The organism is Paracoccus sp. J56 (assembly GCF_019633685.1).
Taxonomy (GTDB): Bacteria; Pseudomonadota; Alphaproteobacteria; order Rhodobacterales; family Rhodobacteraceae; genus Paracoccus; species Paracoccus kondratievae.
This window is the reverse complement of record NZ_JAFL01000019.1, coordinates 1-57,671: the sequence shown is the minus strand read 5'-3', so window position 1 is coordinate 57,671 and position 57,671 is coordinate 1. Positions and strand designations below refer to the sequence as shown.

Sequence of the window (57,671 nt, the reverse complement as noted above, 5' to 3'; positions counted from 1 at the left end):
CCACCGTTCTTGCGCTGGTCATTCTGGGCTTCGGTTCCGGGCTGCGGCTGGTGGCCCATTCGACCTTTGACCTTCTTGGCTCGGCAGTGCTGCTTGGCCTTGGCGCGGCGGGCGCGCAGGCTGCCTTTCCCGCCATCATCAAACGCGAATTCCAACAGGGGCTGAACCTCGCCATGGGGCTTTACGCCTCGATGATGATGGGCGGCGGCGCATTTGGCGCACAGGCCGCGCCGCTGATCGCGGCATGGTCTGGCAGCTGGAGGCTGGCGCTTGGCTGGCTTGCCGTGCCCGCCCTGATGACAGCCCTGCTGGCCGCGCTTGTCCTGCCGTCCGAAAAGCGCCAACCGCGAGAGGGTCGCCAACGGCTGGCCCATTGGCTGCGCCTGCCCCGGGTCTGGCTGCTTATGGCCTGTTTCGGGCTTATCAACGGGGGATACTCATCCTCGGTCGCGTGGATTTCGCCTACCTTTCAGGAACTAGGCTGGTCAGCCGGAGCAAGTGGCGGACTGCTCGCCCTGCTTGCCGTCGGACAGGCAGTTTCGGCGCTGCTGATCCCGGCACTCGCCAACCGCTCACGCGACCACAGGCCGTGGCTGGCGCTTTGCCTTGCAATGCAGATCATCGGCTTTGCCATGCTGATCCTGCGCCCCGAGGCCGCGCCGCATATGGTCACCTTTATGCTGGGCGCGGGGCTTGGCGGGTGTTTCTCGCTGATGATGATTGTCGCGCTGGACCATCTGCCTGGTCCGGCCGAGGCCGGAACGTTGGCAGCCCTGATGCAGGGCGGAGGCTTTCTGCTCGCCGCGCTGCCACCATGGGTGCTGGCCCTGCTGCATGATTTGACGGGCAGCTTCACCGCTGGCTGGGCGCTGCATCTTGCCGCTGTGCTGGTGGTGTCGGTGCTGATCCTTGCCCTGTCGCCCGCAGACTATGGCAAGGCCATGCAACGCCTTGACGTTCCGGCCGGCCCCGCCGGGGATGCCGCGCCCGCCGAATAAAAGTTTCAACAGGAGGAGAAACCCATGCAAACCATCACCAGGCTGGATCAAGCCGACGCGCGCCTGCTTGTCGAAGGGGCCGAAGCCCATGCCCGCACCATCGGCGTCCCCATGTGCATCGCCGTCACCGATGAAAGCGGCCAGCTTTTGGCTTTTTCGCGCATGGACGGGGGCAAGGTGACATCAGCCACCATTGCCGTAGACAAGGCCTTTACTGCCGCAGCGGCTCGTAAAGCCACCCATGAATATGGCGCAGCCAGCCAGCCCGGCGCGCCAGCCTGGGGCATTTTCTCGGCTATCGGCGGGCGGCTGACGGTCGTGGGCGGTGGGCTGCCAGTTGAACACGAAGGCCAGACGGTCGGCGGGATCGGCGTATCATCAGGGACGCCCGATCAGGATCAGTCTGTCGCCCAGGCCGGTATCGACCACTGGCGGGCCCATCGCGCCTAAGGTTGTGGAAGCGCATCCGCCGCGACCCTGCAGGATCGGGGCGGATGCAGGTTCGGTCCTAGCGCGGGCCGGGCTTACCCGAACGGGTCCCGGGCTTCGGACGGGCACGGAAGGGCTTATCTTCCCCCTTGCCCTGCCAGCCACCCTCGGCGCGGTGCGAGCGGAAACCGGCGGCGCGTCTGGGCCGTCCCTCGGCGCCGTCATCGCGGGCCGATCCGCCATGAGACTTGAAGCCCGCCGATTTGGAGCCAGCCTTGGGACCGGGTTTCGCGGAGGTCTTATGAGCCAGCTTCTTTTCACTGCTCCAGCGTGCCTTGCGCGGTGCCTCGGCTGCCTCGGCCTGCGGCGCAGGCGCATTGCGCGTAACTGGCTCTGACGCGACAGGTTCAGGACGAAGCGGCGGTTTTGCCCCGGCTTTAGCCTTGGCACGCGGGCGCAGTTCCTGCGGCTCGGCGTAGGGGGCGCGGGGGGAATGTGCCCGTTCTGGTCCTCGTTCCTGGCTGCGATCCTGTCCACGGTGCGGCTTTTTCACCCGGGCAGCAGGAACATCGAAAACCGGCTCGCCCTCAATGCGGCGCATGGTCAGGCCGGGCTCAAGTTCGGTCCGTTCGCCAAAATTATCGGCGACAGCTGCCGCGATTTGTACAAAGGTCTGTTCGGTCTTGACCCGGATCGCGCCAATCGCGTCACGGGTGATATCCCCGGCCTCGCAGATCTTGGGCAACAACCAGCGCGCCTCGGCCCGACCGGAATGGCCGACCGAAAGCAGGAACCATACCGCCGGGCCAAACTCTCCACGCTCCCGCGGGGCCGAAGGCGCCGGCACGACGTTTTCCGACAGTTCCTCGGGCGCCGGACGCCCTTCGCGCCACAGTCTCACAAAGGCCGAGGCAACCTGTTCCGCACCAAACCGGTCAAGCAGCGCAGAGGCCAGCGCGGCTTCGTCGCCCGGCGCTTCGCCCAGCGCGGGATGATCCGTCATCCGCTCATCATCGCGCGCCTGCACTTCCTCGGCCGAAGGGGCCTTGCCCCATTCCGCGACCAGCCGCGCACGCTGCAACAGCCGCTGAGCGCGCTTGTACTCCGAAGACGGCACAATCAGCACCGAGGTCCCCTTGGCCCCTGCCCGTCCGGTCCGGCCCGAACGATGCAAAAGCGTGTCCGGGTTGGTTGGCAGATCGGCATGAATCACCAGTTCAAGCCCCGGCAGGTCGATGCCGCGCGCGGCAACATCGGTAGCGATACAGACCCGCGCCCGCCCGTCACGCAGCGCCTGCAAGGCGTGGCTGCGTTCCTGCTGGGACAGCTCGCCCGACAGTGCCACGACCTTGAAGCCGCGATTGCCCATCCGCGCCAGCAGATGGTTCACATTAGCCCGGGTCTTGCAAAAGATGATCGCGCGGCTCGCCTCATAATAGCGCAGCGTGTTAAAGATCGCGTGCTCACGGTCGCGAGCCGCCACGGACAGGGCGCGATATTCGATATCGCCGTGCTGGCGCGCCTCGCCCATGGCCTGAATGCGCAGCGCATCGCGCTGGAAATCGCGCGCAAGCTGTTCAATAGCCGGAGGCACGGTTGCCGAAAACAGCAGCGTGCGGCGGCTGGCCGGCGCGCTGCCCAGGATAAATTCCAGGTCCTCGCGAAAGCCGAGGTCCAGCATCTCATCGGCCTCGTCCAGAACGCAGGCGGCAAGTCCGCTCAGATCCAGCGACCCGCGTTCGATATGATCGCGCAGGCGGCCGGGCGTGCCGACGACGATATGCGCGCCACGCTCAAGCGCCCGGCGCTCGGTGCGGTAATCCATCCCGCCAACGCAAGTGGCGATCCGCGCCCCGGCCTGGGCATAAAGCCAGCCAAGTTCGCGCGCCACCTGCAAGGCCAGTTCACGCGTGGGGGCAATCGCCAAAGCCAACGGCTGGCTGACATCGGGAAGGCTGTCGCCGTCAAGAATATCGCCCGCCATGGCAAGGCCAAAGGCCACGGTCTTGCCCGACCCGGTCTGGGCCGAGACCAGCACATCGCGTCCCCGCGCCTCGGGCTCAAGCGCCGCTTGTTGTACAGAGGTAAGGCTGGCATAGCCCTTGGCCGCCAGCGCCGCGGCCAGAGGCGCGGCAATATCATGTTCGTTCATCTTCTTCGCCAGAAAGGGGATGCGCAGCATCCGGGTGAAAGGCACCATCCCCTTTGCGGTCAGACCCCAGCCTTGGGTCGCCGGCCCGGAATGCAGAGCCAAGCTGCCCCCATAGCCGCCCCTGCCCCGCAAGTCAAAGCGAAACTCGGAAGCCGGTCTTTGACGTCAGGGCAGCGGCGGCTCTTTTTGGGTCGGCACGCCCGGGTCGTGACCAAGACAGCGACGCACCTCGGTCAGAAACAGTTGCAGTGCCGGGACCGGGTCGCGATGGTGATAGACGATATAGACCTCGGACACCGGGGGGTTGGGCCGGATCGGCAGAAATGTCAGCGGCCCGGCCGTCAGCCGTGCAATTCCCGCCGGCACGATGCTGACACCAAAGCCCGCAACGATCAGGCTGGGGATTGATTGCGCGTCAACGACCTGTTGCGAAACCTGCGGCCGATAGCCCGAAGCGATGATGCAGGACATGACATAGGCCGCGAAATCCGAGCTTTCGGGTCGCAGCACCACATGCTGATCCTCGCGCAGATCGTCGATCGACACACAGGTGCGTCCGGCCAGCCTATGGTCGCTGCGCACCAGCGCCATCATCTCTTCCCGCCAGCCGTATTCATAGGCCAGCTCATCATCACGCGGCACCGAGCGGTTAAAGCTGACATCCGTGCGCCGGCTCAAAACCTCGGTCAATTGAGTCGCCGGCGTCTGCTCATGAACACGCAACGTGATTCGTGGATGCAGGCGCGCAAACTGGGCCAGAAGCTCGGACAGGCCGCCGCGTAAAATCGAACCAGTTGCCCCGATTTCCAGCAATCCGTCCTGGCCGCGTTGAATTTCCCGGATCTCATGCAGGCTGCGTTCATATTGATCCAGCATGTTGCGCGCACGCGGCAGAAACAGCTCTCCGGCACGTGTAAGCGCCACTTTGCGGCTGGTGCGGCTGATGAGCTCGGCGCCAACTTCACGCTCAAGTGTCTGAAGTTGCGTGCTTAATGGCGGCTGCGACATATTCAGCCTACGGGCTGCCCGGGTAAAGTTCAGCTCTTCGGCCAGAACGACAAAGCAGCGGAGTTGGCGCATTCTCATAGCGTCACCGTATAGATCACTAATAAATCAATATTAGACACGGATGTGACATTCGCCAACTATTGATCAAATAGGGGGCCTGTCTCGGCCTGCATGTTGCCCGATGCGAGTGAGGACGCATCCGGCATGTGCTGGCCGCGGCGCACCTCTTCCGTCACAGGGGGGAACGGAAACACATGCCAAAATGGTCCAGGTCCTTGTTTGGACAGGTTTGCGTGGCGCTGGTGCTGGGGGTCATCGCCGGCTTTTTCGCGCCTGAATTCGCAGCCAAGATGAAGCCGCTCGGGGACGGGTTCATCAAACTTATCAAGATGCTGATCCCCGTCATCGTCTTTTGCGTCGTCGTGCATGGCATCGCCAGCGCGGGTGACCTGAAAAAAGTCGGCAAGGTCGGCATTCGCGCCATCATCTATTTCGAGGTCATCACCACGATCGCTCTCGCCCTTGGCATCGCGATTGCCTACCTCTTTGGTCCCGGTCACGGGATGAACATAGATGTGACCCAGCTCGACGCCTCGGCCCTGTCGTCCTATGTCGACCGCGCCAATGAAGTCAGCAGCGGCGGCACGGTCGAATTCCTGATGAAGCTGATCCCGACCACGATGGTCAGCGGCTTTGCTCAGGGCGACGTACTGCAGGTGCTGCTGGTCGCAGTGCTGTTTGGCTGCGCGCTGTCGCTGGTTGGCGAACGTGGCAAGCCGCTTTTGCACATGATCGAACTGACGGGCGACGTGACCTTCAAGATCATGGGCTTTATCGTCCGTCTGGCCCCGATCGGTGTCTTTGGCGCCATCGCCTTTACGGTCGGCAAATACGGCATCAGTTCACTGGCACAGCTGGGTTATCTGGTCGGGCTGTTCTACGTCACCATCGCCATCTTTGTCTTTGTCGTCCTGGGTTTCGTGATGCGCATGGCCGGGTTCAGCATCATCAAGCTGATCCGCTACCTGCGCACCGAGGTCAGCATCGTTGCCGGCACCGCATCAAGCGACTCGGTCCTGCCCCAGACCATGCGCAAGCTGGAAAAGCTGGGCATCAAGGACTCGACCGTGGGTCTGGTGGTGCCGACGGGTTACTCGTTCAACCTTGACGCCTTCTCGATCTACCTGACGCTGGCAGCGGTCTTTATCGCCCAGGCGACCAACACGCCGCTGTCCACCACGGACCTGCTGGCTATTCTGGGCGTGGCACTGATCACCTCCAAGGGGGCGCATGGGGTGCCGGGTTCGGCTATCGTGATCCTGGCTGCAACGCTGGCCGCGATCCCCGCGATCCCCGCCATCGGTCTGGTGCTGGTGCTGTCGGTGGACTGGTTCATGGGCATCGCCCGTGCGCTGGGGAACTATCTGGGCAACTGCGTCGCCACCGTGGTCGTCGCATCCTGGGTGGGCGATATCGACCGCGACCGCGCCCGCCGCATCCTGGATGGCGAAGATATCTCAGAGCCGGATCTGCTGGACGAAGATGCACCCATGACCCAGCTGCAGCACGGCTGACGAGGTCCCTCGCAGGGCTGACCGGGGCCCGCGTGACAAGACCCGGTCAGCCCTGCCGAGACGACGGCCTGCGCCCTCCCTCCCGATGGCGCAGGCCCTTTTATGTCGGAAAGGCCAGCCTCAGGGCAGCCCGGTCACGAAACCCTCATCCGTCAGAATATCAATCAACGCCTGCACTGCACGGGTGCGATAGCGCCGCGGATTGGTTAACAACGCAAATGGCCTCTCGGCCCCCGTCAGCGGCTGGGTAATGATCCAGCCCGATGCCTCCGGTCGTGCCACCGCCCGCTGAGACAGTGCCGCAAGGCATCGGCTGGAGGCAACCGCGCTCAGCACTGCCTCGTTCGAGGGTAACTCCAGCGCCACCGGCAGCGCCGCAACAGACAGGCCCTGCTCAGTCAGCCAGACCTCGAACTCGGATCGTGTACCTGATCCCGGTTCGCGCAAAATCCAGCTTTGCGTGGTAAGCTCGGCCACCGGCACCGTCTCGCGCCCGGCCCAGGGATGGGTGGCGGCCATAATCAGGACCAGCCGATCTCGTGCCACCACCTGCCGATGCAGATCGCCGTGACTGACCGCGCCTTCGACCAGACCCAGATCAGCGCCCCCCTCTTGCACCGCATCAGCGACCTGAGTGGTATTGCTGACCGTCAGGCGCAGCTCGATCCCCGGATGCATCTCGCGCAGCGCGACCAGCCGCGGCGGCAGCCAATAGCTCGCCACGGTCTGGCTGGAGTGCACCCGCAACCGGCCGCGCGGCTCACGCGCCAGATCCTCCAGCACCATCTCGGCGGTCTCGGCGCGGTCCAGCACCGCGCGGGCCTCGGTCATAAAGGCGGCGCCGGTGTCAGTCAGCACGATCCGCCGCCCGATCCGGTCAAAAAAGCGTACACCATGCCGCGCCTCAAGCGCCGAAATCGCGGCGCTGACCGCTGACTGCGTCAAGTTCAGCGCCTCGGCAGCACGGGTGACATGCTGACGTTCGGCCACGGCCAGAAAGATACGAAGCTGCTCAAGGGTCATGCTTGATTAATAAGAATTATCGAACAATATGGCAAATATAATGCGATAGATTGAACAGCAGTCAGGGACCATGTTCCGCCTTGAAGATAGAAAGGTACGAACATGTCCTCGACAGATCAGCGTTCGCAAAACCAGATCACCGCTGCTGGCTGGCTATTCCCTGTCTTGCCGGGGCTGGGACTGACCTTTGCGATCGCGGTCGCCGCAACAGCGGTGCAGCAGCTGTCGGGCATCGCGGCGCTTAGCCCTCTGGTGGTGGCGATGGTGCTGGGAATGGCGATTGGGAACCTGACCGGCACCCCCGAGGCTGCCCGCGCCGGGATCGGTTTTTCGCTGCGCCGTATCCTGCGTCTGGCTATCGTCCTGCTGGGCTTTCAACTGACGCTTGAGCAGCTGCGCGCTGTCGGCCTGCCAGGTCTTACCGTGATTGCCGTGACGCTGGCCGCGACTTTCGTGTTTACCCGCTGGGTGGGCCGCATGTTGGGGGTCGACGCACGGCTGGCCGAACTGATCGCCGCCGGCACCTCGGTCTGCGGTGCATCTGCGGTAATCGCCACCAATACGGTGACGCGTGGGACGGACGAGGACGTCGCCTATGCCATCGCCTGCGTGACGGTTTTTGGCTCGCTGTCGATGCTGGCGATGCCGATCCTTGGCGGGATGATGGCGATGGGGCCGACCTCGTACGGCATCTGGGTCGGGGCGACCATCCATGAGGTAGCACAAGTCGTCGGCGCAGGTTTCCAGCACGGGGCCGAGGCCGGGCAGGCCGCCACAGTCGCCAAGCTTAGCCGCGTCATCATGCTCGCCCCCCTGATCCTGACGCTGGGTGCGCTTGCCCGTCGGCGGGGAGCCAAGGGCACGGGCAAAGCCCCGACGCCGTGGTTCGTATTAGGATTTATAGCTGTGGTGGTGCTGAACAGCGCCCTGCCCCTTCCCGAGGCGCTGCATGCCGAAGTCGCAGGCCTGACCGCCTTTCTGCTGACCATGGCACTTGCCGCGATGGGGCTGGAGACTGATCTGCGCAAGCTGCGCGCCAAAGGCATACGACCCCTGTTGCTGGGCGCAGTGGCCTGGCTGTTCATCTCGGCGCTCGGGCTGGGGTTGGTTGCGCTGACATGAGGATTGAGCGCAGCAGCGCCCGCCCCTAGATATGGGCCATGTTGCAGCCCGCCGACACCCGCCCGATGACCCGGCGCGAAACAGAGGTTCGCCGTTTTGTCCGCGACCGCTACGGCTTGCGCGGCACCTTGGCGCTGCATCGCCATGCGCTTGGACTGGACCTGTTGCGCGCGCCGGTGAACGTCATGCTATCGCCACTGTTCCTGCTGGTGCGGCTGGGTGCACCAATCCTGCGGCGGTTAAGGCTGTTGCGGGCAGCAGACTGGCTGGCCGGGCGGCAGATATTCCTGAAATCCGATGTTGCCCGGCAGATCCGGGCCGATCTTGCGTATTTCATCGACGACCTTGCAGATAAGGATCTGGCCCCCAAGGCCCCGCCCGAAAGCATCGCCCGCGCAGTGGCCGATTATGCCGAGACCCGCAACGCCGTCGCTGAGATATCAACATCACTCATCGTTCTGGTTGCGGGGCTGGTGCTTTTTCATCGCCCGACACCGGGGGTCATCTCGCTTGCCGGGCCGATCGCGCATCTCCAGGCGCAGGCACAGGCAGTGCGGGATTTCGCACTGGGAACCTGGGCCGGCCGCATGTGGTACTGGGCCTTTCCGGCCGAGCTGTCGACGGCAAAGCTGGTACTGACCGGAATCGGTCTGGCCATGCTGGCCTCGGTCATAACCACCTTTGCCGGGTTGATCGCCGATCCTGTTCAGTTGTGGACCGGCATCCACAGGCGCCGGGTGATGCGCTTGCTAAGACGGCTCGACCGCGCCGAGAACGCCCCGGCGCTTGAGCGTGAGCATGTGCTTGCCCGGCTAGGCGATCTGTCCGATCTGGCGCTGAGCCTGTGGCGCAGCCTCAAGGGCTAGACCTTACAGATTGAATTGCCACCATCGGCCAGCATTGCAGAGCCGGTGATAAAGCTTGCATGGTCAGACAGCAGAAACAGCGCCGCCCGTGCGATCTCTGCGGGCTCAGCCATACGCTTCAGGGCATGCAGGCCCGAGATGAAACCTCCGGTTTCGGGGTTGGTCGCGGCATCTCCTGCCATCTCGGTCAGCGTGCCACCGGGCAGCAGGGCATTGGCGCGGATGCGTTGCGGGCCATAATCCACCGCCAGCGCCTGCACCAATCCGATCAACCCGGCCTTGGCCGCAGCATAGCTGCCCATGCCCGGCAGTACCGCAGTATGGCCGATGAAACTGCCGGTAAACACCAGCGCACCCCCGCCCCGCGCCAGCAGCGCCGGGACCTGCGCCCGCGCGGCCATAAATGCAGCAGTCAGGTTGGTGGCAATCAGTTGCTGCCATTCCGCATCAGCAATCTCATGCACCCGGGCGCCCGAGCCGGTCTGACCGGCATTGTTGAAAGCCCCATCAAGCCCGCCAAACCGGTCCTGCGCCAGCGTGACCAGCGCCTCGGCATGGCCCGGCGCCGTAACATCGCCCGCCAGTACCGCGATGCGACCCGCACCTTGATCGATTCGGGCAGCAAGATCGGTAAGCCGGTCTTCGCGCCGGGCCGAGATCACCAGCCGCGCGCCCTCGGCCGCGAATATCTGCGCTGCGGCGGCGCCGATTCCACTAGAGGCTCCGGTGATAATAATAGTCTTGTCCTTGAGCAGCATTCTGCCTCTCCCATGCTTGTTGCAGGGTCGGTATGGGCCAGGACAGGCACCGGAAAACCCGGTTTCTTGCTTTTGAACAGAATGGTTTCGTTAACATCCTGAATGCGGGCAATTACCCACAGGGACACTACATCTCTGTGGATAGCTTAGGAACCTGCACTATATCTAGTTGACGGCCCGAAACTCTCATGGCTTACTGATGGGGTCATGGTGAATCCGGCCCCGGCCGGACGAAGAAGAGGGAAGCCGGTGAAAATCCGGCACTGCCCCCGCAGCTGTAAGCGGCGAGCGACGCTGGAACACCACTGAGGCCCTGGCTTCGGGAAGGTCAGCCAAGCCGGGACCCGCAAGTCAGAAGACCTGCCATGACACGAGATGACGTAACCGTGCGGCGGGCACGGGGCTGGATCAGGACCGGATGGCATCGCCATCGGCCCGGCCCCTTGTTGCCGACAACACTGAAGGAGCCGAGGCATGACCATCACCGTTTATTCCAAACCCGCCTGCGTTCAATGCACCGCCACCACCCGGGCGCTTGACGCGCGTGGCCTGGCCTATCAGCTGGTCGACCTGACCGAGGACGAGGCGGCAATGGAGCTTGTGACCTCTCTTGGCTATCGTCAGGCCCCGGTGGTCATTGCTGGTGATGCGCATTGGGCCGGATTCCGCCCGGACATGATCGGCCGCCTGTCCTGACCAGCACGATGGGCGGGCTGATCTATTTCTCATCAGGCTCGGGGAACACGGCGCGTTTCGTGGACCAGCTTGGGCTGATTGCCGGGCGCATTCCGATTTCGCCCAAGGACGAGATACCGGCCCCTGCCCGCCCCTATGTGCTGATCTGCCCGACCTATGCCGATGGCGAGGGGCGCGGCGCGGTACCCAAACAGGTCATCCGCTTTCTCAACGATCCCGGCCGCCGGGCGCTGTTGCGCGGTGTCATCGCTGCGGGCAACCGCAACTTCGGCGCGACATATGCGCTGGTTGGCCGGGTGATCTCTGACAAATGCAAGGTGCCGGTTCTTTACCGTTTCGAACTGGCCGGCACCGAAATCGACATTTCCCGCGTCCGGGCGGGGTTAAAGAAATTCTGGGGGACGGAATGCTTGACAATGGCGTAAAGGCCGAACTGGACTATCACGCGCTGAACGCGATGCTGAACCTCTATGACGACGAGGGAAAGATCCGCTTTGACGCAGACCGCAAGGCCGCGCGGCAGTATTTCCTGCAGCACGTCAATCAGAACACCGTCTTCTTTCACTCTCTGGACGAAAAGCTGGGCTATCTGGTCGATGAGGGCTATTACGAGGCCGAGGTCCTTGACCAGTATCCGCGCGAGTTCCTGCACCGGATCTGGGAAGCCGCGTTCCGCCGCAAATTCCGCTTTCCGACCTTTCTTGGCGCCTTCAAATACTACACCAGCTACACGCTGAAGACCCGCGACGGCCAGCGCTATCTGGAACGTTACGAGGACCGGGTGGTCATGGTCGCGCTGGCACTGGCGCGCGGCGATGAGGTGCTGGCGATGCGCTTTATGGAGGAAATCCTTTCAGGCCGGTTCCAGCCTGCAACGCCGACATTCCTTAACGCCGGAAAAAAATCGCGGGGCGAGCTGATCTCGTGCTTCCTCCTGCGGGTCGAGGACAACATGGAATCGATCGGCCGCTCGATCAATTCGGCGCTGCAGCTCAGCAAGCGCGGCGGCGGGGTCGCACTGATGCTGACGAACCTGCGCGAGTCGGGTGCTCCGATCAAGGGGATCGAAAACCAGTCCTCTGGCGTCGTGCCGGTGATGAAGCTGCTTGAGGACAGCTTCAGCTATGCCAATCAGCTGGGCGCGCGTCAGGGTGCAGGTGCGGTCTATCTGCACGCCCATCACCCCGATATCATGCGCTTTCTGGACACCAAGCGCGAGAACGCAGACGAAAAGATCCGCATCAAGACGCTGAGCCTTGGCGTCGTTATCCCAGATGTGACCTTTGAGCTCGCCAAGCGTAATCAGGACATGTACCTGTTTTCGCCCCATGACGTTGAGCGGGTCTATGGCGTGCCCTTCTCGGAAATCCCGGTGTCCGAGAAATATGCCGAGATGGTGGACGACAAACGCATCCGCAAGAAAAAGATCAACGCCCGGGCCTTTTTTCAGACCCTGGCCGAGATTCAGTTCGAAAGCGGCTATCCCTACATCATGTTCGAAGACACGGTGAACCGCGCCAACCCCGTCGCGGGCCGCATCAGCATGTCGAACCTGTGCAGCGAGATTTTGCAGGTTAATGAGGCCTCGGAATATAATGAGGACCTTAGCTACAGTCATCTGGGCACGGATATTTCCTGCAACCTCGGCTCGCTCAATATCGCGGCGACCATGGACGGGCCGGATTTCGGCGCAACCGTCGAGGCAGCGATCAGGGCCCTGACCGCAGTGTCAGAGATGTCGGCGATCAATGCCGTGCCCTCGATCCGGCGCGGCAATGACGAAGCCCATGCCGTCGGCCTTGGCCAGATGAACCTGCACGGCTATCTCGCACGCGAACACATCCATTATGGCAGCCCGGAAGGGGTCGAGTTCACCAGTGTCTATTTTGCCGCCATCGCCTATCACGCGATCCGTGCGTCGAACCTGCTGGCGCAGGAAAAGGGTCGCAGCTTTGCCGGATTCGAGAAATCAAAATATGCCGACGGCTCGTTCTTTGACAAATACCTGAGCCGCGACTGGCTGCCGACGACGCCCGAGGTCGAACGCCTGTTCCAGAACATCCCCCTGCCGCGGCGCGAGGACTGGGCCAGGCTGAAAGACGATGTGATGGCCCACGGCCTTTACAATCGCAACCTGCAGGCGGTACCGCCGACGGGCTCGATCAGCTATATCAACAACTCGACGAGTTCGATCCACCCCATCGTCGCCAAGATCGAGATCCGCAAGGAAGGCAAGATCGGCCGGGTCTATTACCCCGCGCCCTACATGACGAACGAAAATCTGGACTATTACCGCGATGCCTATGAAATCGGGCCCGAAGCGATCATAGACACCTATGCGGCGGCGACTGAACATGTCGACCAGGGCCTGTCCCTGACTTTGTTCTTTCCTGCCGAGGCGACGACGCGCGATATCAACCGCGCCCAGATCTACGCGTGGAAAAAAGGGATCAAGACGATCTACTATATCCGCCTGCGTCAGACCGCATTGGAAGGTACCGAAGTGCAGGGCTGTGTTTCTTGCACGCTCTGAGCGGGGGCTGTCTGCCCCCGCACCCCCGAGGATATTTGTACACGAAAGAAAGGCTCTTCGGATGAAGGACCAAGCGCCGCGCCTGCCTTTGCGGGCGATCAACTGGAACCGGCTGGAGGACGAGAAGGATCTGGAGGTCTGGAACCGTCTTACGGTGAATTTCTGGCTGCCTGAAAAAGTGCCGCTGTCAAACGACGTGCAAAGCTGGGCAACGCTGCGGCCCGAAGAGCGCGAACTGACCATTCGCGTCTTTACCGGGCTGACGCTTCTGGACACGATCCAGAACTCGGTCGGCGCGCCGGCGATGATGCCCGACGCCCTGACCCCCCATGAAGAGGCGGTGCTGTCGAATATCTCTTTCATGGAGGCGGTACACGCGCGCAGCTATTCTTCGATCTTTTCGACGCTCTGCCTGACGCCAGAGGTGGATGCAGCCTTTCGCTGGGCTGAGGAAAACCCGCATCTGCAGCAAAAGGCGCGGCTGGTGGTCGATGAGTACCAGGCCGGTTCCTCGCCACTGAAGCGCAAGATCGCCAGTGTCTTTCTGGAGAGCTTTCTGTTCTATTCCGGCTTTTACCTGCCGATGTATTGGTCAAGCCGCGCCAAGCTGACCAATACCGCCGACCTGATCCGGCTGATCATCCGCGACGAGGCCGTGCATGGCTATTACATCGGTTACAAATATCAGCGCGGTCTTGAACGGCTGGACGAGGGTGAGCGCGCCGCGCTTAAGGATTTCGCCTTTTCGCTGATGTTCGACCTGTATGACATCGAGGCGAAATATACCGCCGAGCTTTATGACGGCATCGGTCTGACCGAGGATGTCAAAGCCTTCCTGCATTACAATGCCAACAAGGCGTTACAAAACCTTGGCTATGAGGCTCTGTTCCCGCCCCAGGCCTGTGAGGTGAACCCGGCGATCCTTGCCGCCCTGTCGCCCGATAGCGAAAACCATGATTTCTTTAGCGGATCGGGGTCAAGCTATGTGATCGGCAAGGCTGTCGCCACTGAGGATGAGGACTGGGATTTCTGATCCCGGCCCTATCCGCGCGCCCGTCTTTGCGCGATGGCCGAGCAGACGAGCAGTTGCGTCATGTGATAGATCATCACCGGCAGCACGGTAGCCCCCACCGCTGCTGCCGGAAAGATTGCCGTGGCGATGGGCAACCCGCTTGCCAGGCTTTTGGTCGAACCACAAAAGAACAGCACGGCCTGATCTTGGGGTGGTAGGCGGAAGAACCGTCCCGCACCCGCCATGATCCCCATGGCCAGCGCCAAAAGCAGCGCCGTGACCAGAAAACACAGGATCAGCCCCGGAGCAGGGATCGCCGACCAGATCCCCGCGACCGTTCCTGCGCCAAAGGCTGAATAGACGATCAGCAGGATCGAGCCCCGGTCGACCACCATGGTCAGTAACCGGTGACGCCGAACAAAACCTCCGATCCAGCGGCGGGTAAGTTGCCCGACGGCAAAAGGCAGCAGGATCTGGACCGCGACTTTCTGGATCGCGTCGAGGCTTGCGCCTCCGCCTTCCTGATGCAGAAGATGGGTGACGAGCAGCGGGGTCAGCACCACGCCTACAAGGTTCGACAGAGAAGCCGCGCAGATCGCCGCCGGCACATTGCCATAGGCAATCGAGGTGAAGGCGATCGAGCTTTGTACCGTCGAGGGCAGCACGGCAAGAAACATCAGGCCCATGGTCAGTTCAGGCCCCAGCACCTGGCCAAACAGTGCCGCCAGCCCGAGCCCGAGCAACGGAAACAGCACATAGGTCGCGGCAAAGGTCAGTCCCTGCAGGCGCAGGTTCAGCAGCCCTGCCTTGACCGATGCCGGATCCAACCGCGCTCCGTACAGAAAGAAGAGCAGCGTTACAGCCCAGAAGGTCGCCCCTGACAGCAGATCCGCCGCCATGCCGCGCGCAGGCAGGAACAAGCCCAGCAACACCATGCCAAGCAAGAGCAGCATGTAGGTGTCGATGCCGATCCGTTTCAATGCGTTCATCCCTGACCTCCTGACGCGGATGCCCCCTGTCTCATACAGATCGGCGGCGGGCACAAGGCGGGGATCACGGATCATGCCGTTGCGCCCTGAACGCAGGGGCAGCATACCGCCAGGGGCTGTTGCCGCGATGACGCTTGACAGCTGATGCTGCTGTGCGGCAATGCAAAGCCGCTACGGTTCCGGCGCTTCAGCCGGATGAAAAGGGAACGCCGGTACGCCTTATGGTCCGCGAAGGACCGGGGCAAGTCCGGGGCTGCCCCCGCAACTGTATGCGGAGAGCGATGGTCGATGATGCCACTGGGATAAAACCCGGGAAGGCCGGCCCGAGCAATGATCCGCAAGCCAGGAGACCTGCCGCAGCGATCACCCATTTCCGGCGCGGGGTGCGCCAGGAAAGCGGCCATCCCGCAGAGGTGACATTCACCATCCCGCAGGCTCAGCCCAGAGCCTTTACGGGATATTCTGCAATTCGCGGGTCAGTGACCCGCACTGGAAAGGCCAGGTCGGAATGTTCAGAACCACCGTTTCCCTTATCGCCATTACCGCCGCGCTGCTGCCTGTGATCGTGAGCGCCGAGGAGGTCCCCGAAACCGTGATCCTTGATCAGGTCATATTGTCGGGCGGCCTCTCTCCGGTCGTCGAAAGCGCCTATGGCCGCGCCTATACCGTCCTGACCGCCGAAGATCTGCAACAGCGCCGCGTCACCACGGTTCAGGACGCGCTGCGCACCGTCCCCGGCCTGTCTGTCACCTCGACCGGAGAGTCGCTGACCAGTATCCGTATTCGCGGCGGTGAGACCAACCATGTCTTGGTGCTGATCGACGGGGTCGAGGCCAACTCTCCCGGTAGCGGGGACTATACCTTCAGCGGAATGCTTGCCGAGGATATCGAGCGCATCGAGGTGCTGCGCGGGCCACAATCGACCATCCACGGCGCCAATGCCGCATCGGGCGTGATCTCGATCACCACCCGCCAGGCCCGCACCCCCGGCCTTCATTATGGCGGAACGGTCGAGGTCGGCGGGCTCGGAACCCGCACGGCCAGTGCCTATGTGCAGGCGCGGGGTGAGCGCGGCGGCATCAGCCTGTCGGCCGTGTCACGGCGCAGCGATGGCGAGGATACATCCCGCACCCCGGGCGGGGATACCGACTTCAACGACCACGACACACTGGGCCTGACCGGCTCGTACGAATTGACCGATGGGATAAGCGCGGGCTTTACCCTGCGCCGCCGCTGGCAGGAATATGGCTATGACGGGACGAGCTGGACCGCCGTAGACTCTCCCGATGATTATGTGATTGATACGCCCTTTACCGCCAAACGCAACGAAACCTATGGTTCGCTCTGGTTAGAGGCAGCGGCGCTGGAGGGGCGGTTTTTGCACCGCTTCGTTCTGTCCGGCTCGAACCAGACGGCAGATCATTTCAACGCAGGTGTCCCGGATTACGACGATGCCTCGCGGCTGCGGGATATCAAATATACCGGCAGTTGGGCACTGGACGGCGGCCATGTCCGCGATGCTCAGCAAAAACTAAGCGTGGCGCTGCAAGCAAAGCGCGAGACTTACGAAACTTCGAACGCTTACGGGGCGAACCGTTACGAGCGCGACAGCAAATCGGTGGCGCTGGAATATCAGGGCCAGTTCGACAACGGCCTTGGCATTCAAGCCGGGCTACGCCGCAGCTTCAACGACGTTTTCCGCGATGCCACCACCTGGAGCATCGCCAGCGCCTGGGCCCTGCCCGACCGCGACTTGAGGCTGCGCGCAGCAGCGGGCAAGGCAACCGTCAACCCGACCATGTTTGAACTTTATGGCTATACCTCAGGCACCTATCGGGGCAATCCGGACCTACGCCCCGAGACCAGCCACAGCTATGAACTGGGCGTGGACTGGACCTTTGCCGAGGGGCGGGCAAATCTGGGCGCGACACTTTTTACCAGCAAGGTCGAGGATATGATCACCGGCGCTGGCACCACCTCACAAAACATCTCTGGCACCAGCACCCGCAAGGGATTCGAGCTTGAGCTCGACTATGATGCGACCGACTGGCTGCGTCTGGGCGCAACCTATACCTATATGGACGCCCGGACCGAGGACGGAAAGCCGGTTCCCCGTCAGCCGCGCCATCAGCTGGGTCTGCGCGCCACGGCCGATTTTGCACAGGGTCGAGGCTCGGTTACCGCCGATCTGCGCTATGTTGCGGACAATTATGGGCAGGAATGGTTCAACACCGTATGGCCCGCAATTCCCGCCACGACCAAGCTGCCCGACTTTGTGACCGTGAACCTTGCTGCGCAATATGATCTGACCGACAATCTGCGCCTGACCGGACGGGTGGTGAATCTCTTTGACGAAGATTACTCCGAGGCTTGGGGATATTACGGTCAGGGCCGCACGGCCTATGTGGGGCTGACGGCGCAATGGTAGTACGGCTGGGGCTGATCCTTGGCCTGATCGTCGGCCTGGCCCAGCACGCGGCGGCACAGCCACCGCGTCGGGTCCTGTCGATGAATCTTTGCACCGACCAGCTGGCGCTGATGCTGGCTGCGCCAGGGCAGCTCGTCTCGGTCTCGGCCCTAGCAGCGGACCCCAGCTCGTCGGCCATGGCGAAAGAGGCAGCCCCTCTGCCCGCCAATCACGGTCTGACCGAGGAAATCTATCTCATGCAGCCCGATCTGGTGGTGGCCGGGGCCTGGTCCTCGCCCGAGACGATCCGGCTGTTGCAGCGCCTTAACATCCCGGTCGAGGTCTTTCCGGTTGAAAACGACCTTGCCGGCATCCGCGCCAATATCCTGCGCATGGGCAAGGTGCTGGGCCGCGATGCCGAGGCACAGCGCCTGATCGCGCGTTTCGACGCGGATCTGGCGTTACTGTCCGATCCCGCCCCCGGCCCGCGCCCACGCGCGGCGCTATATGCGGTGAACGGCTACAGTTCGGGCCACAACAGCCTTGCCGGGCAGATCATCGCGCTGGCCGGTTTTGACAATATTGCTGATGAACTCGGTCTGCCTGCGGGCGGGATACTGGCGCTTGAGCGGCTACTGATCGCGGACCCCGACCTGCTGGTCGAGGGGCGGCGTTATCCCGGGGCCGCCCGTGGGCAAGAGCTGCTTGAGCATCCCGCGCTGAAGGCGCTTGGTCAGGACAAGTCGACGGTGGTCATGTCAGACCCCGACTGGGTCTGCGGGACGCCCTATATCCTGCGCGCCGTCGCCCAGATGCGCGAGGCACGCCTCGCCTTGCAGGAGGGGCCATGACTCAAAGCCGCTATTCGCTGACCATCGCGGGTCTGGTTGCGCTGGTCGCAGTGCTGTTTCTGGCCTCGCTGCTGACCGGACCGGCCGCAATGGGCACTGGCCAAAGCCTTGCCGCGCTATTTGGCCGGGGCGATGAAATGCTGGTGCTGATCATGCGCGAATTGCGCCTGCCCCGGGCCATTCTGGGACTGTTTGTCGGCGCCGCGCTTGGCATGTCGGGGGCGGTGATGCAGGGTTTCCTGCGCAACCCTCTGGCCGAGCCGGGGCTGATCGGCACCAGCGCCTCTGCCTCTCTTGGCGCGGTGCTGGCGATCCACACCGGGCTGTCGGCGGCATGGGCGCTGGCCCTGCCCGTTGCGGCATTGGCCGGGGCTGCCTTGTCGGTGGTGCTGGTCCTGATGCTGGCCGGGCCGCGTGGCGGGGCGCTGGCACTGATCCTTGCCGGTATCGCCATTTCGGCTTTGGCCGGGGCCTGCACCTCGCTGGTGCTGAACCTGTCGCCCAATCCCTTTGCCGCCAATGAGATCGTGTTCTGGATGCTCGGCTCGCTCGCTGATCGCTCAATGCTGCATGTCTGGATCGCGGCACCGCTGATGGCGCTGGGGTTTGCGGCCCTGTGGCCCACACGGCGCGCGCTTGAGGCGTTGACGCTGGGCGAGGACGCGGCCGCCTCGGTAGGGGTACATATGGGCCGGTTGCGGCTGATGCTGATCGCCGGCATCGCCGCGCTGATCGGGGGCGCAACCGCCGTCGCCGGCTCTGTCGGCTTTGTCGGGCTGGTGGTGCCGCATGTGCTGCGCCGCGCAGTTGATGCAAGCCCGGCGCGGCTGGTCCCCGCATCGGCCCTTGGCGGCGCGGCGGTCGTGCTTGCCGCCGATATCGCGGTGCGGGTGATCGCACCCGGTCGTGACCTTAAGCTTGGGGTGCTGACAGCGCTGGTCGGAGCGCCATTCTTTCTGCACCTGATCCTGAAAACCCGGCGCGAGGGGTTGTGACATGCTGGAACTGCGCGCCCTTTCCTTTCGCCGCGCCGGACGGGTGGTACTGGACGGGATAGACCTGCGCATTGGCGCTGGCGAGTTCGTCGGCCTGCTTGGTCCGAATGGCGTGGGCAAGACCACGCTTTTGCGTGCAGCGCTGGGGCTGATACCTGTGCAAGGGCATTCCTCACTCGCAGCGCTGCCGGTTCATGAACGCGCCCGCGCTGCCGCCTATATGCCTCAGGGACGACAGATCGCGTGGCCGATGCCGGTCGAGGCGCTGGTCGCGCTTGGCCGCATCGCCCATCCCCGTGCTGCGGGATTAGACGACCGGGCCGCCATCGAACGCGCCATCGCGGCGCTGCATCTGGAACCCTTGCGCCACCGCCGGGCGACTGAACTGTCGGGGGGTGAGCAGGCCCGGACCCTGATCGCCCGTGCGCTGGCACAGGAGACGCCATTGCTGATCGCGGACGAACCCATTGCCGGGTTGGACCCCGCCGCACAAATCGAGGTGATGAGGCTATTTCGTCACCTTGCCGATCAGGGACGGGGCGTGCTGGCCTCGCTTCACGATCTGGGGCTTGCGGCGCGGCATTGCACCCGGCTCATCCTGCTGGGTCAGGGCCGTATCGCCGCAGACGGACCACCCGAGACGGTGCTGACTGCCGAAAACCTTGCCCGTATTTTTGGCATCACCGCGCATCTGACCCATGGGCCCGAGGGACTGCTGTTCCAGCCCCTCGACACCATTCCGCGCGACTGAGCAGGCGTCAGCCGGCAAGGCTCATCGTGGCCTCGACGGCCTTTTTCCAGCGCCGGTAACGCCCTTCACGCTCATCCTCAGCCATGTCGGGATCAAAGCGGCGATCAAGCGCCCAATCGCGGGCGAACTCGTCAGGTTCGGGGCACAGCCCCGCCTGAAGCCCGGCAAGATAGCCCGCACCAAGGGCCGTCGTCTCGGTCACCACCGGACGATCAACCGGCGCGCCCAGAAGATCGGCCAGAAACTGCATGGTCCAGTCACTGACCGCCATGCCGCCATCGACGCGCAGCACGCCCTGGGCCGCGCCAGGCCAGTCGGCCCGCATCGCCTCCCACAAATCGCGGGTCTGGAAGCCGACGCTTTCCAGTGCCGCCCGTACCAGTTCAGCTGGACCCGAGTTGCGCGTCAGCCCATAGATGGCGCCACGGCAGTCAGGCCGCCAATAGGGTGCGCCAAGCCCGGTAAAGGCCGGGACCAAAACCAGTTCCTGTCCCCGGTCTGCCTTTTCAGCCAGCCCTTGGGTTTCCGAGGCATGGCGAATGATCCCCAGCCCGTCGCGCAGCCATTGCACCACTGCACCGGCGATAAAGATCGAGCCCTCCAGCGCATAGCTTGTCTGCCCCTTCAGCCGATAGGCGATGGTGGTCAGCAGCCGGTTTTGCGAGACAACACATTCGGCCCCGGTGTTCAGCAGCGCAAAGCAACCCGTGCCATAGGTCGATTTCATCATTCCCGGTGCGAAACACGCCTGACCAACAGTCGCGGCCTGCTGGTCACCCGCAACGCCAAGGATCGGGATTTCGCGACCGAACAGATCCGCACGGGTCACGCCGTAATCGTCGGCACAGTCACGCACCTCGGGCAAAACCTGCATCGGGATGTCGAGAAGCGCGCAGATCTCATCATCCCAGCGGTTCTCGGCGATGTTGTAAAGCAGGGTCCGGGCCGCGTTGGTCGCGTCGGTTGCATGAACCCTACCCCCGGTCAGGTTCCAGATCAGCCAGCTGTCGACAGTGCCAAAACACAGCTCGCCCCGCCGCGCACGCTCACGCGCGCCGTCGATCGTGTCGAGCAGCCATTTCAGCTTGGTGCCCGAGAAATAGGGGTCAAGCAGCAGACCGGTGCGGGCAGAGATCATCTTTTCATGGCCCTGCGCCTTTAGCGCCTCGCACATCCCGGCCGTGCGGCGATCCTGCCAGACGATGGCGCGATGCAGGGGCTGGCCGGTCCTGCGGTCCCACAAAACCGTCGTCTCACGCTGATTGGTGATGCCGATGGCGGCAATGTCGCTGGCATGCAGCCCGGCCTTTTCGACTGCCTCGCGCGCCACCCCAGCAACGGTCACCCACAGATCCGACGCGTCATGTTCGACCCACCCGGACGAGGGGTAGTGCTGGGTAAATTCGCGCTGCGCGCTGGCAATCGCCCGCAAGCCGGGCCCAAAAACGATAGCGCGCGACGAAGTCGTGCCCTGGTCAATCGAAAGAATATGCGACATGGCCTAATCCGGTGCCTCGGTTATCAGATTTCCCGACCATGGCGGGATCGAAGACCGGGGGGCAAGGCCCTGCCCCGCCCCCCGGCAATTGGCATTACTGCCAGGACTTGATCAGTTCGTCATACGAGATCGTCTCGCCCTGCGGCTTTTCGTTCTCGATCGGGCCAACGGGGGCGCCTTCGGCGTCCAGCCATTCCTGCGGGTCTTTTTCCTCATTCAGTTTCGGACCCAGATCGCCCTGCACGCCCGAACGCTCAAGCCGGGCCAGCACTTTTTCTTGCTCGGCGCACAGCGCATCAAGCGCCTCTTGCGGGGTCTTGGCACCCGACAGCGCATCGCCGATGTTCTGCCACCACAGCTGGGCAAGCTTGGGATAATCGGGAATGTTCGTGCCGGTCGGTGACCACTGCACCCGGGCAGGTGAGCGATAGAATTCGACCAGACCGCCAAGTTTCGGCGCCCGCTCGGTAAAGGACTTGTCCTGCACCGTCGATTCACGAATGAAGGTCAGCCCGACATGGGATTTTTTCACATCGACAGTCTTGGAGGTCACGAATTGCGCGTAAAGCCATGCGGCCTGCGCACGATCCACCGGGGTCGATTTCATCAGCGTCCATGAACCCACATCCTGATAGCCGATCTTGGTCCCTTCGGACCAATAGGCGCCATGCGGGCTGGGGGCCATGCGCCATTTCGGCGTCCCGTCCTCGTTCACGACCGGGGTGCCGGGCTTGACCATATCGGCGGTAAAGGCCGTGTACCAGAACATCTGCTGGGCGATATCGCCGCGCGCCGGGACCGGGCCTGCCTCGCCAAAAGTCATGCCCATCGCCTCGGGCGGGGTATATTTGTTCAGCCAGTCGATGGCCTTGGTCACTGCATAGACCGCCGCCGCGTCGTTGGTTGCACCGCCGCGCGCCACGCAAGAACCGACGGGACGCGAGTTCTCGTCAACGCGGATACCCCATTCGTCTACCGGCAGCCCGTTCGGGTCGCCCTTGTCGCCCATACCGGCCATCGACATCCAGGCATCGGTATAGCGCCAGCCAAGCGAGGGGTCTTTCTTGCCGTAGTCCATGTTGCCCCAGGCTTTGGTGGGGCCGCCCTCGATATAGGACATGTCACGACCGGTGAAGAATTCGGCAATGTCTTCATAGGCCGACCAGTTCACCGGGACACCCAGATCATAGCCGTATCTGGCCTTGAAATCGTCCTTGGTTTTTTGATCGTTGAACCAGTCGTAGCGGAACCAGTAAAGGTTGGCGAACTGCTGATCGGGCAGCTGATACAGCTCTCCGTCCGGGGCGGTGGTAAACTTGATGCCAAGGAAGTCATCAAGGTCAAGCGTAGGACTGGTAAAGTCCTTCCCCTCTTCAGCCATCCATTTGGTCAGGCTGCGGGCCTGCTGATAGCGCCAATGGGTGCCGATCAGGTCACTGTCGTTGACATAGGCGTCATAGATATTCTCGCCGGTCTGCATCTGCGTTTGCAGCTTTTCAACGACGTCGCCTTCGCCGATCAGATCATGGGTGACCTTGATACCGGTGATGGCCGTAAAGGCCGGGGCCAGAACCTTGGCCTCATATTCATGGGTGGCGATGGTTTCCGAGACGACCTTGATCTCCATCCCCGCCAGAGGTTTGGCGGCGTCGATGAACCATTGCATCTCTTTTTCCTGATCTTCGCGAGAAAGCGAAGAGAGATCGCTGATCTCGGAATCCAGGAATTTCTTCGCGGCCTCCATATCCGCCCATGCGGGCATCCCCAGAACCATGAGCGCAAGCGCCATGGCCGTGGTTCTTTGCATCGGTCTCATGTTTTCCTCCCTATGGAATGAGACGTTGAACCTATCGCGCCTCGGGCCAGCCGCAGCCGCCCCGGAGCCCTGTTCCAGCCCGGTCAAACCCAGCGAAACACCGCTGCGGCATAGGCCAGGCAAATGACGAGCCCCCACCATAACGGCGAGCCGGCAAAGAACAGCCAGCCCAGACAGATGAAGGCCGAACCAAGAAGCGAGATGAACAACCGGTCCCCACGCGTCGTCTCGATACGCAGAATGCCGCGGCGCGGTGTCTCGGGGAAACGGATGGCAAGGATGGTGAACAGAACCAAAAGGCTGGCAATCACCCAGAAAAACAGCGCAACCGGAAAGGTCCAGGCCATCCATCCGCCGGGGACCATGGGGGCAAACCAATCCTTGGCACCATCCCTGACCGGCGTTGCCCAGACCAGAAAGGCAAGGGCAGCGGCCAGAATAACAGCAGCAAGGGTATAGATCGCGCCCCAGCCCCGGGGCTTGTGCGTCGCAATCGCAGCGTTCGACATCATACCCTCCCCAGGGCAAAGCCCTTGGCGATGTAGTTGCGGACAAACCAGATCACCAGCGCGCCGGGAATGATGGTCAGAACCCCGGCAGCCGCCAGCACCCCCCAATCCATCCCCGAGGCCGAGACGGTGCGCGTCATCGTCGCGGCAATGGGTTTGGCATTCACTGAGGTCAGGGTGCGCGACAAAAGCAGCTCGACCCAGCTGAACATGAAGCAGAAGAAAGCCGCGACCCCGATGCCACTGGCGATCAGCGGCATAAAGATGCGCACGAAAAAGCGCGGAAAGCTGTAGCCGTCGATATAGGCGGTCTCGTCGATCTCTTTGGGCACGCCACGCATGAAACCTTCCAGGATCCAGACTGCCAGCGGCACGTTGAAAAGGCAGTGCGCCAGGGCGACCGCGATATGGGTGTCAAACAGCCCTACCGAGGAATAAAGCTGGAAAAAGGGCAACGCAAAGACCGCCGGCGGCGACATGCGGTTGGTCAGCAGCCAAAAGAACAGATGCTTGTCACCCATAAAGCTGTAGCGGCTGAAAGCATAGGCCGCGGGCAGCGCCACAGCGACGGAAATCACCGTATTCATCACCACATAGATGATCGAGTTGACATAACCCATGTACCAGCTGGGATCCGTCAGGATTACCCGGTAATTGCGCAAGGTCAGCTCATGCGGATAAAGGCTGAAGGTGCCGGTGATCTCGGCATTGGTCTTCAGGCTCATGTTTACCAGCCAGTAGATCGGCAGCATCAGGAACAGCAGATACAGAACCATCACCACGGTCGGGGTCTTGATGCGCATCACATGGCCTCCGGAATGTCGGTCTGGCTGCGGTCCAGATTGGTCATCACGGTGTAGAACACCCAGCTGACAAGCAAGATCACAAGGAAATACATGATCGAGAAGGCAGCAGCGGGGCCAAGGTCGAACTGTCCGACCGCCATTTTGACCAGATCAATCGACAGGAAGGTCGTCGAGTTGCCCGGCCCGCCGCCGGTTACGACAAAGGGCTCGGTATAGATCATGAAACTGTCCATGAAGCGCAAAAGCACGGCGATCAGCAGCACCCCCTTCATCTTGGGCAGTTCGATATAGCGAAACACCGCCCAGCGGCTGGCCTGATCAATCCGCGCCGCCTGATAATAGGCCTGCGGGATGGATTGCAGGCCGGCATAACACAGCAGCGCAACCAGGCTGGTCCAATGCCAGACGTCCATGACAATCACAGTGATCCATGCGTCCAACGGATCGCTGGTGTAGTTATAGTCAAGCCCCAGCGCCTTGAGCCCGCGACCGAGCAGGCCGATATCGGTGCGCCCGAAAATCTGCCAGATCGTCCCCACGACGTTAAACGGAATAAGCAGCGGCAACGCCATCAGCACGAGGACAAGGCTGGCCCAGAAGCCCTTTTTGGGCATGTTCAGCGCCACGAAGATCCCCAGCGGCACCTCGATCGCCAGAATGATGGCCGAGAACAGCGTCTGCCGCCCCAGCGCCTCATGCAGGCGCGAACTGTGGACCATCTCGTCAAACCATTCGAGCCCGGCCCAGAAGAACTCATTATTGCCGAAAGTGTCGTTAACCGAATAATTCACCACCGTCATCAGCGGGATCACCGCCGAAAAGGCGACGATGACCAGCACCGGCAGGACCAGAAACCACGCCTTGTTGTTTTGGGTCTTTTCCATCAGGCCGCCCCTTCTTCCTGCGGCACCACGCGCCAGTCATCAGCATAGACGTTGATTTTTTGCGGGGCGAAGGCGACCTGTGGCAGCCCTTCGACCGGCATCCCTTCGGGCATGACAACGTTAAGCGGGCGGCCCATCACCTCGCCCCGGACAAGGCGGTGGCGCCCGACATCTTCGATCCGCCGGATGGTCAGCGGCAGCCCGCCGCTTGCAACCAGCGTCGCATGTTCGGGACGAATGCCTATCTGAACCCGACCTGCCACGGGCCCATAATGCGCCCCCAGCGTCACCGTCTCGCCCCCAGGCAACAGGGCACGGTCGCCCTGAACATCGGCCTCAAGGAAATTCATACCCGGAGAGCCGATAAAATAGCCGACAAAGGTATGTGCCGGACGTTCGAACAGTTCTTCGGGGGTGCCCATCTGCACAACGCGGCCTTCGTACATGACCACGACCTTCTGGGCAAAGGTCAGTGCTTCGGTCTGATCGTGGGTGACATAGATCATCGTATGACCGAACTGGCGGTGCAGTTCCTTGAGCTGGGTACGCAGCTCCCATTTCATATGCGGGTCGATGACGGTCAGCGGTTCGTCAAAAAGGATCGCGTTCACGTCCTCACGAACCATGCCCCGGCCAAGGCTGATCTTTTGCTTGGCATCGGCGGTCAGGCCCTGTGCCTTGCGGTCCAGCCAGGCCTCCATGCCGATCATGCGGGCGATCTGGTCCACCCGTGCCTTGATATAGGCCGCATCCTTGCCCCGGTTCTTTAGCGGAAAGGCAAGGTTATCGCGCACGCTCATCGTGTCATAGACGACCGGGAACTGGAACACCTGGGCGATATTGCGCTCGGCCGTCGTCGCGTCGGTCACGTCGCGGTCGCCAAACAGCACCCGCCCGTGGCTGGGCGTCAGCAGGCCCGAGATGATGTTCAAAAGCGTGGTCTTGCCACAGCCCGAGGACCCGAGCAGCGCATAGGCGCCGCCGTCCTGCCAGACGTGATCCATCTCTTTCAGCGCATAATCCGCCTCGGACTGAGGATTAGGCAGATAGCTGTGGGCAAGGTTCTTTAGCGTGATCTGTGCCATGATCCCCTCATCCCGCCAGCGCATAGGCGGCAGGCACCACCAGCCGCTCGGACGCGTCAAACAGATAGACATGCGCCGGATCCAGCCAGACCGAAAGCGGCTGGCCGGGCGTCAAAAGATGCACCCCCTCGACCAGACCCACCCAGCGATCAGCGCCATGCTCGACATGAACAAAGGTCTCAGAGCCGGTAATCTCGGTCGCGGCCAGAGTACAGGTGAACTCGACCGCGGCGGGGCCGGGACGGGTCAGCGACAGGTGGTTGGCGCGGAAACCCGCAAGACAGGCGCCATCGGGCAGGTCAGAGAAACTGCCCGCCGGCAGTTGACTATCACCCAAGGTCACAGCCCCATCTTGCTTACGCGCAGCGACGAAATTCATTGGCGGATCGCTGAAGACCCGCGCCGTCGTCGCATCGACCGGCTGGCGATAGACAGTCGGCGTCGGCCCGAATTGCGTTATCCGCCCCTGCCATAGCGTCGCGGTATTGCCGCCCAGCAACAGCGCCTCTTCAGGTTCGGTGGTCGCATAGACAAAGATCGCGCCCGACGCCTCAAAGATACGCGGAATCTCGACCCGCAACTCTTCGCGCAGTTTGTAATCAAGGTTCGCCAGCGGCTCATCCAGCAGGACAAGCCCCGCGCCCTTGACCAGCGCCCGCGCCAATGCGCAACGCTGCTGCTGGCCGCCCGACAGCTCAAGCGGCTTACGCCCGAGCATCGGCGTCAGATGCAGCATATCGGCAGTTTCGCGGACCTTGCGGTCAATCTCGTCCCGGGGCCGGCCAAGAATGCGCAGCGGCGAGGCGATGTTTTCATAGACCGTCAGGCCGGGATAGTTGATGAATTGCTGATAGACCATGGCGACGCCACGATCCTGAACCCGCTGGCCGGTGACGTCGCTGCCATCCCAAAGGATGCGGCCGGTCGTCGGCTGGTCCAGCCCGGCCATCAGCCGCATCAGGCTGGTCTTGCCAGCCAGTGTCGGGCCGAGCAGCACATTCATGCTGCCTTTTTGCAAGGTCAGGTTGGTGGGATGGATATGCACCTTCCCCCCGACCGACCGGGATATGCCCTGCAGTTCCAGCAAAGCGGTCCTCCCCCTAATACTCCGCCCCTGGTTCAGGCGATACGATGCTGCTCCACGAACGCCTCCAGTTCGTGGCGCTGCGCCTCATTCATGTGCAGGCCCAGCTTGGTACGACGCCAAAGGATATCCTCGGCGGTCCGGGCAAACTCGTGACGGATCAGCCACATCACCTCAGCCTCGGTCAGACCGGCGCCGAAATCACGACCCAGCGCGGCCATGCTGTCGGCACCGTTCAGCAACAAGAACGCCTCGGTACCGTAGGTACGCACCAACCTGCGGGCAAGACGCCCGGACAGGAACGGATGGCTGGCCTGAAGCTGCGCGATCAGGTCCGAAACCCCGTCCACGGGAAAATCCCCGCCGGGCAGCGCCACCCGAGCTGTCCAGTCCCCACCCGCCTGCGGAAAGAATGGCACAAGCTTTGCCATCGCGCTTTCCGCCAACCGGCGATAGGTGGTGATCTTGCCGCCAAAGACATTGAGCAGCGGCGCGTCCTCATCATGCAGGCTAAGCACATAGTCCCGCGTCGCCGCAGTCGCCGATTTTGCGCCGTCATTGTAAAGCGGACGCACCCCAGAATAGGTCCAGACCACCTGATCCGCCGTCACGGGACGCGCAAAATACTGGCTGGCAAAAGCGCAAAGATAATCCCGCTCTTCGTCCGAACAGCGCGCCTCACCGGGGGCGCCGCGATGGTCCATATCGGTGGTGCCGATCAGGGTGAAATCTTCCTCAAAGGGAATGGAAAAGATGATCCGCCCATCCGTACCCTGGAAGAAATAGCAGCGATCGTGATCATAAAGACGCGGCACGACAATATGGCTGCCTCGCACCAGGCGCACACCTTCGGTCGAGGGGATATGCGCGACATTGCGGATCACATCCTCGACCCACGGCCCGCCAGCATTGACCAGCGCGCGGGCGTGATGAATGCGTGTACCCTCGGGACCTTCGGTGGTGATGCGCCACAGCCCCTCGGCACGCTCGGCATGGGTGACGCGGGTCCGGGTCATGATCGTCGCGCCCCGCGCCGCAGCATCGCGCGCGTTCAGCACCACAAGCCGCGCATCCTGCACCCAGCAATCGGAATATTCCCAGCCCAGGCTGAAGCCGGGCCTAAGCGGCTGACCAACAGCATCACGCGACAAATCCAGCCGTTTCGTGCCCGGCAGGATCTGACGCCCGCCCATATTGTCATAAAGAAACAGCCCCAGCCTGATCAGCCATGCCGGCCGACGCCCGCGCAGCCACGGCATCGTCATCGACAAAAGCCGCGATGTCGGCGTATCGCTTTCAAACCGCATCTGCGGCGAATAGGGCAGCACAAAACGCATCGGCCATGAGATATGCGGCATGGCGGTCAGCAGCGTCTCGCGCTCTTCCAGCGCCTCACGGACCAGGCGGAACTCAAAGAATTCAAGGTAGCGCAAGCCACCATGAAAAAGCTTGGTCGAGGCCGAAGAGGTCGCCTGCGCCAGATCGCCCATCTCGGCCAGCGTCACCGAGAGGCCACGCCCCACCGCGTCCCGCGCGATGCCGCAACCGTTGATTCCACCGCCAATGATGAAAAGGTCAGCCTCGGGCCGTGCTGGTGTTGACACGCCGATTCCCTTCCGTCGTTTCGCACCGCTTTTGATAGCCGAAAGATGTAACGGTGATGTAATACCAGTCAAGCGAGAATTTTCGTTTATGATCGTTTTTATACACAAACGAATGTTCGTGCGCGGCATTGCTGCATGATTCGCTGCATAATGCAGCAATTGCAGTGCATAACAGCATGGCATGTGCGCGGTTTCCATGGCGTAATGGTACGTCGCTGTCCGCGGATCAGCGGCAAACCGCGTTTAAACGAAGATTCTCAGGCAGGATCGCACAACTTAAGGAAGAATATTTAAAATTATAATCAACCAAAAGAAATTTCAGGTCCTCTGCTGCCACAACGCGGCAACAAAACCGATGATTTACAGGCGCAGGCAGCGTTAACCATCGCTCGGGCTTGGTATTCCCGAGAAAATCTGGCAAAGGACGGCGCATCCTAAGAAGGGCCATGCAGATGAACAGCCAATCCGTCATCAACACCGGGGGTCAGGCCGATACCCTGACCCATCTTCAGAGGCTTGAGGCCGAAAGCATCCAGATCATGCGCGAGGTCGTGGCCACTGCCGACAACCCGGTGATGCTGTATTCTATCGGCAAGGATTCGGCCTGTATGCTGCATCTGGCGAAAAAGGCTTTCTACCCTGCCCCGCCGCCCTTCCCGCTGTTGCATGTGGACACGACCTGGAAATTCCGGGCCATGTATGATCTGCGCGACCGCGCCGCACAGGCAGCGGGAATGGAGCTGATCGTACACCATAACCCCGAGGCGCTGGAAAAGGGTATCAACCCCTTTGACCATGGCAGCCTGCATACCGACATGTGGAAGACCGACGGTCTGAAACAGGCCCTGACCAAATACAATTTCGATGTCGCCTTTGGCGGTGCCCGCCGCGACGAGGAAAAATCGCGTGCCAAAGAGCGGGTGTTCTCGTTCCGCTCGGCCAATCACCGTTGGGACCCCAAGAACCAGCGCCCCGAGCTGTGGAAGCTTTATAACACCCGCAAGGGCAAGGGTGAGTCGATCCGCGTATTCCCGCTGTCGAACTGGACCGAACTCGACATCTGGCAATACATTCACCTTGAGAACATCGAGATCGTCCCGCTGTATTTCTCGGAACCGCGCCCGGTGGTCGAGCGTGACGGCCTGCTGATCATGGTCGATGACGACCGTTTCCCGCTGCGCGAAGGCGAAGAGCCGATGATCAAATCGGTCCGCTTCCGTACGCTGGGTTGCTATCCGCTGACCGGCGCAGTGGAATCCAACGCCCGTACCCTGCCCGAGGTGATTCAGGAAATGCTGCTGACCACCACTTCGGAACGTCAGGGCCGCGCCATCGACCACGACCAGTCCGCTTCGATGGAAAAGAAGAAACAAGAGGGGTATTTCTGAGATGAACAACGAAATGAAAGACCCCGCCTACATCGCCGATGCGCTGATCGCACAAGACATCGACGCCTATCTGCTGAAACATCAGCACAAGACCATGCTGCGCTTCATCACCTGCGGCTCGGTCGATGATGGCAAGTCGACGCTGATCGGCCGCCTGCTTTATGACAGCAAGATGATCTTTGAAGACCAGCTTGCGAGCCTTGAAAGCGATTCAAAGGTCGTCGGCACTCAGGGTGGCGAGATCGACTTTGCGCTGCTTGTCGATGGTCTTGCAGCCGAGCGCGAACAGGGCATCACCATCGACGTTGCCTATCGTTTCTTTGCTACGGACAAGCGCAAGTTCATCGTCGCCGACACCCCCGGGCACGAACAGTACACCCGTAACATGGTTACCGGCGCCTCGACCGCCGACCTTGCGGTGATCCTGATCGACGCGCGCCAGGGCGTGCTGACCCAGACGCGGCGGCACAGCTATCTGGTAAACCTGCTTGGCATCAAAAACGTGGTGCTGGCAGTGAACAAGATGGACCTTGTCGATTACTCGGCAGAGCGGTTCTACGACATCGTCGCGGATTATTCGCATTTCGCCAAACAGATCGGCATGGACAGCTTTCTGCCGATCCCGATTTCGGGTCTCAAGGGCGACAATATCGTCGAGAAAAGCGCGAACATGCCCTGGTACCAGGGGCCGACATTGCTTGGCCACCTGGAGGAAGCACCGGTCAGCGACCAGCAGATGCTTGAACATCCGTTCCGCATGGCGGTGCAATGGGTGAACCGGCCGAACCTCGACTTCCGCGGCTTTGCCGGACAGATCAGCGCGGGCGTCGTGCGGCCGGGCGATGCGATCCGGGTGCTGCCTTCGGGCAAGACGACCACGGTCAAATCCATCGTCACCTATGACGGCGAGCTGGAAAAGGCTGTCGCTGGTCAGTCGATCACCCTGACCTTTGCTGATGAGATCGACTGTTCGCGCGGCGATGTCATCGTCCAATCCGACGAGCCCTGCGAGGTTGCCGACCAGTTCGAGGCGACGCTGGTCTGGACGGCCGAGCAAGAGATGCTGCCGGGCCGTCCCTACCTGCTGAAAATCGGTACCCAGATGGTCACCGCGACCGTCACCGAGCCGAAATATGAAGTTAACGTCAACACGCTGGACCATCTGGCCAGCAAGACGCTGGGGCTGAACGCAATCGGCGTGGTCAATATCTCGACCGACCGTCCGATCCCCTTTGAGGCCTATGCCCAGAACGTCGATCTTGGCGGTTTCATCCTGATCGACCGCATGACCAATGCGACGGTCGCAGCGGGGATGATCCATTTCGCCCTGCGCCGGTCGCAAAACATCCACTGGCAGGCACTGGACGTCAACCGCGAGGCTCACGCCGCGCTGAAAAACCAAAAGCCCGCAGTGATCTGGTTCACCGGTCTTTCGGGCTCGGGCAAGTCGACCATTGCCAACATCGTCGAGAAAAAGCTGCATGCCCTTGGCAAGCACACCTTCCTGCTGGATGGCGACAACATCCGCCACGGGCTGAACCGCGACCTTGGCTTTACCGATGCCGACCGGGTTGAAAACATCCGCCGCGTGGGTGAGGTCGCCAAACTGATGGCCGATGCCGGGCTGATCGTGCTGACAGCCTTTATCTCGCCCTTCCGGTCCGAACGGCAGATGGTACGTGACCTGATGTTGCCGGGCGAATTCGTCGAGGTCTTTGTTGATACGCCTCTGGAGGTTGCCGAGGCGCGCGACGTCAAGGGCCTGTATAAAAAAGCGCGGTCGGGCCAGCTGAAGAACTTTACCGGTATCGACAGCCCCTATGAGCAGCCGCAGCAGGCCGAGCTGACCGTAAACACGGTCGATCTGACGCCCGAAGAGGCTGCCGAGCGCATCGTTCAATATGTGCTGCGCGAAATGAGCTAAGGCCCCCGATCAGGGCGAGCCTTGAGAAATTGAACGGGCGGCGACTGTGATCCAGTTGCCGCCCGTTTCATTTGCACAAAGGCCGCGACAGGCCATAAGAAAGGGCCGGAGCACAGATCCTATGCCCCGACCCTGCGTTTGCCCCTGGTGCCTAAAGTCCGGTCAGGGGAAATCCGGTGATCCGCTTGGGCCGGGGCGGGGCATAGGTTCGCACTTTCGAGGTCTTGAGGCCCAACCGCACCAGCGACTCGGCAATGGTGACGGCGGCGGCAACACCATCCACCACAGGCACCCCGGTCCGTTCGCGGACTTTTTGCTCAAGCTCAGCCATGCCACCACAACCAAGGCAGATCACCTCGGCATGATCATTGGTGACGGCGGCGGCAGCCTGTTCGACGATGGCCTCTACCGCGCGCTCGGGCTGTGTTTCCAGTTCAAGAACCGCCATGCCGCTGGCCCGGACCGAGGCGCAGCGCGCATCTAGCCCGGCCAGCTTCAGCCGATCCTCGATCAGCGGAACAGCGCGATCCAGCGTCGTTACCACGGAATATTTATGGCCAAGGAACATGGCCGTTGAAGCAGCCGCCTCGGTGATATCGACGACCGGAACTTCAAGCAGTTCTTGCAGCCCTTCGCGGCCATGTTCGCCATACCCCGCCTGAATGACCGCATCAAAGGGCTGATCGTAGCGCATGACCGCATCCATGACGCCGACGGCGGCAAGGTAGCTTTCAAAATTGCCCTCGACTGACTCCGCGCCAAAGCGCGGGGTCAGGGCGACGATCTCGGTCCCCGGCGCAGCAGCCTTTTGGGCCTGCACGCCGATGCCATGGGTCATCGTCTCGGTCGTGTTCACGTTCACTACAAGAATACGCATGTCTTCTCCGTCTCGGGTCAGTGGTTGGTCGCCACGGCAATGGCCTCGCCATCCCGGTCAACATAGCTCAGCCCCTTGGGCGCGATGAGCCAGTAAAACAGCGCGCCCAGCCCCGCAGCGATGAACCACGAGAATTGCGAAAGCGCATGCAGCGCCGGCAGGAAGGCGATCAGCAACGAGATCGCAGCCGAGGGGATCAGCGCCTTGATGGCAGCCGGATTAAAGCCACCCACATAGTGATAGGGGCCGCTGGCGTCGTCGATGTAAAGCGACGGCACATCCACCTGCTGTTTGCGGATCAACCAGTAATCCGCCATCACGATCCCGAAAAGCGGCCCAAGAAAGGCTCCAAGCCCGCCAAGGAAATAGACGATGACGATCGGCGAGTTATAAAGGTTCCAGGGCAGGATCGCAAAGCCGATGATCGCGCTGACCACCGCAGCGCGGCGAAAGTCCAGATGGCGCGGCAGCAGGTTCGCCAGCGCAAAGGCCGGAGCGACAAAGTTCGCCATCAGGTTCACCGCGATGGTCAGGATCAGCAGCGACAGGCTGGCGATGATCAGCAGCGGCTTGCTGGGGATCTTTTGCACGACATCGGTCGGGCTTTGGATCAGGGTACCATCTATCACCAACTGGCCGCCGGTCAGGATCACCACGATCATGCCAAAGATCAGCATGTTGATCGGGATGCCCCAGAAATTGCCCATGACCACCGCCCGGCGCGAAACGGCCCCGCGGGTAAAGTCACAAAAGTTCAGAACGAAGGTGCCATAGATCGCCACCCAAAGCGAAGCAGCACCCAGAATCTGTGCCCACATCGCCCCGCCACTCAGCGCATTCGGCGGCGACCAGCGCAGCTCTCCGCCCGCGCTGTAGAGTACCCAACCCGCCAGCGCGACAAAGGTCACAAGAATGACCGGGCCGGCGCAGGCTTCGTATTTGCGGATGCTCTCCATCCCGTAACAGGCGATGATGACCTGAACCACCCAAAGAATGCTGAAGCTGATCCAGCCCAGCACCGACAGGCCCAGCACCATCTGCTGCGCCAGAGACGCAAGGCCGGGGATCAGCGCGATCAACAGCACATCCAGCACCATCGAGGCCAGATAGGTCTGGATCCCGAACCAGACGATGGCGACACCACCACGGATCAGGGCCGGGATCTGCGCGCCACGGGTACCAAAGCTGATGCGGCTCATCACCGGGAAAGGCACCCCGGTCTTGATGCCCATATAGCCCGACATGGTCAGCAGGATGAACAGAAACAGCGCGCCAAAGCTAAGCGCGGTCAGGATCTGCCAGCCGCCAAGGCCAAGCGCGAAAAGCCCGATGGCAAAAGAGTAATTGCCAAGGCTGTGCACGTCATTGGCCCAGAGAGCAAAGATGTTATACGCGCTCCACGTACGGCCTTGCTGCTGGGTGGGCGCAAGGTCACGGTTGTAAAGCCCGGGCGACACGTCGGGCGGAATGGTTTCGGACAGCGTGACGCCCTGCAGGGGATCATGGCCGGTCTCGGCGGTCTTGATACTGGCCATTACTGCCCCTTCCATTTCGGGCAGAAGCATCCCCGCGCCGTAATCCGTTGATCCGCAAGATTGCGCCCGTTGATCGGCCGACGCAAAAGCCCTTTTGCGGGGCGCGTCGCCATGCGACGCCCCTCAGTCACAGTTGGTGCCATGGTTCCCTCCCGTTCCTCTGGCAGCCGGCCTTACCCGGTACGACAAGCTTCCCGCATTGAGCTTGCACCTGAAATGTTAGATGATATCTTTACTAAGCGTCTATTTAGCATGTCGCATAACACCATATCGGAATTATTGAAAATTCTCCGTAGCTGAATCAGACAGACTGGCGCCAACGGGGGGACTGAATGGATGGAATGCTTAATACGCGCGCACAGGTCGCGCTGGCCGAAGCTTTGCGCCACGGCGAATTGCATGCCGGCCAATTCCTGTCGATGCCTCAGCTGGTCGATATCCTGAAACTGCCATTGGCCGCGGTGCGCGAGGCCGCGCGCCATGCCAGCAGCTCGGGTTGGCTTGAGATTATTCCCAAGCGGGGGGTTCAGATCATGGACGCCCGGCCCGGGACGATCCGCGACAGTCTCGACATGCGCATGGTGCTGGATCAAGAGGGTGCGCGGCGCCGCATTCTGGACGGTGACGAGCTCGCCCCGCTGGGCGCGCTACGTCAGGCGCATGAGCAGATGCTGGCTGCCGCCCGTGGCGCGGCCACACCAGAGCTGTCACCGAATGCGATTGCAGTCGATCTGTCGCTGCATGACTTTCTGGCCGGAGGGCTGAATAATCCGCTGCTGCGCAGTTGCTATGACAGCAACCGGATCCGCATCGCGATACTTCAGCGCGTGCGCCCCTTTGTGCAAGAGCGTATCCTTTCGGCCATGGAAGAACATCTGGCGATCATTGATGCGGTCGAGCGCCGCGATATATCCGCTGCGGTCGAGGCCATCGCCTATCACTGCGAACGCACCCAGCATTGGTGGGGCGTGCCGGCCTATCACCGCGGCCGCTAAAGCGCCTCGGCCCCGCAACCCACACCTGCAAGCCGGCACATCGCCTCATGCTGGCTCAGAAACACCTGCCCGGTCAGATGGTCAAGGAACCGGCTGCGCTGCAGCCGGTCCATTACCGGCCCCTTCACCTCTGAAAGGTGGAAATGGATGCCTGTCTCGGCCAGCCGACGGTTGATCTCTTCGAGGCTTTCCAGCGCGCTGGCATCAATGTCATTCACCGCCGGACACATCAGGACCACATGGCGCAGCCCAGAACGGTCGGCCACCAATGCGGCGATGCGATCTTCAAGAAAGCGAGCATTGGCGAAATACAGGCTTTCATCCACCCGCAGGGACAGGATCCGGGGATGGGTGATAACACGGTGACGCTCAATATTGCGGTAATGCTCGGTCCCAGGCACCTGCCCGACGACAGCGGAATGCGGGTGTGAACTACGCCATTGCTGCAAGATCAGCGACAAAAGCACCCCGGCGGTGATACCCTCTTCGACGCCAAGGGTCAGGGTGACAAGGATCGTTGTGAGCATCGCCGCCCCGTCCGAGCGGCAATAGCGCAAGGTACGGATCACCGCGCCGAAATCGACCAGTGTCAGCACCGCAAGGATGATGGTCGCGGCCAGCGTCGCCTGTGGCAGATCGGCCAGCGCCGGGGTCAGAAACAGCGTTGCCAGCGCGATGCCGACAGCCGTGAACACACCTGCAGCAGGGGTGCGCGCGCCGGCATCGAAGTTCACCACCGAGCGGGCAAATCCCCCGGTGACCGGATAGCCCGAGGTCAGCGCCGCAGCAATATTGGCGGCGCCAAGCCCGACCAGTTCTTGATCCGGCTCGATCCGTTCGCGCCGCCGCGCAGCAAGCGTCTGTGCGACAGAAACGGATTCAACAAAACCCACAACCGAAATCAGCAGCGCCGCCGGGATCAGCGCCACCACCAGATCATAGGAAAGAACCGGCAAGCCAGGGCTGGGCAGACCGCGTGGAATCGCACCGATCAGCGCCACACCCTGTCCCCCCAGATCCAGCCAGCGGGCCAATCCGATGGTCGCGGCAATGGCAAGGATCGGCGCCGCCCGCGCAACGCCATCGGCAAGACGCGGCCCAACGCCGGCAAGCGTCAGCCAGCCTTTGAGATAGCGGCGCGAGAGGTAAAGAAAGACCAGAACCCCAGTCCCGAGGATCACAGTCCCGGGATTGATCTCGCCTGCCTGCGCCACCAATGCGAACAGGATCTGTGGCAGGGTGCCGCCACCGCCCGGCGTGCCGAGGATGTGATGCAGCTGCCCCGCCGCGATCAGGATGCCCGACGCGGTGATAAAGCCCGAGATCACCGGATGGCTAAGAAAATGCGCCAGAAACCCCAGCCGCAAAATGCCCATCACCACCAGCATCGCACCGGAAAGCGCCGCCAGCGTCACCGCAGCTGAGACGGCATCGGCAAGTCCGGCATCGACCACCGGCGCAACAGCCGAGGCCGTCATCAGCGACACCACCGCGACCGGCCCCACCGCCAGCGTGCGCGACGAGCCAAAGACCGCATAGGCCAGCAAAGGCAGGATCGAGGCGTAAAGCCCTGCCTCGGGCGGCAGGTTGGCAAGCATGGCATAACCAAGCCCTTGCGGAATCAGCATGATCGTCACGATCACCGCCGCCAGCAGGTCGGCGGTGAAAGTCGCGCCGTCATAGCGCCTGCCCCAGTCCAGAATGGGCAACCAGCCCCGCACTCGTCTCACACCCAAACTCCCTGCCCTCGTCCTTTGGACAATAGCAGATCAGCACCGGGGCGGATCAAGCGCAAGCACCTGACTTTTCCCAGCTATTTCCAGGGGGCCTGCAACAGGTCCAGCGGGATTTTCAGATAGCGCCGCCCGTTCGCCTCGGGTTCGGGCAGACGCCCGGCGTTGATGTTGATTTGCAGCGCATGCAGGATCAGCTTGGGCATTGGCAGGGTGCGGTCGCGGGCCTCGCGCACGGCCACGAATTCATCCTCGGTCGGCCGCTGCGACAGGTGGATATTCGCTGTCCGCTGCTCGGTCACGGTCGATTGCCAGCGCGCCTCGCGTCCGCCCTGACAGTAATCGTGGCCGGTGAAAATCCGCGTCTCATCCGGCAGGGACAGGATATCCTGAATCGATCGCCACAGGACATGTGCATCTCCGCCCGGGAAATCGGCACGGGCAGTGCCGCTGTCAGGCATGAACAGCGTGTCATGCACAAAGGCCGCATCCCCGACGACATAGGTGACCGAGGCCAGCGTATGGCCCGGTGAAAACATCACATGGGCGGGGATATTGCCGACCGAGAACCGCTCACCCGCAGCAAACAGCTTGTCCCATTGCGAGCCATCGGCAGGGAAATCAGGCCAGTTATAGAAATCCTTCCACAGGTTTTGCACCTCGACAATCTTTTCGCCGATGGCGGTCGGGGCGCCGGTCTTGCTGCGCAGGTAATCGGCGGCCGAGAAGTGGTCGGCATGGGGATGGGTATCCAGAATCCACTGAACCTCATAGCCTTTATCAGCGATAAAGCTAAGGATGCGGTCGGCCTCGATGGTGGCGGTGGCACCGGATTTCTCGTCATAATCCAGCACCGGGTCGATGATGGCGCATTTTCCGGTCTCGGGGTCGGCTACGACATATTGCACCGAGCCGGTGCGCGCCTCGTAGAAGCCGGTCACTTCCGGGACATTCACCATGGGTCGTCTCGCTTTTGCTTCTTTAAACCGCAGCCGGCCAGGCCGGCCTATGGGATGACCTCTATTCAATCCCACGCCCCAGTGCCACCGAAACCATAGCTGGAAAAGACCCCGCCGCCGCGTCAGAAGGAAGCGGCCAGTAAGGCTCTGGCCGCCTCTGGTTGCTGCGCCGAGGTCAGCCCGCCTCGGTCACGGCGGCGTCTTTCGCGGGCAGATACAGCGCCCCGCCCTGTCGGAATTTTTCGGCCATTTCCTCCATGCCGGCCTGACGCTCGGCCTCGGCCCGGATGTCGTGCGAAATGCGCATCGAGCAGAACTTGGGCCCGCACATCGAGCAGAAATGCGCAAGCTTATGCGCCTCTTTCGGCATGGTCTCGTCATGCATGGCGCGTGCGGTGTCAGGGTCAAGGCCAAGGTTGAACTGATCCTCCCAGCGAAACTCGAACCGTGCCCGCGACAAGGCGTCATCGCGCAGACGCGCCCCGGGATGACCCTTGGCCAGATCGGCGGCATGAGCGGCCAGCTTGTAAGTGATCACACCGGTTTTGACGTCGTCACGGTCGGGCAGACCCAGATGTTCCTTGGGCGTGACATAGCAAAGCATCGCGGTCCCGAACCAGCCAATCATCGCCGCGCCAATGGCCGAGGTGATATGATCATAGCCCGGCGCGATATCGGTGGTCAGCGGCCCGAGCGTATAGAAGGGCGCGTCATGGCAATGGCGCTGCTGCTCATCCATATTCGCCTTGATCTTATGCATGGGCACATGGCCCGGCCCCTCGATCATCACCTGGCAATCCCTGGCCCATGCGATTTTGGTCAGCTCACCCAAGGTGCGAAGCTCGGCGAATTGCGCCTCGTCATTGGCATCAGCGATCGAACCGGGGCGCAACCCGTCGCCCAGACTGAAGCTGACATCATAGGCACGCATGATGTCGCAGATTTCCTCAAAATTCTCATAGAGAAAGCTCTCGCGGTGGTGATGCAGACACCATTTCGCCATGATCGAGCCTCCGCGACTGACGATCCCCGTCACCCTGCGCGCAGTCAGCGGGATCATATGCAGGCGCACCCCGGCATGGATGGTAAAGTAATCGACGCCCTGTTCGGCCTGCTCGATCAGCGTATCGCGGTAAATCTCCCAACTCAGATCCTCGGCGACGCCGCCGACCTTTTCCAGTGCCTGATACAGCGGAACCGTACCAATCGGGACCGGAGCGTTGCGGATGATCCAGTCGCGGATGTTGTGAATATTGCGCCCGGTCGAAAGGTCCATGACAGTATCGGCGCCCCAGCGGATCGCCCAGACCATCTTTTCAACCTCTTCCTCCATGCTGGAGGTGACGGCGGAATTGCCGATATTGGCATTCACCTTGACGCGAAAATTGCGGCCAATGATCATCGGCTCAAGCTCACGATGGTTGATATTGGCCGGGATGATCGCACGACCGGCAGCAATCTCGGCCCGCACGAACTCGGGCGTCACCAGATCGGGCAGATCCGCGCCCATTGGATCACCATCGCGAATATGGGCGGCCAACCTGCCTTCATTCTCGCGGATGGCGACAAATTCCATTTCTGGCGTGACGATGCCCGCACGAGCATAGGCAAGCTGAGTAATTGCCCGGTCCCCGACCGCGCGCAGCGGATCGCGGCGTTCAGGGAATGCAGGGGTCAGGCGCGCGCCCTCGGCAAACCCGTTGTCGGCAGCAGTCACGGGACGGCCCGGATAGGAGGCCACGTCACCGCGCCGCAACTGCCAGTCGCCGCGCAGATCGGGCAGACCACGCGCGATATCGGCCCGCACCCCGGCATCCGTATAGGGGCCAGAGCTGTCATAGACGATCAGCGGTGCCTCGTTTGAAACCGCGATTTCGCGCATCGGCACACGAATATCGTGCACCTGCCCCGGAACATGGATCTTGCGCGATCCGGGCAGAGGGCCGGTGGTGATAGTGGGAAGGGTCTGGCTCATCTCGTTCTCCCTGAGCAGAGACCCAGCCGAGCCCGGAAGCAGAAAGGGGCCAACGGCCCCGCGAGATGCGAAAAGGGCCGGGTGGCCCGAAAGGACCACCCCGCGATCTGCGTATGGGGAAATGCCCTTCGGTCTTCCTACGCCAGTATCAACTGGGTCAGGTTCAAAGGGTCGCTTCACCGGAACCGCTATAAGACGGTCCCTGTCAGCCTCTCAGTCCCCTGGGCGGGACTCCCCTGACGTCCGGGCAGCATGGCCGTTTCCCTGCGGCCGGTCAATACCCTCAGCTGGCAGGCAGGCCGACACCGCCGGCCGAGGCTGCGCTGAGAGCGACAAAGTTCAGCGCCTGCTGACGCACCGCTGCCGCCAGTTCCTGACGGGCTGAAAGCAGGCTGCGCTCGGCATCCAGGACCGGGAAGAAATCAGCCTCGCCCAGTTCATACGAACTGCGGGTCAGGCTGACCGTCTCGCGGGCGTTATCGACCAGACGCGATTGCGCGGAAACTGCGCGAGCGTCGCGGTTATAGCCGGCCAGCGCGTTCTCGACCTCTTCGACCGCTTTCAGGACCGATGCCTGCCACGCCAGCCGCGCCTGTTCGGCACGCGCCTGCGCAGCCGACAGCCGGGCCTCATTCGCACCCCCGGTAAAGAGGGGCAGCGTGATCTGGGGCCCAAAGCCCCAGGTCTTCATGCTGCCGCCACCGCGGATATTGGTCGGCGTGATCGTGCCCGACAGGGTCAGGCGCGGATAAAAGGCGGCCTGCGCCTCGCCCACATCGGCGACAGCTGCGGCAAGGTTGCGTTCGGCCATGCGCACATCGGGGCGCACCCGGATCACATCGGCAGGTACACCGACGCTGGCGCTGTAGCGCGCGCGCGGCTGGCCACCCGTCTTGCGCAACTGCGCCGCGATATCGGTGCTGCGCCCAGCGGTCAGGGTCGCAAGCCGGTTCACCGACTGGTCAAACCCGACCTCAAGCGCGGGCAAGGCCGCCTCGGCCTGGGCAACCAGCTGCTCAGCCTGCAGCACCTCAAGGCGCGAGGCGCTGCCAAAGGCATCCTGCGTCCGCGTCATCTCAAGCGTGCGCTTGCGGCTTTGAAGGCTCTGGCGGGTCAGAGCCATCGTCTCCTGATAGTAGCGCGCATCAACATAGGCCGAGGCGATTGCGCTGGCGACGGTCAGCCGCGCCACTTCTGCTGACAGATAGGCCGCATCCAGCCGGGCCGAGGCACCCTCGCGCGCGGCGCGGTTCTGCCCAAAAAGGTCAATCAGCCACGAAACGCCCAGCGTCGCAGAGGTGGTTTCGACCACGCCGGTTTCGTTGTGCGCGCGTCCGGCCGCACCTTCGGCCTGCGCCTGCGGCAGGTCGTTTGCACCGACCAGCCGGGCATTGGCCTGTGCCTCGCGGATCGTGGCAACAGCGGTCTGGACATCAAGGTTGCGCTTTAGCCCCGCTGCAATCAACGCATCCAGCCGCTTGTCGCGAAACGCTGCCCACCAGGCGTTCGAGCCGGCGCGCCGGGCCGGAGAGCTGGAGGCAAAGCTTGTAGCCACATCGGCCTTGGGCGCCGTGTAGGTGACCGGGTTACAGGCGGCAAGCGCCAGGGTCGAGACGAACCCGCCCAGGATGCCGCGACGGGAAAGAGACAAGGTATGAGTCATCCGAAACTCTCTGCTTGAAACGGCCCGGAACCGGGTCGCGGAAAAGAAGGGAAAGCACGGGCGGCCCCCGGGACCGCCCGTACCCTTGCGGCGAAGCCGGAGCCTAGCCCGCCGTATCGGCTTTTGCAGGCTTCTCAGCTTTTGCGCCGGTCAGGCGGCTGACAAGCCCAAGGACGAACACGAAGAACACCGGAACAAAAAACACAGCAAGGACGGTGGCCGCGACCATCCCACCGATCACGCCGGTACCGATCGCGTTCTGGCTGGCAGCCGAGGGTCCCGTTGCGATCGCAAGCGGCACCACGCCCAGCGTAAAAGCCAGCGAGGTCATCAGGATCGGCCGGAAGCGCAGTTTGGCCGCCTGTACCGCCGCCTCGATCAGGCTTTGACCCTGTTCGCGCAGCTCTTTGGCGAATTCGACGATCAGGATGGCGTTTTTGGCAGACAGGCCGATGATCGCGATCAGGCCGACCTTGAAGTAGATGTCGTTCGGCATGTCACGCAGCATCACCGCCCCGACACACCCCAGAACGCCCAAGGGCACCACCAGCATCACCGACAGCGGAATCGACCAGCTTTCGTAAAGGCCCGAAAGCAGCAGGAAGACAAAGAGAATACTCATCGCATAAAGCAGCGTCGCCTGCGAACCGGCCTGGATCTCTTCCAGAGACTGACCAGTCCATTCATAGCCAAAGCCCTGCGGCAGTTCGGTCGCCAGACGCTCCATCTCGGCCATGGCGGCACCAGAGCTGTAGCCCGGAGCAGCAGCACCCGCGATACGGATCGAGGGATAACCGTTATAACCCACGACCTGCGACGGCCCCTGCTCCCAGCTTACGCTTGCAAAGGACGAGAAAGGCACCATGCCACCATTGCTGTTGCGCACGGTGAGCTTCAGGATGTCCTCGGCCTGCATGCGCGAGTTTTCCTCGGCCTGCATGACCACGCGCTGCATCTTCCCGGCATTGGGGAAGTCGTTGATGTAGGCCGACCCCAGATATTGCGAGATCGTCGCCGAGATATCGGCAAAGGTCACGCCGAAGGCATTGGCCTTTTCACGGTCGATGGTGACATAGACCTGCGCGGCCGAGGGCAGACCCTCGATGCGCAGGCCGGTCGCGATGCCGTTTTCCTGCGCCTTGGCCATGATCTGCTGGGCGGCTGCAAGCAGCGCGTCCTGCCCCTGCCCACCACGGTCCTGCAGGCGGAAGCTGAAGCCGCCAGTGGAACCAAAGCCGGGAATCGGAGGCGGAGACAGCGCATAGGCCTGCGCGTCCTGATAGGTAAACATCTCCATATTCGCGGCATCAGCGATGGTCTGTGCCGACTGATCACGCTCGGCCCAGTCCTTGAAGGTGACGAACATCAGCCCGGCATTCGGCCCCTGCCCCGAAAAGCTGAAGCCCCGGATTGCCACGGTATTCTCGACCGCGTCGTTGCGCTGGAACATCTGTGCGGCCTGCGTCAGCACCTCATCGGTGCGGTTCGAACTGGCCGTCGGCGGGGTCTGGATATCGGTAATGATAAAGCCCTGATCCTCGTTCGGCAAAAAGCTGGTCGGCAGGCGCAGAAAGCCCATGGCCGTCGCTCCGACAAGCGCCAGATAAAAGACCATCATCACCAGCCGCCGCCTCGTGACAAAGCCGACCACGCGGGTATAGCGGTTGGTCAGCCGGTCGAAGTTGCGGTTAAACCAGCCAAAGAAACCTTTTTTCTCGTGATGGCCATTGATGGGCTTGAGGAAGGTCGCGCAAAGCGCCGGCGTCAGCGTCAGCGCGAGGAAGGCCGAGAACAGGATCGACACCACCATGGTCAGCGCGAACTGGCGATAAATGATACCCGACGAACCGGGGAAAAAGGCCATAGGCACAAAGACCGCCGCCAGGACCAGCGTGATGCCGACGATAGCGCCCGAGATCTGGTCCATGGCTTTTTCCGTCGCCTCACGTGGCGGCAAACCCTCGCTTGCCATGATGCGTTCGACGTTCTCGATCACCACGATCGCGTCATCGACAAGGATGCCGATGGCCAGCACCATGGCGAACATGGTCAGCACGTTGATCGAAAAGCCCGCCGCCAGCATGACGGCCACCGTTCCCATCAACGCGATGGGCACCACAACGGTCGGGATGATCGTATAGCGAAAGTTCTGCAAGAACAGGAACATCACCAGGAAAACCAGTCCCACCGCCTCTAGCAGCGTATGCAGAACCTTTTCGATCGAGGCCTCGACGAAAGGTGTGGTGTCATAGGGAATGGTGTAGGTGACCCCATCCGGAAAGAAGCGGGACAGTTCCTCCATCTTCTCATGCACCGCCTCCGAGGTGTTCAGCGCGTTACCGGTCGTCGAAAGCTGGATACCCAGCGCCGCCGCCGGCTTGCCGTTGATACGCGACGAGAAGCTGTAGCTCTCTGCCCCGATTTCAAGCCGCGCCACGTCGCGCAAAAGCACGGTCGAGCCGTCGGGATTGGCGCGCAGCACGATGTTACCGAATTCATCGACATCGTCGAGCTGACCCTTGATCAGCACGGTCGCGGTCAGCTGCTGGCCGATGGGGTTCGGGTCTGCGCCGACCTTGCCTGCCGCAACCTGCGCGTTCTGCGCCCGTACCGCTGCCACGATCTCGGCCGAGCTGAGGTTAAGCCCGGTCATCTTGGTCGGGTCGACCCAGATGCGCAGTGCACGTTCCGGCGCAAAGACCTGTGCGCGACCGACACCCTCAATGCGGCGTATCTCGCCCACCACGTTGCGGTTCAGGTAATCCCCAAGCGCGATGTCGTTCAGCGTGCCGTCATCAGAGGTCAGAGCAACCAACATCAAAAAGCCGGTGCCCGCCTCCTCGATCAGGATACCCTGATCGACCACACTTTGCGGCAACAGAGGTTCGACCCGGGCGACCGCGTTCTGCACATCGACCTGAGCGCGGGCAACGTCGGTTCCCGGTTCGAATGTCGCGGTGATCGACATGGCGCCCGAAGAATCCGAAACGGATTCGTAATAGGCCAGCCCTTCGACGCCGTTCAGCTCATCCTCGATGGGCTGGGCGACGGCGCGGTTGATCTCGCCCGGCGCGGCACCGGTGTAGGCGGTCGAAATGGTGATCTGTGGCCATGCCACCTGCGGGTATTGCGCGACCGGGATCAGCGGCAGGGACAAAATCCCCGCGATGACGAAAAAGATCGCGATTACCCAGGCGAGCACTGGCCGGTGAATGAAGAACCGTGCCATCCGCTTACTCCTGCGCTGCGGGCTGAGCGGATTCTTCCGCAGCGGCCGGGGCTTCGGTTGCAGCCGGCGCATTTGCCGGGAGCGCAACCACCTTGGCGTCGGGATACAGCTTTTGTGCACCCGCAACCACAACCCGATCGCCCGGCTTCAGCCCCGCTTCGACCAGCCAGCGGTTATCGGTGGTCTGGCCAAGGGTCACATTGCGGCGCTCGACAGTTTCGTCATCCTTCATCGCATAGACATAGGCCTGACCCGACTGGTCGCGCTGCACCGCCATTTGCGGCACGATCAGGGCGTTGTCGCGTACCGCCTGTTCAATCCGCACGCGGACGTAAAGACCCGGCAGCAGATCGCCCTCGGGGTTCGGGAACTCGGCCCGCAGCGTGATCTGCCCGGTCGAGCTGTCCACGCTTGCTTCCGAGAACAGCAGTTTGCCCGAATGGGTATATTCCGTGCCGTCATCAAAGATCAGCCGTACCTCGGCTTCATCAGACGAAAGCATCGCAAGCTGCCCCGCAGCCAAAGCGCGGCGCAAGGCAAAAAGCTCGGACGAGGATTGGGTAAAGTCCACATAGACCGGGTCAAGCTGCTGGATCGTCGCCATGATGTCGGTCTGGGCGTTGACCAGCGCGCCCTCGGTCACCAGCGCGCGGCCGACGACGCCCGAAATCGGAGCCGTAACATCTGTGTAGCTGCGATTCAGTTCGGCCTCTTGCAGCGAGGCACGCGCAATGGCGACATCGGCCTCTGCCTGCGCAAGGGCGGTCGTCGCGTTGTCCAGATCGACGCCCGCCGTCACCTTGCGTTCGCGCAGGGCACGAGCCCGCTTTTCCTGATCGGCAGCGTTCAGCGCCGTTGCCTGGGCCCGCGCAAGCGTCCCCTTGGCACTGGCCACACGTACGTCATAGGGCGCGGGGTCGATGCGATAAAGAACGTCGCCCGCCTCGACCTTGCCGCCCTGTTCAAAGACGCGCTCAATGACGATACCGCCGACCCGCGGCCGCACTTCGGCGATGCGGGTGGCGGCAACACGGCCCGGCAGCTCATTGATTACCGGCAATGCTTCGGGCTGGATTTCCAGTACGCTGACCTGCGGCGGCGGCAGCTGCTGGGCCAGAGCAGGCCCCATCAGCAGACAGCAAAGCACGAACCCGGCGCCCAGGCCGGGGAAAATTGGTTTTTTCATAGGGTCTTTCCTGTGAACCTCAGTGTGGGAGGTCAGTCTCCGTTTGCGCCAGGATCGCTTTCCGCGATCGCCATCAATTCATCGAGAATGTCATCACGGGTTTCCTGATCGAACCGGCTGAAACCGAAAAATTCGAGAAACGCCATGCCATGCAGGGCCAGAAGCGTCATGAGCATCCGTTTGCGGTCTCCGGCCTGTTCGGCAACGGCCTGGATGTCGCCAGAGATCACCTCACGCATGATCTCACGGCATTCGGCATGTTCGCCCATGCTCGCACTGATCAGCAATGCGATTTCAAGCTCTTCCTCGGTCGGAACCCGGCGGCATTTGTCGATCAGCGTCAGCAGCATGGTATTTGGCTTGCCTTCATGTCGCGCCTGAATTTCAGCGAAAACCTCACGGTGCTGGGCCATCTTGTGACGTATGAAAGCGGCAAGCAGCCCGGCCTTGCTTTCGCAATCATAAACCACGCTGGATTTACTGATTCCGGCCTCCTTGGCGACTGCATCTATGCTGAGACCGGCCGCACCGACACGTCGGGCCACCCTTTCGATGGCGGACATCAGTTCATCGCGGCTGATGGTTCGTTTGCGGCCCAAAATCGCCTCCACCATTTCCGTATGACCGTTCGTTTATTGACAGGATGGCCCCGAGTCAACCGCCAGAACTTCCCACACGGAAAGGTGAACGGCGTGTGGGTGTGTCCATGAATCCACAGATGTCCACACTATCCAAAGGTCGTACTTCCTTACCGCCACTGACGCCGTCCACAGTGCACATATGGAACAAGAACGAGGGATGAGATCATGAAAGGCACAGTCATTCTGACAGGCCGCAATGGTGCGCTGGTCTCGGGCGAATATGAGGTCAGCGGCGACACACTTCGCGTTTCCTATGGCGGAAATGAACGCGAGGTCCGTATCGACGGCGGGTCGGTCGACCATCTGGCGCAGGCGCTTTTGCGCGATCTGTGGCTGGGGTAAGCAGACCCTGACGCCGTAGCATGCGTCACCCCCTTCCGTCTTGACCGGGTTTCATGCAAGAACCTGACTAAACGGACTGACCTGGGGGTTAGATGACGGCGACAATCGCAGCCAGAATGACCCGCGCCGGACTGGTTGCTGCGGCGCGAGTGCTGCTAAGCCTGCGGGCCATCGACCTGCCCCCTAAAGGCAGCGGGCCGCGCGTTCTTGTTGCCAACCACGTCAGCCATGCAGATTTCGTGGCGCTTTGGTCGGTTCTGCCGAAACAGTTGCGATTGCAAACCCGGCCAGTCGCGGGCGCGGATTATTGGGAACGTTCGGACCTGCGGCGCTGGACCGCCAATCATGTATTCCGCGCCGTGCTTATCGATCGTGACCCGGCCAGCCGGCGCTCGGACCCGGTCGAAGCGGTGGCCGAGGTGCTGCGCAGCGGCGAGGACGTGATCTTTTTCCCCGAAGGTACGCGCAATCTGACCGACGCGCGGCTATTGCCGCTGAAATCGGGCATCTACCACCTTGCCCGCACTGTCCCCGAGGTAGAAATCGTGCCGGCCTGGATCCTGAACCTTGACCGCATTCTGCCCAAAGGGGCCTTTCTGCCGGTGCCTCTGAATTGCGCTGTGCGTTTTGGCACCCCGATGCAGGTCGGGCCGGGCGAAAGCCGCGAAGATTTCCTGAACCGCCTCTCATCCGCCATGCTGGCGCTGGCCGAGGCAAAGGGCTGATCCATGGACCGTTTCCACTCGCCTTCTGCCTATGTGTTCTACGGGCTTTTCGCCTTTCTGATCCTTGCCACACTGGTCGCGCAATTCCTGATCCGTTCGGGCAGGGTCACCGAACCAACGGCGGGGAACCTGACCCAGCGCATTCGCGCCTGGTGGGTGATGATCGGCATGCTTGCCCTGATCTTTACCCTTGGCGCGGGGGCAATCACGCTGTTCTTTGCACTGTGTTCGATGGCGGCACTGCGTGAATTTGCCACCATCACCCATACCCGGCGCGACGATCATGACGGGCTGGCCATCGCCTTTTACCTGATCCTGCCTTTGCAATATCTGCTGGTCTATTTCGAAGTCCCGGTCTTTGCCGCGCTGCTGATCCCGGTTTACAGCTTTCTGCTGCTGCCGGTCATCACCGTGTTTAAAGGCGAGGTGCAGGGCTTTCTGACCCGCGTGTCAGAAACACAATGGGGGCTTATGGTCTGCGTCTATTGCGTGTCGCATATCCCGGCGATTCTGACTCTGGACATCCCGTTGTACCGCTACAGCGCCTTTACGCTGGTCGCATGGCTGATCCTGGTCGTGCAGGCCTCGGATGTGCTGCAATATATCTGGGGCAAGAGCATCGGCCGCCACCTGCTGGCCCCGCGCGTCTCACCCTCGAAAACGGTTGAGGGGCTGGTCGGAGGCATGCTGAGCGCCACGGTTCTGGGGATGGCGCTGACGCCGATCACCCCTTTCCGCTGGTGGGAGGCAGGGCTGATCGCCCTGACCGTTACCGGCTTTGGCACTTTGGGCGGGCTGATCATGTCAGCGATCAAACGCGACCGCGGGGTCAAGGACTGGGGTACACTGGTCCAGGGGCATGGAGGCATTCTTGACCGGCTGGACAGTCTGGTCTTTTCGGCTCCGGTATTTTTGCACATTCTTGCTTGGGGGTGGATGTGACCGAGGATTTCAGCCGGCGCCCGATCGCCAGCCGCAATACGAAATGGGCAGCGCGGGTCACCCGATGGCTGGTCGCGCGCCAGATCGAGCCGAACCGCATCTCCATGGGTTCGGTCGTGGCGGCAGTGCTTGCGGGTGCGGCCTTTGCCCTGTCCGCACTTGTCGGCTCGCAATGGGCAGCGGGGCTGCTGTTGCTTCTGGGGGCGCTCTTTTGTCAGCTGCGCCTGCTTTGCAATCTATTTGACGGGCTGGTCGCGGTCGAAGGCGGCATGGGGTCACCCGATGGCGCTTTCTGGAACGAAGTACCGGACCGGCTGTCGGATGTGCTGATCCTGACCGGCTTTGGCATGGCGGCAGGCTATTGGGGTGTTGGCCTGCTTGCCGGGGCGCTGGCGATCACTACCGCCTACCTGCGGGAGTTTGGCCGGGCGGCGGGGCTGGGGTCGGATTTCCGCGGGCCGGGTTCAAAATCGCATCGCATGGCGGCGGTAACGATTGGCGCGCTGGCTCAGATCCTGGCTTGGGTTGCCGGGCTTGGCTGGCCGGTGCTGAGCTGGACGCTGTGGCTTGTGGTGGCTCTGGTCGCGGTAACTATCCTGCGACGCAGCCAGCGCATACTTGACGGGTTGACGGGCCAGGCGTGAATTCGGGGCTGTCCCTGCCCGCTTGGCGTGATAAGGGATAACTTCGCCAATTCCTTCGTGATACTGGCCGCTCAGCACGGACAATCAGACGACAGAGAACCCAGCCATGCCCGCATATCGTTCCCGCACCACCACCCATGGCCGCAATATGGCAGGGGCCCGCGGCCTCTGGCGTGCGACCGGGGTGAAAAACAGCGATTTCGGCAAACCGATCATCGCGATTGTAAACAGTTTTACCCAGTTCGTGCCGGGACATGTGCACCTGAAGGACCTGGGCCAGATGGTTGCGCGCGAGGTCGAAGCGGCTGGCGGTATCGCCAAAGAGTTCAACACCATCGCGGTCGATGACGGTATCGCCATGGGCCATGACGGCATGCTTTATTCGCTGCCTTCGCGCGAACTGATCGCCGACTCGGTCGAATATATGGTCAACGCGCATTGCGCCGATGCCATGGTCTGTATTTCGAACTGCGACAAGATCACCCCCGGCATGCTGATGGCAGCAATGCGGGTGAACATCCCGACGATCTTTGTCTCGGGCGGACCGATGGAGGCGGGCAAGGTCACGCTGGGCGATGGCCGCAAGGTCGCGCTGGATCTGGTCGATGCCATGGTCGCTGCGGCTGATGACAAAGTGTCGGACGCAGATCTGACCGCTATCGAAGAGGCCGCCTGCCCGACCTGCGGCTCGTGCTCGGGGATGTTCACCGCCAACTCAATGAACTGCCTGACCGAGGCGCTGGGGCTGTCGCTGCCCGGCAACGGCTCGACCCTGGCAACTCATGCCTATCGCAAGAACCTGTTCCTTGAGGCTGGCCGGCGTATCGTCGACATCACCCGCCGCTATTATGAACAGGATGATGCCTCGGTCCTGCCACGCTCGGTCGCCAGCAAGGCCGCATTCTATAACGCCATGTCGCTGGATATCGCCATGGGCGGTTCGACGAACACCGTGTTGCACCTGCTTGCGGTCGCGCAGGAAGGCGGGGTCGATTTCACCATGGACGACATCGACGCCCTGTCGCGCAAGGTGCCCTGCCTGTGCAAGGTCGCGCCGAACAAGGCCGATGTGCATATGGAGGACGTCCATCGCGCCGGCGGCATCATGGCGATCATGGGCGAGCTTGACCGCGCCGGACTTGTCGATCGTAATTGCACCACGGTCCATGCCCCGACCATCGGCGCGGCTATCGACCAATGGGATATCGTGCGCAGCAACGATCCGCAGACGCGCCAGCTGTTCATGGCCGCGCCGGGCGGCGTACCGACACAGGTGGCGTTCAGCCAATCCTCACTCTGGCCCGATCTGGATCTGGACCGCGAAAAGGGCGTTATCCGTTCAGCCAAAACCCCGTTCTCAAAGGACGGCGGTCTGGCAGTGCTCAAAGGCAATCTGGCCGTCGATGGCTGCATCGTAAAGACCGCAGGCGTGGACGAATCCATCCTGGTCTTTTCGGGCAGGGCCAAGGTCTATGAAAGCCAGGACGCGGCTGTCTCGGGCATCCTGACCGGCAAAGTCGAGGCCGGGGATGTGGTCGTCATCCGTTACGAAGGACCCAAAGGTGGGCCGGGCATGCAGGAAATGCTCTATCCGACCAGCTACCTGAAATCCAAGGGGCTTGGAAAAGCCTGCGCGCTGATCACCGACGGCCGTTTTTCGGGCGGGACCTCCGGCCTGTCCATCGGCCATGTCAGCCCCGAAGCCGCTGCCGGCGGCATCATCGGTCTGGTGCATGACGGTGACCTGATCGAGATCGACATTCCCAACCGCTCGATCCGTCTGGCGGTCCCGGATGACGAGCTGGCCGCCCGTCGCGCCGAACAAGAGGCCCGGGGCTGGAAACCCGCGCAGCCGCGCCAGCGTCAGGTTTCGGGCGCGCTTAAGGTCTATGCACAATTCGCTGCCTCGGCCGACAAGGGTGCGGTGCGTATCCTGCCCGAGTAAGCCCATAGGGCGCGGCCGCTTTGACGACGGTTGCGCCCGATCTATCACTGGCCCAGCCGCTCAAGCACAACCGCCGTGCCAATCCCGCCCGCAGCAGCGATGGCGGCCAGGCCTCGCTGACCGGGCAAGCCCAGCTCATGGCACAGACGCACGAGGTTGATTGCCCCCGATGCGCCAATCGGGTGACCCCGCGCAAGCGCCCCGCCGCCGCGATTGATCAGCGTCTGCGGCAGATCAGTCAGCTGGGCGCAGGCGATTGCCTGAACGGCAAAGGCTTCCATCATCTCGACAGCTTCAAAAGAGGTGGGGCAAAGGTCGGTCGCCGCCATGACGGCGCGGATCGCGCCGACCGGGGCAAGACCCGGCAATTCAGGATCAGCCCCGCACGTCGCCCCGGCAAGCATACGCCAGCCGCTGTGCGCAAGCTTTTGCGCCAGCCGCGCTGAAACCATCAGGCAGAACCCTGCCCCATCGGCCGCAACCGCAGCATTTGCGGTGGTGATACTGCCCCGTAACACCGGCGCGCGGCTACAAAGCCGCTCTGTCATTGAGCGTGCGAACGGATCACTATCGATCCCCGCAATCGCTGTAATCTCAGACCGCATATGTATCCTGGCGGCAAGCGCCCGCGCGTGGCTTGCGATGGACCACTGGTCCTGAACCTCGCGCGTGATCCCGAGCCGCAGCGATATGGCCTCGGCCGCCGCGACCATATCAGGATCGCGTTCGGGCCATGGCGTAAAGGACGGCTGGTCATAGGCCTCGGGCGCGCCGCCCTCTGGATCGGTGCGCAGCCGAAGCGGGCGTCGGGAATAGCTTTCAACCCCGCCCGCAATGACAACCTCGCATTGACCCGAGCGGATCAGGGCATCGGCCAGCATGACCGCATCCATGCCCCCGCAGCATTGCCGGTCGATCGACAGGCCGGCCACCCGCTCGGCCAGCCCCGCCGCCAGCGCCACCACCCGGGCAGGATTGCCCCCGCCGCCAAGCGCGTTCGACAAAATCAGCTCATCGACATTATCTGCTGCCAGCCCAGCATCGCGCAGCAGATCCGCGATGACCGGAGCAGCGATCTGGTGCAGCTCAAGCGCGCGGAAAGCGCCGTTACGCGGCACGACAGCACTGCGACGGGCGGCAAGGATGACAGGATCGCTCATGCTTTTGCCCCAAAGCAGCGTGCCAGCGACGCCAGATCCGGCTTGCCCGAGGCAAGCACCGGCAGACGCGACAGAAAAATGATGCGACGCGGGGCAGCGTGATCCCCCAGCGCCTCGCGGCAGGCCCGGCGCAGTCGCGCGGCCAGCGTATCATCGCCCTGCCCCTCAACCACCGCAAGGACGGAATGGCCGCGCCGTGGGTCCGGGACCGCAAGGGCCGCGCAAAGCCCCGCCCCGGCTGTAGCCAGCGCCGCCTCGACATCCTCAAGGAAAAGGTTCCGATCCGCGACCAGAACCATGCGGCTTTCTCTGCCCCGCAGGAAAAGATGGCCTGCCCCGTCCAGCCAACCGATATCACCGGTGACAAGGTGGCCTTCCTCCTGGGGAGGCAGTGGCAGGTCTGGCTCGGCATAGCCGTCAAAAAGATACGGACTCGCGACCGCGATCCGCCCTGCGGGGCCCAGGTGCAGGCTCACCCCCGGATAGGCACGACCCACCGAGTCTTCGGGCGTTGCACCGTCAGCCATGGTGATGAAACTGGTCTCCGAGGTGCCGTAAAACTCACGGATCACGGCATTCGGGCACAGCGCCGCCATCGCCGCGCGGCAATCGGGGTCCAGCTTGCCACCGCCGCAAAACACATGGGTCAAACTGTGCAACGGACCCGCATCCGCCATCAGCAAGCGTCGCAATTGCGCGGGCGTCGCATAAAGCACCGTCGCCGCACTATCCGTTAGTTGCCGCATTTGGCTGCGTGGACTGTCTCCGGCAAGCAGCAACAGCCCCGCGCCAAGATGCAGCGCCTCTAACGTCGCATAAAGCGCCAGTGAGTGGCCAAGCTGGCCCAGCACTGCATAGCGGTCGCGCGGTGAAAGGCCAAAGGCGGCGCGGCTGATCTCAAAGCTTGCGATCCATGAGCCATGACTGCGCCGGATTGTCTTGACGCGCCCGCCCGAGCCCGAGCTTTGACAGAAAAGCCAAGGCGCAGGCTGGGTCCCGGCCGGGCGGATGCCCTGATGGCTGGCATGGACCGGCAACCCTTGCGCCAGACAGTCAAGAAGCGCCGTCGCAACCGGCGCATTCTGTCCGCGCAGCCCGTAACTGAGAACGGCTTCGCGCCGGGCCGGGACAAAGCGGGCCGTCGCCGGATTCACAGGCGGAAATCGCGCGGACCTGCCGGGACACGATGCCAGGCAAGCATCTGCGGCCTTACCCTTGCCAAAGCCTGTACAAGCATACCGGTGATCGCCGCCTTTAACAGATCACCCGGAATAAAGACCGCAACGAGGCGGAATGCTTCTATCAGGCTTTTGCCGCTGACAAGGGCTAGCCCGCTGGCCCCAAGCAGATAAAGGACTAGGATCCCACCAAAGACCGCGCCCAGCCCAGCCGCCAGCCCAGCCGAACGCAGCCGCACATGTTCGACGAACAGCCCGGTTGCAAAGGCCGCGACCGGAAACCCAAGTGCAAATCCTGCTGTCGGCGAGACAAAAACGCCAAGCCCCCCGCGCCCACCAGCAAGAAGCGGCAGGCCAAGCGCAACCAGCAGCAAAAACAGCCCGGCCGCCGCAGCGCCACGCCGCGCCCCAAGGACCGCACCAGCCAGCATGACGCCCAACGTCTGGGCAGTGATCGGCACGCCAAAGCCAAGCGTGATCTGCGGCACCAGCCCCAGCGCCGCAATCATGGCCGCGAACAGGGCGATCTGGGCGATATTCCGTTCCATTCGGTTTCTCCGGTCTCAGGGTTCCTGTTGGGGAGAGCCAAGCGGCCCGCCGCGTGCCCGCAAAGCTTCTCCGACATGATCGGCGTCGTCCAGAGCTTGCAGCGTCAAGGGCAGGATCAGCCTCCAGCCCGGACGGCGGCAAGATCGGGCGCGCCAGGCCTCGGCCAGCGTTCCGGCCCGCTCGACAATGACTGGCGTAAAGCGGATGACAAGCGGGATGGCCGTATCAAGCAGATGCACGGGTAGGCCCAACCGGCCAAGGGGCGCTGTCAGGTGTTGCAGCACCTCGACCAGATCCTCAAGCCCTGTGGTCATGGTAACAAGATTGGCGAGCCCGATCAGCGTCACCATACGCAACGTGATCAACACCCCGCTTTGCCAGTCCCCCGTTACCCCATGCCAGACAAGCAGGATAAGGACAAAGGGCACAACCACCCGCATCCCGCACATGCCCGCGCGGAAAAAGGCTGTGCCCGGTGCGGCGTAAAGCGCCAGAACCAACAGCAGCGCCGTCACATGAACGACCATACTGCCAGTCAGGAACAGCCCGGTCGAAGCAAGGCACAGCCCCGCAAGCTTGAGCCCCGCCGGCCAGTGATGGGCGCGTGTCTTAACCGGCGAGGTCAGCGATATCATCCAGATCCCCCAGACGGATCATCTCGGCCGTAAAGCGCGGCAGGACCTCAGCCGGCGTACCTTGGGCAACGATGCGACCACGGTCCAACCAGAACAATTCCTTACAATCTTCAAGATCCGATGGCTCGTGCGAAATATGCAGCGACCGCGTATTGACCCGCCGCAGGTAGCGCGCAAGTTGGCGGCGGGTCGGGATGTCAAGCCCGGCATAAGGTTCATCAAGGATCAGAAGCCGTGGGCGCATCGCCAACACCGCCATCATGCAGACGAGATGCTTCTGTCCCTGTGACAGCGCCGAGATCGGGGCATCCTTCCAGTGCAGCTTGTCAAAACTGTGCAGCACGGCCTCGGCCCTCGCGGCGGCTGCATGTTTGTCCAGGCCTTGTTGCCGCAAGCCAAAAGCGATTTCTTCGCTAACGCGCGGAAAGATGATCTGATGCTCAGGGTTCTGAAAGAGGATACCTACAGTCGCAAGCGCTTCACGGCGATCCCTGAAAATATCATGTCCTCCGATGCGAATGGTCCCCGAACTCGGGGCTATCAGTCCGGCAAGCAGCCGCGCCAACGTACTTTTCCCCGAGCCATTGCGGCCGACCACACCGATACGCCGCGCAGTCGAGTATAATGTCAGCCCTGAGAGCACAGGACGGCCTGCAACTTCATGGCCCACCTCGTCGAGATGGATGGCCAGGTCTGCGCTATCGTCCTCGGGTCGTTTCTGCATCGTCCGGATCTCATGCTTTCTCGGCACCGCCGAATATCCCGGCCCTTTAATCGCAGATGTGCGTCCAGAGAAAGGCAGGATTACGATCACTGTCTTGCAGAGCGTCGTCAGGGAGAGCGCGGTAGTCACACTCGCGTCACACGAACACTTTGGCGTGTGATGGCCGTTGTTTGAGAAGTCGCGCCCGATCAGGCTTCACAGGAGCAATCCACGGGTTAACGGTTTGAGATGACGAGACCTGCCCCTGCCTGCTCTTATATTAAAAATTACCTGGTTCATGTTGCCAACTGGCGGATCCATAGCCTGATGGAGGCTATGTCGACGCCGCCGGGGAATCTGGCTGCGGTTTTGTCATAGCGTGTTGCCAGCCGAGGGCTGTTCTTGAGTTTGTTGAAGCACCGCCCGGCCATGTTGCGCAGCGTATAGATGGTCATGTTGACAACCGTTCGAACCTTGCGGTTCCTGCGCATCGGGATCATCGGCAGGGCGTTGCGGCTTTCGATCTCTGCCCGAATTTATCAGAGTCATTTCCCCTGTCCGCCACCAGAACCACAGGCTGCGGCAGGTTATCAGTCATCACCAGATCACAGCCGGTATGGTCGGAGTTCTGGCCCGGCCTGATCCCGGTCCTCATCGGGGGCCCGCGCCGTCGACGCGGAGATGGATCCTGGTCGGGAACCCACCTCTCGAATGGCCAGGAGCCTCTTTCGGAGTCCCCCTTTTGCGCCCGCCGCATGATGACGGACGCGGATCACGGTGCTGTCGACCATCTGGAGCTTGTCGGGTGCAATTCCCGCGTGGTTCGAGCCGCGTCCAGAATGTCCTCCCACAGCCCCGCCAGGGTCCAGCGGCGGAACTGACGGCAGACCGAGGACCATTTGCCGAACTCTTCGGGCAGGTCGCGCCAGGGCGCACCGCTTCTTGCAGTCCGGAAAATACAGAGGTGGACCCGCCTGGTGAGACAGTTTGGCGGCTTGGCTAAGGTGGATCGGGTTGGTTTCTATGCCGCCAGTCGCTCCGTCATTTCCGCCGTAGCATAGACCTCGTCGGGTGTCCTGCCGCCGAAGGTCGAGTGCGGGCGTCTCTCATTGTAGTAGGCTATCCATGAACCGATCCCGTTGCGGGCTTCGCTTCCGGTCTCGAAGGCGTTGAGGAAGACGCACTCGTATTTGAGGCTGCGCCACAGCCGCTCGATGAAGACGTTGTCCATCCAACGGCCGCGCCCGTCCATCGAGATGCGGATGCCGGCGTCCTTCAGCGTGGTGGTGAAGG

Annotated in this window: 49 protein-coding genes, 1 pseudogene and 3 riboswitches (1 of these 53 running past the window's edge); of the genes and pseudogenes, 21 read left to right on the top strand and 29 right to left on the bottom strand. The window is 62.2% G+C overall.

The window, feature by feature from the left end; translation table 11 throughout:
• Window positions 1–998: the 3' portion of a cyanate transporter gene (locus M511_RS14035; protein WP_010396414.1), read on the top strand. It extends 229 nt beyond the left edge of the window; only the last 998 of its 1,227 coding nucleotides appear in the window; its start codon lies off the left edge, out of view; its stop codon occupies window positions 996–998.
• Between the two features lie 24 nt (window positions 999–1,022).
• Window positions 1,023–1,448 (top strand): GlcG/HbpS family heme-binding protein, encoded by a 426-nt coding sequence (locus M511_RS14030; protein WP_010396416.1) that lies wholly within the window; start codon window positions 1,023–1,025, stop codon window positions 1,446–1,448.
• Between the two features lie 58 nt (window positions 1,449–1,506).
• Here M511_RS14030 and M511_RS14025 read toward each other — a convergent pair whose 3' ends face one another.
• Together M511_RS14025 and M511_RS14020 are read right to left on the bottom strand one after the other, a co-directional pair.
• Complete coding sequence (locus M511_RS14025; protein ID WP_176224557.1) at window positions 1,507–3,579, bottom strand: DEAD/DEAH box helicase; 2,073 nt, start codon at window positions 3,577–3,579, stop codon at window positions 1,507–1,509.
• A gap of 165 nt (window positions 3,580–3,744) precedes the next feature.
• Window positions 3,745–4,659 (bottom strand): LysR substrate-binding domain-containing protein, encoded by a 915-nt coding sequence (locus M511_RS14020; RefSeq protein WP_085502512.1) that lies wholly within the window; start codon window positions 4,657–4,659, stop codon window positions 3,745–3,747.
• Window positions 4,660–4,841: 182 nt separating this feature from the next.
• Between M511_RS14020 and M511_RS14015 the strand changes: the two genes are divergently transcribed.
• The gene (locus M511_RS14015; RefSeq protein ID WP_010396423.1) at window positions 4,842–6,161 is read left to right on the top strand and encodes a C4-dicarboxylate transporter DctA; all 1,320 of its coding nucleotides are present in this window, start codon (window positions 4,842–4,844) and stop codon (window positions 6,159–6,161) included.
• 120 nt (window positions 6,162–6,281) lie between these two features.
• Here M511_RS14015 and M511_RS14010 read toward each other — a convergent pair whose 3' ends face one another.
• Entirely contained in the window at window positions 6,282–7,184 is a 903-nt protein-coding gene (locus M511_RS14010; protein ID WP_010396425.1) for a LysR family transcriptional regulator, read from the bottom strand.
• Window positions 7,185–7,286: 102 nt separating this feature from the next.
• On the opposite strand from M511_RS14010, the gene M511_RS14005 reads away from it, so the two are divergent.
• Both M511_RS14005 and M511_RS14000 read left to right on the top strand, forming a co-directional pair.
• A complete protein-coding gene (locus tag M511_RS14005; protein WP_085502511.1) occupies window positions 7,287–8,306 on the top strand; it encodes a YeiH family protein in 1,020 nt (339 codons plus the stop codon).
• Between the two features lie 38 nt (window positions 8,307–8,344).
• Window positions 8,345–9,172 (top strand): DUF6635 family protein, encoded by an 828-nt coding sequence (locus tag M511_RS14000; protein WP_085502510.1) that lies wholly within the window; start codon window positions 8,345–8,347, stop codon window positions 9,170–9,172.
• Here M511_RS14000 and M511_RS13995 read toward each other — a convergent pair.
• Window positions 9,169–9,930: an SDR family oxidoreductase gene (locus M511_RS13995; protein ID WP_010396431.1), complete on the bottom strand. Its 762-nt coding sequence runs from the start codon at window positions 9,928–9,930 to the stop codon at window positions 9,169–9,171. The two genes, M511_RS14000 and M511_RS13995, sit on opposite strands and share 4 nt — an antisense overlap.
• A 191-nt stretch (window positions 9,931–10,121) precedes the next feature.
• Window positions 10,122–10,312: riboswitch (cobalamin riboswitch) on the top strand.
• Window positions 10,313–10,404: 92 nt separating this feature from the next.
• Here M511_RS13995 and nrdH point away from each other — a divergent pair.
• The 4 genes from nrdH to nrdF all read left to right on the top strand — a co-directional run bounded on the left by nrdH (window position 10,405) and on the right by nrdF (window position 14,192).
• Window positions 10,405–10,626, top strand: a complete 222-nt coding sequence (gene nrdH / locus M511_RS13990; protein WP_010396433.1) for a glutaredoxin-like protein NrdH — start codon at window positions 10,405–10,407, stop codon at window positions 10,624–10,626.
• Between the two features lie 8 nt (window positions 10,627–10,634).
• Window positions 10,635–11,051: a class Ib ribonucleoside-diphosphate reductase assembly flavoprotein NrdI gene (gene nrdI, locus M511_RS13985; RefSeq protein ID WP_085502509.1), complete on the top strand. Its 417-nt coding sequence runs from the start codon at window positions 10,635–10,637 to the stop codon at window positions 11,049–11,051.
• Window positions 11,033–13,159: a class 1b ribonucleoside-diphosphate reductase subunit alpha gene (gene nrdE / locus M511_RS13980; protein WP_029372073.1), complete on the top strand. Its 2,127-nt coding sequence runs from the start codon at window positions 11,033–11,035 to the stop codon at window positions 13,157–13,159. Before nrdI ends, nrdE begins: the two co-directional genes overlap by 19 nt.
• A 61-nt stretch (window positions 13,160–13,220) precedes the next feature.
• Complete coding sequence (gene nrdF, locus M511_RS13975) at window positions 13,221–14,192, top strand: class 1b ribonucleoside-diphosphate reductase subunit beta (RefSeq protein ID WP_010396440.1); 972 nt, start codon at window positions 13,221–13,223, stop codon at window positions 14,190–14,192.
• 8 nt (window positions 14,193–14,200) lie between these two features.
• Here the strand turns inward: nrdF and M511_RS13970 are convergent, their stop codons facing one another.
• Window positions 14,201–15,160 (bottom strand): bile acid:sodium symporter family protein, encoded by a 960-nt coding sequence (locus M511_RS13970; protein ID WP_085502520.1) that lies wholly within the window; start codon window positions 15,158–15,160, stop codon window positions 14,201–14,203.
• A 157-nt stretch (window positions 15,161–15,317) separates the two neighbouring features.
• A riboswitch (cobalamin riboswitch) is annotated at window positions 15,318–15,533 on the top strand.
• Window positions 15,534–15,668: 135 nt separating this feature from the next.
• On the opposite strand from M511_RS13970, the gene M511_RS13965 reads away from it, so the two are divergent.
• The 4 genes from M511_RS13965 to M511_RS13950 are packed head-to-tail and all read left to right on the top strand — an operon-like array spanning window position 15,669 to window position 20,164.
• Window positions 15,669–17,588, top strand: a complete 1,920-nt coding sequence (locus tag M511_RS13965) for a TonB-dependent receptor plug domain-containing protein (RefSeq protein ID WP_085502508.1) — start codon at window positions 15,669–15,671, stop codon at window positions 17,586–17,588.
• The gene (locus M511_RS13960; protein WP_085502507.1) at window positions 17,582–18,418 is read left to right on the top strand and encodes an ABC transporter substrate-binding protein; all 837 of its coding nucleotides are present in this window, start codon (window positions 17,582–17,584) and stop codon (window positions 18,416–18,418) included. Before M511_RS13965 ends, M511_RS13960 begins: the two co-directional genes overlap by 7 nt.
• Window positions 18,415–19,413, top strand: coding sequence for a FecCD family ABC transporter permease (locus tag M511_RS13955; RefSeq protein WP_085502506.1), 999 nt, complete (start codon window positions 18,415–18,417; stop codon window positions 19,411–19,413). The genes M511_RS13960 and M511_RS13955 overlap by 4 nt, the downstream gene beginning before the upstream one ends.
• Before the next feature lies 1 nt (window position 19,414).
• Window positions 19,415–20,164 carry an ABC transporter ATP-binding protein gene (locus tag M511_RS13950; RefSeq protein WP_010396449.1) on the top strand — a complete coding sequence of 250 codons (750 nt, stop codon included), beginning with the start codon at window positions 19,415–19,417 and terminating at the stop codon, window positions 20,162–20,164.
• Between the two features lie 7 nt (window positions 20,165–20,171).
• On the opposite strand, the gene glpK is transcribed toward M511_RS13950, so the two are convergent.
• From glpK to glpD, 8 genes are all read right to left on the bottom strand, one after another.
• Window positions 20,172–21,662 carry a glycerol kinase GlpK gene (glpK, locus tag M511_RS13945; RefSeq protein WP_085502505.1) on the bottom strand — a complete coding sequence of 497 codons (1,491 nt, stop codon included), beginning with the start codon at window positions 21,660–21,662 and terminating at the stop codon, window positions 20,172–20,174.
• 94 nt (window positions 21,663–21,756) lie between these two features.
• On the bottom strand, window positions 21,757–23,478 hold the full coding sequence (locus tag M511_RS13940) for an ABC transporter substrate-binding protein (protein ID WP_029372080.1): 1,722 nt from the start codon (window positions 23,476–23,478) through the stop codon (window positions 21,757–21,759).
• A gap of 83 nt (window positions 23,479–23,561) precedes the next feature.
• A complete protein-coding gene (locus tag M511_RS13935) occupies window positions 23,562–23,990 on the bottom strand; it encodes a DUF2160 domain-containing protein (protein WP_240547640.1) in 429 nt (142 codons plus the stop codon).
• Window positions 23,987–24,790: a carbohydrate ABC transporter permease gene (locus M511_RS13930; protein WP_010396460.1), complete on the bottom strand. Its 804-nt coding sequence runs from the start codon at window positions 24,788–24,790 to the stop codon at window positions 23,987–23,989. Before M511_RS13930 ends, M511_RS13935 begins: the two co-directional genes overlap by 4 nt.
• The gene (locus tag M511_RS13925; RefSeq protein WP_010396463.1) at window positions 24,790–25,677 is read right to left on the bottom strand and encodes a carbohydrate ABC transporter permease; all 888 of its coding nucleotides are present in this window, start codon (window positions 25,675–25,677) and stop codon (window positions 24,790–24,792) included. The genes M511_RS13930 and M511_RS13925 overlap by 1 nt, the downstream gene beginning before the upstream one ends.
• Window positions 25,677–26,762, bottom strand: a complete 1,086-nt coding sequence (locus tag M511_RS13920; protein ID WP_085502504.1) for an ABC transporter ATP-binding protein — start codon at window positions 26,760–26,762, stop codon at window positions 25,677–25,679. Before M511_RS13920 ends, M511_RS13925 begins: the two co-directional genes overlap by 1 nt.
• A gap of 7 nt (window positions 26,763–26,769) precedes the next feature.
• On the bottom strand, window positions 26,770–27,849 hold the full coding sequence (locus M511_RS13915; protein ID WP_085502503.1) for an ABC transporter ATP-binding protein: 1,080 nt from the start codon (window positions 27,847–27,849) through the stop codon (window positions 26,770–26,772).
• 32 nt (window positions 27,850–27,881) lie between these two features.
• Window positions 27,882–29,450: a glycerol-3-phosphate dehydrogenase gene (glpD, locus tag M511_RS13910; protein ID WP_085502502.1), complete on the bottom strand. Its 1,569-nt coding sequence runs from the start codon at window positions 29,448–29,450 to the stop codon at window positions 27,882–27,884.
• Window positions 29,451–29,902: 452 nt separating this feature from the next.
• Here glpD and cysD point away from each other — a divergent pair, with 452 nt between their 5' ends.
• Window positions 29,903–30,838, top strand: coding sequence for a sulfate adenylyltransferase subunit CysD (gene cysD, locus M511_RS13905; RefSeq protein WP_217809612.1), 936 nt, complete (start codon window positions 29,903–29,905; stop codon window positions 30,836–30,838).
• Between the two features lies 1 nt (window position 30,839).
• Window positions 30,840–32,762 (top strand): sulfate adenylyltransferase subunit CysN, encoded by a 1,923-nt coding sequence (gene cysN / locus M511_RS13900; RefSeq protein ID WP_010396473.1) that lies wholly within the window; start codon window positions 30,840–30,842, stop codon window positions 32,760–32,762.
• A 151-nt stretch (window positions 32,763–32,913) separates the two neighbouring features.
• On the opposite strand, the gene M511_RS13895 is transcribed toward cysN, so the two are convergent.
• A complete protein-coding gene (locus M511_RS13895; RefSeq protein WP_010396475.1) occupies window positions 32,914–33,639 on the bottom strand; it encodes an aspartate/glutamate racemase family protein in 726 nt (241 codons plus the stop codon).
• 17 nt (window positions 33,640–33,656) lie between these two features.
• Window positions 33,657–35,174 (bottom strand): NCS1 family nucleobase:cation symporter-1, encoded by a 1,518-nt coding sequence (locus M511_RS13890; RefSeq protein WP_085502518.1) that lies wholly within the window; start codon window positions 35,172–35,174, stop codon window positions 33,657–33,659.
• Between the two features lie 332 nt (window positions 35,175–35,506).
• Between M511_RS13890 and M511_RS13885 the strand changes: the two genes are divergently transcribed.
• Entirely contained in the window at window positions 35,507–36,169 is a 663-nt protein-coding gene (locus M511_RS13885) for a GntR family transcriptional regulator (RefSeq protein WP_040601998.1), read from the top strand.
• On the opposite strand, the gene M511_RS13880 is transcribed toward M511_RS13885, so the two are convergent.
• The 7 genes from M511_RS13880 to M511_RS13850 all read right to left on the bottom strand — a co-directional run bounded on the left by M511_RS13880 (window position 36,166) and on the right by M511_RS13850 (window position 47,477).
• A complete protein-coding gene (locus tag M511_RS13880; protein WP_176224556.1) occupies window positions 36,166–37,899 on the bottom strand; it encodes a SulP family inorganic anion transporter in 1,734 nt (577 codons plus the stop codon). The genes M511_RS13885 and M511_RS13880 overlap by 4 nt on opposite strands.
• Window positions 37,900–37,982: 83 nt before the next feature.
• Window positions 37,983–38,861: an MBL fold metallo-hydrolase gene (locus M511_RS13875; RefSeq protein WP_085502501.1), complete on the bottom strand. Its 879-nt coding sequence runs from the start codon at window positions 38,859–38,861 to the stop codon at window positions 37,983–37,985.
• Between the two features lie 175 nt (window positions 38,862–39,036).
• On the bottom strand, window positions 39,037–40,836 hold the full coding sequence (gene thiC / locus M511_RS13870) for a phosphomethylpyrimidine synthase ThiC (RefSeq protein ID WP_085502500.1): 1,800 nt from the start codon (window positions 40,834–40,836) through the stop codon (window positions 39,037–39,039).
• A 117-nt stretch (window positions 40,837–40,953) separates the two neighbouring features.
• Window positions 40,954–41,084: riboswitch (TPP riboswitch) on the bottom strand.
• A 35-nt stretch (window positions 41,085–41,119) separates the two neighbouring features.
• A complete protein-coding gene (locus tag M511_RS13865) occupies window positions 41,120–42,499 on the bottom strand; it encodes an efflux transporter outer membrane subunit (RefSeq protein WP_010396487.1) in 1,380 nt (459 codons plus the stop codon).
• A gap of 103 nt (window positions 42,500–42,602) precedes the next feature.
• Entirely contained in the window at window positions 42,603–45,728 is a 3,126-nt protein-coding gene (locus tag M511_RS13860) for an efflux RND transporter permease subunit (RefSeq protein WP_085502499.1), read from the bottom strand.
• A gap of 4 nt (window positions 45,729–45,732) precedes the next feature.
• Entirely contained in the window at window positions 45,733–46,914 is a 1,182-nt protein-coding gene (locus tag M511_RS13855) for an efflux RND transporter periplasmic adaptor subunit (RefSeq protein WP_010396493.1), read from the bottom strand.
• A 32-nt stretch (window positions 46,915–46,946) separates the two neighbouring features.
• A complete protein-coding gene (locus M511_RS13850; RefSeq protein ID WP_227493342.1) occupies window positions 46,947–47,477 on the bottom strand; it encodes a TetR/AcrR family transcriptional regulator in 531 nt (176 codons plus the stop codon).
• Between the two features lie 243 nt (window positions 47,478–47,720).
• Between M511_RS13850 and M511_RS13845 the strand changes: the two genes are divergently transcribed.
• From M511_RS13845 to ilvD, 5 genes are all read left to right on the top strand, one after another.
• Window positions 47,721–47,897, top strand: a complete 177-nt coding sequence (locus tag M511_RS13845) for a hypothetical protein (protein WP_010396497.1) — start codon at window positions 47,721–47,723, stop codon at window positions 47,895–47,897.
• Between the two features lie 92 nt (window positions 47,898–47,989).
• Window positions 47,990–48,622 carry a lysophospholipid acyltransferase family protein gene (locus M511_RS13840; RefSeq protein WP_029372091.1) on the top strand — a complete coding sequence of 211 codons (633 nt, stop codon included), beginning with the start codon at window positions 47,990–47,992 and terminating at the stop codon, window positions 48,620–48,622.
• A gap of 3 nt (window positions 48,623–48,625) precedes the next feature.
• A complete protein-coding gene (locus M511_RS13835) occupies window positions 48,626–49,564 on the top strand; it encodes a phosphatidate cytidylyltransferase (protein WP_085502497.1) in 939 nt (312 codons plus the stop codon).
• On the top strand, window positions 49,561–50,208 hold the full coding sequence (locus M511_RS13830; protein ID WP_010396503.1) for a CDP-alcohol phosphatidyltransferase family protein: 648 nt from the start codon (window positions 49,561–49,563) through the stop codon (window positions 50,206–50,208). The genes M511_RS13835 and M511_RS13830 overlap by 4 nt, the downstream gene beginning before the upstream one ends.
• A gap of 106 nt (window positions 50,209–50,314) precedes the next feature.
• Window positions 50,315–52,153, top strand: coding sequence for a dihydroxy-acid dehydratase (gene ilvD, locus M511_RS13825; protein ID WP_085502496.1), 1,839 nt, complete (start codon window positions 50,315–50,317; stop codon window positions 52,151–52,153).
• Window positions 52,154–52,197: 44 nt separating this feature from the next.
• On the opposite strand, the gene M511_RS13820 is transcribed toward ilvD, so the two are convergent.
• The 7 genes and pseudogenes from M511_RS13820 to M511_RS13790 form a co-directional block, all read right to left on the bottom strand.
• Window positions 52,198–53,313 (bottom strand): thiolase family protein, encoded by a 1,116-nt coding sequence (locus tag M511_RS13820; protein ID WP_085502495.1) that lies wholly within the window; start codon window positions 53,311–53,313, stop codon window positions 52,198–52,200.
• Window positions 53,310–54,467, bottom strand: a complete 1,158-nt coding sequence (locus M511_RS13815; protein ID WP_085502494.1) for an AMP-binding protein — start codon at window positions 54,465–54,467, stop codon at window positions 53,310–53,312. Before M511_RS13815 ends, M511_RS13820 begins: the two co-directional genes overlap by 4 nt.
• Entirely contained in the window at window positions 54,464–55,039 is a 576-nt protein-coding gene (locus M511_RS13810) for a biotin transporter BioY (protein ID WP_085502493.1), read from the bottom strand. The genes M511_RS13815 and M511_RS13810 overlap by 4 nt, the downstream gene beginning before the upstream one ends.
• A gap of 15 nt (window positions 55,040–55,054) precedes the next feature.
• The gene (locus M511_RS13805) at window positions 55,055–55,675 is read right to left on the bottom strand and encodes an energy-coupling factor transporter transmembrane component T family protein (protein ID WP_010396514.1); all 621 of its coding nucleotides are present in this window, start codon (window positions 55,673–55,675) and stop codon (window positions 55,055–55,057) included.
• The gene (locus tag M511_RS13800) at window positions 55,650–56,399 is read right to left on the bottom strand and encodes an energy-coupling factor ABC transporter ATP-binding protein (RefSeq protein WP_010396516.1); all 750 of its coding nucleotides are present in this window, start codon (window positions 56,397–56,399) and stop codon (window positions 55,650–55,652) included. Before M511_RS13800 ends, M511_RS13805 begins: the two co-directional genes overlap by 26 nt.
• 275 nt (window positions 56,400–56,674) lie before the next feature.
• Window positions 56,675–57,336, bottom strand: a pseudogene (locus tag M511_RS13795) (IS5 family transposase); the annotation flags it as partial.
• A 63-nt stretch (window positions 57,337–57,399) separates the two neighbouring features.
• The coding region (locus M511_RS13790) for an integrase core domain-containing protein (protein ID WP_139824593.1) at window positions 57,400–57,671 on the bottom strand (272 nt) is incomplete at its 5' end.

What these genes read in the sequence shown, in the direction of transcription:
- M511_RS14030 (WP_010396416.1), top strand. Translation starts at nt 1,023, where the DNA reads ATGCAAACCATCACCAGGCTGGATCAAGCCGACGCGCGCCTGCTTGTC.
- M511_RS14025 (WP_176224557.1), bottom strand. Translation starts at nt 3,579, where the DNA reads ATGAACGAACATGATATTGCCGCGCCTCTGGCCGCGGCGCTGGCGGCC.
- M511_RS14020 (WP_085502512.1), bottom strand. Translation starts at nt 4,659, where the DNA reads ATGCGCCAACTCCGCTGCTTTGTCGTTCTGGCCGAAGAGCTGAACTTT.
- M511_RS14015 (WP_010396423.1), top strand. Translation starts at nt 4,842, where the DNA reads ATGCCAAAATGGTCCAGGTCCTTGTTTGGACAGGTTTGCGTGGCGCTG.
- M511_RS14010 (WP_010396425.1), bottom strand. Translation starts at nt 7,184, where the DNA reads ATGACCCTTGAGCAGCTTCGTATCTTTCTGGCCGTGGCCGAACGTCAG.
- M511_RS14005 (WP_085502511.1), top strand. Translation starts at nt 7,287, where the DNA reads ATGTCCTCGACAGATCAGCGTTCGCAAAACCAGATCACCGCTGCTGGC.
- M511_RS14000 (WP_085502510.1), top strand. Translation starts at nt 8,345, where the DNA reads ATGTTGCAGCCCGCCGACACCCGCCCGATGACCCGGCGCGAAACAGAG.
- M511_RS13995 (WP_010396431.1), bottom strand. Translation starts at nt 9,930, where the DNA reads ATGCTGCTCAAGGACAAGACTATTATTATCACCGGAGCCTCTAGTGGA.
- nrdH (WP_010396433.1), top strand. Translation starts at nt 10,405, where the DNA reads ATGACCATCACCGTTTATTCCAAACCCGCCTGCGTTCAATGCACCGCC.
- nrdI (WP_085502509.1), top strand. Translation starts at nt 10,635, where the DNA reads ATGGGCGGGCTGATCTATTTCTCATCAGGCTCGGGGAACACGGCGCGT.
- nrdE (WP_029372073.1), top strand. Translation starts at nt 11,033, where the DNA reads ATGCTTGACAATGGCGTAAAGGCCGAACTGGACTATCACGCGCTGAAC.
- nrdF (WP_010396440.1), top strand. Translation starts at nt 13,221, where the DNA reads ATGAAGGACCAAGCGCCGCGCCTGCCTTTGCGGGCGATCAACTGGAAC.
- M511_RS13970 (WP_085502520.1), bottom strand. Translation starts at nt 15,160, where the DNA reads ATGAACGCATTGAAACGGATCGGCATCGACACCTACATGCTGCTCTTG.
- M511_RS13965 (WP_085502508.1), top strand. Translation starts at nt 15,669, where the DNA reads ATGTTCAGAACCACCGTTTCCCTTATCGCCATTACCGCCGCGCTGCTG.
- M511_RS13960 (WP_085502507.1), top strand. Translation starts at nt 17,582, where the DNA reads ATGGTAGTACGGCTGGGGCTGATCCTTGGCCTGATCGTCGGCCTGGCC.
- M511_RS13955 (WP_085502506.1), top strand. Translation starts at nt 18,415, where the DNA reads ATGACTCAAAGCCGCTATTCGCTGACCATCGCGGGTCTGGTTGCGCTG.
- M511_RS13950 (WP_010396449.1), top strand. Translation starts at nt 19,415, where the DNA reads ATGCTGGAACTGCGCGCCCTTTCCTTTCGCCGCGCCGGACGGGTGGTA.
- glpK (WP_085502505.1), bottom strand. Translation starts at nt 21,662, where the DNA reads ATGTCGCATATTCTTTCGATTGACCAGGGCACGACTTCGTCGCGCGCT.
- M511_RS13940 (WP_029372080.1), bottom strand. Translation starts at nt 23,478, where the DNA reads ATGAGACCGATGCAAAGAACCACGGCCATGGCGCTTGCGCTCATGGTT.
- M511_RS13935 (WP_240547640.1), bottom strand. Translation starts at nt 23,990, where the DNA reads ATGATGTCGAACGCTGCGATTGCGACGCACAAGCCCCGGGGCTGGGGC.
- M511_RS13930 (WP_010396460.1), bottom strand. Translation starts at nt 24,790, where the DNA reads ATGCGCATCAAGACCCCGACCGTGGTGATGGTTCTGTATCTGCTGTTC.
- M511_RS13925 (WP_010396463.1), bottom strand. Translation starts at nt 25,677, where the DNA reads ATGGAAAAGACCCAAAACAACAAGGCGTGGTTTCTGGTCCTGCCGGTG.
- M511_RS13920 (WP_085502504.1), bottom strand. Translation starts at nt 26,762, where the DNA reads ATGGCACAGATCACGCTAAAGAACCTTGCCCACAGCTATCTGCCTAAT.
- cysD (WP_217809612.1), top strand. Translation starts at nt 29,903, where the DNA reads ATGAACAGCCAATCCGTCATCAACACCGGGGGTCAGGCCGATACCCTG.
- cysN (WP_010396473.1), top strand. Translation starts at nt 30,840, where the DNA reads ATGAACAACGAAATGAAAGACCCCGCCTACATCGCCGATGCGCTGATC.
- M511_RS13895 (WP_010396475.1), bottom strand. Translation starts at nt 33,639, where the DNA reads ATGCGTATTCTTGTAGTGAACGTGAACACGACCGAGACGATGACCCAT.
- M511_RS13890 (WP_085502518.1), bottom strand. Translation starts at nt 35,174, where the DNA reads ATGGCCAGTATCAAGACCGCCGAGACCGGCCATGATCCCCTGCAGGGC.
- M511_RS13885 (WP_040601998.1), top strand. Translation starts at nt 35,507, where the DNA reads ATGGATGGAATGCTTAATACGCGCGCACAGGTCGCGCTGGCCGAAGCT.
- M511_RS13875 (WP_085502501.1), bottom strand. Translation starts at nt 38,861, where the DNA reads ATGGTGAATGTCCCGGAAGTGACCGGCTTCTACGAGGCGCGCACCGGC.
- thiC (WP_085502500.1), bottom strand. Translation starts at nt 40,836, where the DNA reads ATGAGCCAGACCCTTCCCACTATCACCACCGGCCCTCTGCCCGGATCG.
- M511_RS13865 (WP_010396487.1), bottom strand. Translation starts at nt 42,499, where the DNA reads ATGACTCATACCTTGTCTCTTTCCCGTCGCGGCATCCTGGGCGGGTTC.
- M511_RS13860 (WP_085502499.1), bottom strand. Translation starts at nt 45,728, where the DNA reads ATGGCACGGTTCTTCATTCACCGGCCAGTGCTCGCCTGGGTAATCGCG.
- M511_RS13855 (WP_010396493.1), bottom strand. Translation starts at nt 46,914, where the DNA reads ATGAAAAAACCAATTTTCCCCGGCCTGGGCGCCGGGTTCGTGCTTTGC.
- M511_RS13850 (WP_227493342.1), bottom strand. Translation starts at nt 47,477, where the DNA reads ATGTCCGCCATCGAAAGGGTGGCCCGACGTGTCGGTGCGGCCGGTCTC.
- M511_RS13845 (WP_010396497.1), top strand. Translation starts at nt 47,721, where the DNA reads ATGAAAGGCACAGTCATTCTGACAGGCCGCAATGGTGCGCTGGTCTCG.
- M511_RS13840 (WP_029372091.1), top strand. Translation starts at nt 47,990, where the DNA reads ATGACGGCGACAATCGCAGCCAGAATGACCCGCGCCGGACTGGTTGCT.
- M511_RS13835 (WP_085502497.1), top strand. Translation starts at nt 48,626, where the DNA reads ATGGACCGTTTCCACTCGCCTTCTGCCTATGTGTTCTACGGGCTTTTC.
- ilvD (WP_085502496.1), top strand. Translation starts at nt 50,315, where the DNA reads ATGCCCGCATATCGTTCCCGCACCACCACCCATGGCCGCAATATGGCA.
- M511_RS13820 (WP_085502495.1), bottom strand. Translation starts at nt 53,313, where the DNA reads ATGAGCGATCCTGTCATCCTTGCCGCCCGTCGCAGTGCTGTCGTGCCG.
- M511_RS13810 (WP_085502493.1), bottom strand. Translation starts at nt 55,039, where the DNA reads ATGGAACGGAATATCGCCCAGATCGCCCTGTTCGCGGCCATGATTGCG.
- M511_RS13805 (WP_010396514.1), bottom strand. Translation starts at nt 55,675, where the DNA reads ATGATATCGCTGACCTCGCCGGTTAAGACACGCGCCCATCACTGGCCG.
- M511_RS13800 (WP_010396516.1), bottom strand. Translation starts at nt 56,399, where the DNA reads ATGCAGAAACGACCCGAGGACGATAGCGCAGACCTGGCCATCCATCTC.